Origin of the sequence: Xanthomonas campestris pv. campestris str. ATCC 33913 (assembly GCF_000007145.1) — a bacterium.
GTDB classification, from domain to species: Bacteria; Pseudomonadota; Gammaproteobacteria; order Xanthomonadales; family Xanthomonadaceae; genus Xanthomonas; species Xanthomonas campestris.
This window is the reverse complement of the sequence record NC_003902.1, coordinates 4,656,578-4,712,542: the sequence shown is the minus strand read 5'-3', so window position 1 is coordinate 4,712,542 and position 55,965 is coordinate 4,656,578. Positions and strand designations below refer to the sequence as shown.

Here is a 55,965-nt window from a genome sequence, read left to right as displayed (position 1 = left end):
CGGCATGCCGTAGAAACCGGCGTAGTTGACCAGGATGTCGAAGGGCTTTTCGAACAGGTTGAAGTTCACTTCCTGCGGGACCAGGCCGATCAGCCGCATCGCATCGCTGCGGTGGCGGACCAGATCGGTGCCGAAGACCTCGACCTGGCCCTGCGAGAGGTTCACCAGCGAGCTGATGATGCCGATCAGGGTGGACTTGCCCGCCCCGTTGGGGCCGAGCAGGGCGAAAAAGTCGCCAGGCGCCACGTCCAGCGACACGCCCTTGAGCGCCTCGGTGCCGTTGTCGTAGGTCTTGCGCAGGTCGCACACGCGCAGGGCGGGTGCCGCGGTCGGAGATGGGGAATTCAAGATGGTCCTTCGCGTCAGCGTGACGGCGCAGCGAGTTGCAGCCGCTATTATAGAAGCCCGTGGGGGTTCGCCCCGATCACAGACTGTCCTAAATCCGTTCGTGCCCGTTCAATTCCCCCTCAAGCTTGTCGACAGGCGCATGCTCGCGCCCACCGTGGCCCACTGCCAGTTCCTGCGTGATGACGGGCAGCCGCTGGATTTCCAGCCCGGGCAGTTCATTCAGATCCATTTCCAGTACGCCGATGGCACCGATGCCAAGCGCAGCTATTCGCTGGCGACCATCCACGACCACGCGCTGGGACCGGGCGAGGCGGTGGAGATCGCGGTGAGTTTCGTGCCCGGCGGCTCGGCCACCGCGCTGTTCGAAGGCCTGGAGATTGGCGACCAGCTGCAGGCCAGCGGCCCCTACGGCAAGTTCTGCCTGCTGCCGGGCGACCACAACCGGCGCTACCTGCTGATCGCCACCGGCACCGGGGTGACGCCGTATCGCTCGATGCTGCCGCTGCTGGCCGAGGCAATCGCCAGCCGGGGGCTGGAGGTGGTGCTGCTGCAAGGCGCACGCACGCCCGCCGAGCTGCTGTACGGCGATGACTTCCGCGCATTTGCCGATGCGCATCCGCAGTTCCGCTACGTGCCGTGCTTCTCACGCGCTCTGCCCGAACAGCCGCATGCCGACGTACGGCATGGCTACGTGCAGCAACATCTGGCCGAGTTCGCGCCGGCGGCCGATGGCGACATCGCCTACCTGTGCGGCAACCCGGACATGGTGGACACCTGCGCGGTGGCGCTGCGCGAGGCCGGCCTGCCGAATGCACAGATCCGCCGCGAGAAATACGTGAGCTCATCACCGCCCAAGCCTGCGGCTTGAGCGCGGTGCGTTGAGGCGGCCGCCTGCAACGTGTGTGCGCGCGCAGCGCCAGGGCAGGAAGGCGGCAACGCTCAGCGCGTTGCCGGTTCCAGCGTCAGCAGCACCACATCGTTGCTGCGCATCGGCACCGTAACCGCAACCGCACCGTCGGCGCCCACGCGCACGCGGCGGTCCTGCTCGGGCGCATCGCGCGTGGCCTGCTGCAGTTGGATCAGCTGGTCTGCAGCAAGTTGCTTGGGCATGCCCATGTCGATGTAGAGCGACAGCGGGTCATTGCGGCGGTAGCCGGTCTTGCGCACCTGCAGCCGATAGGTGCCCGCCGGCACATGCGCCAACCGGAACACGATTGCCTTGCTGTCGCTCGCCGGCACCTGGCGGGTATAAAACGGCGTATTGCTCACCGCCTGCACCGGCTGCTGCCAATCCCAGGCCACTGCGGCAATGCGCTTGCCGTCCACCGCGGCGAGCGTGTGCGCATCGTCCACCGCAAGGCTGCGCCCCTGCAGGGCATTCAAATACTTGTAGGCGAACCAGGCCGGCTTGCGGATGCCTTCGCGGTTCATCAGCCCGAAGCCGCCGTGGAAGGGCGTCGGCGGCGGGCCGGGCTCTTCGAACAGGTCGGTATAGGTCCAGTAGCTCATGCCCTGCACCACGCCCTGCACCTGCTTGAGTTTGGTCAGGATGTACGGCGCGCTGATGTAGCTGTCGTGGACGAAATCGCGCGGCGTGTAGCTGCTGCTCCACTCGGTGAAAAACAGCGGCAGATCCGGGTATGGCGAGGCCTGGATCTGCGCGCGCACGCGCCGCACATCGCCCACGATGGCCTCGGGCGAGGCGGAGAGCTTGGTGTCCTGCTTGCCGTCTTCATCAAGAAACCCGCCATCTACGCCATAGGTGTGGGTGGTGACGAAGTCGATGGGTAGCTTGTTTTTCTGCACGAAAGCAAGCAGCTCCGGCACCCATGCCGCGCCGGCGGTGGAAGGGCCGCCCACGCGCAGCTGCGGGTCGATGGCCTTGATGGTGCGCGCGGTGTTGGCATACAGATCGAAGTAGGCCTGCTGGTCGGCGTTCTCCCAGAAGTCCTTGAGATTGGGCACGTTCCATACTTCGAAATACCACTGGCGTACTTCATCCGCGCCGTAACGTGCGCGAATGTGGCGCACGTATGCATCGATCAGCTGCGTCCACTTGGCCGGGTCCGGATGCGAGGTGTTGCCCTTCCAGTAGAACAGGGTCTGCTCGGAGGTCTTCATCGCGGTCGGGGTGAAACCCAATTCGACGAATGGGCGGATCTTCTTGGCCAGCAGTGCGTCGTAGAGTTTGTCCAGCTGCGTCCAGTCGTACACGAGCGTGCCGTCGACCTCCTTGACCGTGCCGAGCACGTCATGGAACACGTCGTGGAAGCGGATATAGCGAAAGCCCAGTTCCTGCACGGCGGGCAGCAGATGCGCCTGGGTGTCGTCGCGGATCAAGGTGCCTGGAAAATCCGAGCCGACCGACAGCGCATAGAACCGATCCACCGATGCGCCGGCGCTGGCGATGTCCAACTGGATCTCGCGTTGCGCGGCAGGTTGCGCCGAGGCCGCGGTTGCCGTGCAACATGCCAGCGTGGTGGCCAGTAACAGGGTCAAGCGCATCGCGGCTCCCGAGCATGAGTGATGCGCAAGCGTAGCGCACTCGTGCACGTGTGACCGATGCGTGCGTACTGCTGCGCCCACTGAAAAGCGCGCTCAAGCGCACGTTGTACGGCGATGGGCGATGCACTGCTGCCATGCGCGATCGCACGGCGCATTACGCGTCTTACACCGCTGCAGAAGCGCCCTCGGGGCGCTGCACTTCCACCGTGATGTGCACCAGTTCTTCGTGGATCTGTAGCGCGGCGCGGATGGCCTCTGCGGCGACGGTGGCTTCGGTGACGAGGCTGATCAGACAGGCGTGGCGGTCTGTGCCGATGCGCCACACATGCAGGTCGGCAATGCGTGCGGCGTAGGGCAGTGCAGCGATCACCTCGCGGATTTCCTCCACCACCGGCGCATCCATCTCCGCATCCAGCAACACCCGGCCGGTGCTGCGCAACAGCCCCCAGGCCCATACGGTCACCAGCACCGCACCGACGATGCCCATGAGCGGATCCATCCAGGTCACGCCCCAGCGCATGCCGACCACCAGCGCCACGATCGCCAGCACCGAGGTGGCCGCATCCGCCACCACGTGCAGATACGCTGCGCGCAGGTTCAGATCGCCGTGGCCGTGCGTGTGCGCGTGGCCATGTGATCCATGTCCGTGCGTATGTCCATGCCCATGCCCATGCGCGTGATCGTGGTGATGCGCATGGCCATGCGAATCGCGCAGCCACCATGCACAGATCAGATTGACCAGCAGGCCGACGACCGCGATCGCGGTGGCTTCCGGGTAATGCACCGGCTTGGGCGAGACCAGCCGCTCCACCGACTGGAACGCCATCAACCCGGCCACACCCAACAGCAGGATTGCGCTGGTGTAGCCGCCCAGCACTTCGACTTTCCAGGTACCGAACGCGAAGCGCCCGTCGCGGGCGTGGCGGCGCGCGAACGCGTAGGCGAACAACGCCAAGCCCAGTGCCAGCGCGTGCGAACTCATATGCCAGCCGTCGGCAAGCAGGGCCATGGAGTTGAGCACCCAGCCGCCCACGATCTCCACCACCATCATCAGCGCGGTCAGCACGACCGCCTTGCGGGTGCTGCGCTCGACAAGCGGGTTGCCACAGCCAAAGGCCTGCGGTTGCGCGCAGTGAGGAAGGGGCGGGGTGTTCGACATGGGCGAGGCGGCCTGACTAAGATACCCCCCCGATGGTATCCGAAATACCCCTGGGGGGTATCTGCATGGCGCATCTAACTCAGGACAAATCCAAGCTGCTCGCGCGGGTCCGCAAGATTCGCGGGCAGGTCGAGGCACTGGAGAAAGCGCTGGCGCAGGATGTGGAATGCACCGCCTTGCTGACCCAGGTCGCTGCCTTCCGCGGGGCTGCGCAAGGCCTGATGGTGGAGCTGCTGACCGAGCACCTGCAGCACCATGTCGCTGCACCGGACGCGCGCGGCACGCGCGAGCAGGCCGTGGAGGAGGTGGCGGCGATTCTCAAGACGTATTTGAAGTAGCGCGCGGCGCGCGCTGCATGCGGCGATTGAAGCGTTGCATGCGATCGCGTGGCCGCCAATAACGACTCATCAATCGCACCGCTGCCGGCACGCGCTGCGGCGCTGGCGCAGAAAGTTTTGACTCGGCGGCTCCGGAGATATTCCCTCGTCTTCGGGACGTCACGATCGCCTCGTCGCGCTCCCACGTCGAATGCGTGCGTGCCCGGACCCTCGCAACGCTCAGCCTCTGGCGCGTGATCCACCAGCCCGCGATCCATGGCAGCGAGGACGCCCATGCGCCGCCTGCCGAGCCGCGCAACATGTAAAGGACGCTTGACAGTCCGCCCGGTGCCGCGCATTGTGCCTGTCAAGTGAACTTGACAGGCATGTCGCATGCATCAGCACCTCCCACCGCACTGGGCGTCAGTGCCTCCGGCAGCACCGCGTCGCCGCAACCACGCGCAGGCTGATGCACTGCAATTGCACGCAACATCCGGAAAGGCGCAACGCGCATGAGCGGCTGCAAACGCAGTGCACTGGTGGCGTTGGGCATCAGCTTGAGCTTGCTCGGCGGCGGTGCACTTGGGTATTGGCGGGTGCTGCCGCTGGGCCAGTATCTGATTGGCCTGTGCGTCGGTATGGGAGCGGCGGGCCTGTTGATGGCGCTGATGCTGTGGCTGTCACCCGGCGGCATGCGCGACAGTGCAGTGCCGGCGCTGGCGCGGCGTTACTACCGTGAATTCGGCATCCCGATGCTGTTGTATGTAGCGGTGATGCTGTGCTGGCCAACGCTGCTGGCGCGTGTGGGGCCGCACTGGGCGCGCACGCTGATCGCATTGTTGCCCGCGCTGTTGTTGATGCTGGTGATCCGTGCGGTGGCGCGTTTCGTGCGTGACTCCGACGAGATGCAGCGGCGGATCGAACTGGAATCGATCGCCATCGCTGCCGGGCTGGTGAGTGCTGCGTACATGACCGGCGGGTTCCTGCAGGCGGCGCAGTTGATCGACATCCCGGCCACGGTCGCGATGTTGTGGGTGTTCCCGATCCTGTGCGCCACCTACGGCATCACCAAGGGCGTCAACGCGCGCCGCTATCAATGAACAGCCGCGTGCGGGAACTGCGCGAGGCCAGTGGCTGGTCGCAAGGGGAGTTGGGCGAACGGCTGGGCGTGTCGCGGCAAACGATCAACGCGCTGGAGACCGGCAAGTACGATCCCAGCCTGCCGTTGGCGTTTCGCATCGCGCGTCTGTTTGGGGAATCGATCGAGCACGTCTTCCTGTTTGAAGACGGGCAGTAGCCGCAGCGGTCACGTCTGGCCGGATGCAGCGTCACAGGACCATGGATCACACGGAGATCAGCGGGAATGGCAAAGCACGTTAGGACAATAACGCTGGTGCTTGCGCTGGCAGTGGCGCTGGGCGGCTGCCAGCGCGCGGGCGAGGGCGTCGTGGTGGCCACGGGCAAGGCGCAGGCCGCGGCCAGCACGGTGGCCGGCAATGCCTACGGCCGCCTGCAGTTTTCGCCATGCACGCTCAGCTCCGGCAGCGCCGCCGGCAACATCGAGGCGCAGTGCGCACAGTTGCAGGTACCGGAAAATCCGGCCGCGCCGAACGGGCGCAAGCTCGCGCTCAAGATCGCCTGGCTGGAAAGTGACGCAGGTGCCAGCCACGCGCCGGACCCGGTGTTCTTCATCGCCGGTGGGCCTGGGCAATCGGCTACGCAGGTGGCGGCGATCGTCGACATGGGCCTGCGCGAAGTGCGCAAGCACCGCGACATCTTTCTGGTCGATCAGCGCGGCACCGGCGGCTCGCATCCGCTGGAATGCCGCGATGCGGGCGGCACGCCGCTGGTGCTGGAAAACGACAGCGCCGCCACCGCAGAGCAGCTGAGCGCCTATGCGGCACGCTGTGCTGCAGGGCTACGCAACGATGCCGACCCGCGCTATTTCACCACCAGCGAAGCCATCGGCGATCTGGATGCGGTACGTGAGGCGCTGGGCGCGCAACAGATCAACCTGATCGGCGGCTCCTACGGTACGCGTGTCGCGCAGCAGTACGCGGCGCGCTACCCGCAGCACACCCGCACCGTGGTGCTCGATGGCGTGGCCCCCAACGATCTGGTCATTGGCGGCGAATTTGCGCGCACCTTTGAAGACGCGATCGCGTTGCAGACCACCCAATGCAAGGCGCAGCCAGCCTGCGCCAAGCGTTTCCCGGTGGACACGCGCACCCAGCTGCGGCAGGTGGTGGAGCGCCTGCGCCAGGCGCCGGCACCGGTGGATTACCGCGACCCACGCACCGGTGAACTGCATCACCAGGAGGTCAACGCCGATACCGTAGCCGGCCTGGCGTTCGGGTTTTCGTATGCGCCGGAAACCGCCTCGCTGCTGCCGCTGGTGCTGGACGAAGCCGCTGCGGGGCGTTACGCGTCGTTGATGGCGCTGGCGCAGATGAGCGGCTCGGACATGGCCGACCAGATGAATCGGCCGATGCAGTGGTCGGTGCTGTGCAGCGAAGATGCGGGGCGCTATCGCGCGCCGGCTGCGCAGGACGACACCTTGCTGGGCGCGCAGGTGGCGGAGATGTTCTTCGCAGCGTGCAAGACATGGCCGTCCAAGCCCACTCCGGCGGCGGCATTTGCGCCGTTCCGCTCCACGCTGCCGGTGCTGTTGTTGTCCGGCCAGCTCGATCCGGTGACCCCGCCGCGCTACGCCGCACGTGTGCTGCAAGGTCTGCCCAACGGCCGGCATCTGATCGCGCCCGGGCAGAGCCACGGTGTGTTCCGGCTGGGCTGCATGCCCAAGGTGCTGGGGCAATTCCTGCAGACCGCCGATGCCAAGGGCCTGGACGCGCGCTGCGTGGACAGCCTGACCGATGTGCCCGCGTTTACCTCGTTCAACGGATGGGAACCATGAGCCACACCGACCACGCCACGGAGGCGCACGCATGATCGTCGTCGACAGCTTGCACAAATCCTTCAAGACCAAGACCGGCCTGGTGAAGGCGGTCAACGGAGTCAGCTTCAACGCTGCCGATGGCCAGATCACCGGCTTGCTCGGCCCCAATGGCGCCGGCAAGACCACCACCTTGCGCATGCTCTACACCTTGATGACGCCCGACCAGGGCAGCGTCCGCGTGGATGGCGTCGATGCCGCGCACGACCCGGTCGCGGTGCGCCGCGCGCTGGGCGTGTTGCCGGATGCGCGCGGCGTGTACAAGCGCTTGAGCGCACGCGAGAACATCGCCTACTTCGGCCAATTGCATGGCATGTCGCGCACGCAGATCGCCGAGCGCACGCGCCTGCTGTCACATGCACTGGACATGGACGACATCCTGGACCGGCAGACCGAAGGTTTCAGCCAGGGCCAGCGCACCAAGACCGCCATTGCACGCGCGCTGGTGCACGACCCGCGCAACGTCATCCTGGACGAACCCACCAACGGGCTGGACGTGATGACCACGCGCGCGATGCGCGGCTTCCTGCAGCAACTGCGCGCCGAAGGGCGCTGCGTGATCTTCTCCAGCCACATCATGCAAGAGGTGGCGGCGCTGTGCGATCGCATCGTCATCATTGCCAAGGGCACCGTGGTGGCTGCCGGCACCGCCGATGAACTGCGCGCGGCCACTGGCGAAGACAACCTGGAAGACGCCTTCGTCAAGGCGATCGGTTCGGACGAGGGACTGCACGCATGAGCAAGATGTCATTTTTCGCCACGTTGGGCACCGTGCTGCGCAAGGAACTGCGCGACATCGGCCGCGACCGCCGCACCCTGGCACTGGCGTTGTTGCTGTCGCCCTTGCTGTATCCGATCCTGATCCTGGGCATGGGCGCGCTCAGCGAAAGCCGCGTGCGCACGCAGATCGACAAGCCGCTGGACATCCCGGTGCTTGGCCGCGAGCACGCGCCCAATCTGGTGCGTTTTCTCGCCGCGCAAGGGCTCAACGCAGTGGACGCGCCGGCCGATCTGACCACCGCCATCCGCGACCAGGACGTGGACGTGGCGCTACGCATCAGTGCGCACTACGCCGACGACTGGCGTGCCGGGCGCCCGGCGCTGGTGGAGATCATCAAGGACAGCACGCGCCGCGAAGCCGACGTGCCGGCGATGCGCCTGCAGGCCGCACTCAGCGGCTACAGCCAGCAGGTGGGTGCGTTGCGTCTGCTCGCACGCGGGATCGATGCGCAGGTGGCGCGGCCGCTGGAGATCGCCGCGCAGGATCTGGCCACCGCCGAGGCCAAGCGCGGGCAGATGATGGCGATGCTGTTGCCGGTGCTGCTGGTGATCACCTCGTTCCTGGGCGGCGCGTCGTTGATCCTGGACGCCACCGCCGGCGAACGCGAACGGCAGTCGCTGGAACCGCTGCTGGCCACGCCCGCGCCTCGCAGTGCGATCGTCAGCGGCAAGATCGCCGCGGCCTGCGTGATCGGCATGGTGTCGCTGTTGCTGACGTTGCTGGCCTTCAAACTCAGCGCGCAGTTGTCCAGCTCCAACCTGGGGCGCCAGCTCAACGTGGGCTTCGTGCCGATCCTGCAGATGCTCTTCATCCTGGTGCCGATGCTGTTCATCGGTACCTCGCTGCTGACCTATCTGGCCGCGGCTGCGAAAAGCATGAAAGAGGCGCAGGCGCACATGACCTGGCTGCTGCTGCTACCAATGCTGCCCGGTTATGCGCTGATGGCGTACCCGCTGAAGACGCAGCTGTGGCATTTCGCAGTGCCGTTCCTGGCGCAGAACCAGATGTTGCTGAAGGTGATCCGCCACGAACAGATCACGCTGCAGACCTGGGCTGTGTACCTGCTGGCCGGGTTCGGTCTGGCGGGGGTGCTGTGGTACGCCGCGGTGCGTCGATATCACCAGGAGCGGCTGGCGATTTCGGGCTGATGTTCGTTCTCTGGTTGGGAGAAGGTGGCGCGCAGCGCCGGATGGGGGTATGGGTTGTTGGTGCGAATGCCTGTTACAGCTATTGATGTTGAATGATTGAACGTGGCTGTTGCCGATGCAGTTCGTGATGTCCAATCTGCCGCCGTACCCTCACCCCAACCCCTCTCCCGCAGGAGAGGGGCTTTAATCCTTCTCCCCTCGGGAGAAGGTGCCCGAAGGGCGGATGAGGGTACGGATGGCCAGCCAACAAAAAGCCCGCATCGCTGCGGGCTTTTTGTTTGGCGCTCGGCATGTGCCGGAGGTGCATTGCATCAATCATCAGCAGCATCAAGCAACGATCACCAACCAACGCAGTTACTCAGCCGCGCGTAGACCCTGCAAGCACCCAACCACTCACTCAGCCGCCCGGGTTGAACGACAGTGTGCGGCGGGTGGTCACCGGCGCGGCCACCGGCTCGAAGCGCCAGCGCTTCACGGCGTTGAGGGCTTCACGGTCGAACACGCGTGGCGGGTTGGCACGCAGCACGCGCGAGGCGGTGATCGAGCCATCGGTGCCCACGGTGATCTCCACCAGCACTTCGCCGGAGGTACCGGCGCGCAGGGCTTCGGGGGGATAACGCGGGGCCGGGGTGCTGATCGGGCGCAGCGACGCGGCCGCCGGGGCGGCGGCTGCAGCGGCCGGCGCCGGGCGTGGCGCGGCGGGCGTGGGCGCCGGCTCGGCCGGGCGCTTGGCGGCGGCCTGGCGTTCGGCTTCGGCCGCCTGCTGGCGCGCTGTTTCCTGCTGGGCGGCAATCTGCTGGGCCGCAGCGGCCTCGCGCGATTGCTGCTCGGCCAGGCGCTTCTGCTCGGCGGCCTGCTTGGCCTTGTCTTCGACCAGCTTCTTGGCCTGTTCGGCGTCCTGCTCGGTGCGATTGGCGGCGGTCTTCATGCCGGCTTCCAGGCCGCTCTTCAGACGCGGCAGCGCCGGTGCCCTGGGGTCGACCTTTTCGATCAGCGCGATCAGCCGTTGCGCTTCGGGGAACTCCTCACGGCTGATGCCTTGTTCGGCGGCGATCAGCGTGTACGGCATCAGGTCGGTCAGCGCGCTGTTGACGGTAGCGTCCTGCGGCTGCTTCTCGCGCAGCGCCAGGTAATACTCCACCGCGTTGTCGCCGGCCGGGGCGTACATGCGGTTGTCCTGCAGCGCCTTGGTGGCCGATTCGCGCAGCTGATCGGCTGCCATCGACTGCACCTGCGGGGAGACCGCAGTGGCTGCCGTAGGTGCCGGCGCGGTGGCCGGTGCCGCTGGCGTGGTGCCCGCGGTGGCGGCAGGTTTTTCTTCCTGCTTGGAGCAGGCGGCCAGGCCAACCAGCAAAATGACCGGCGCGATCCGGCGTGCCATACGGCCCTGTGTCAGATCCAACATGCGTCCCCCTTACCCCGAGTGCGAAAGATAACGTTGCTGCGGTGAGCGCCGGCCCTTGTTCCCGCAAGGGTCGGCAATGCCGCAATCTAGCATTGCTGGGGCGGTCTAAGCCAAGGGTTGCCGAGATGCCCGCGAAATTCAGGCAGCCGGTGCGGCCAGCGGCGTGCCCGGTGCCGGCTGTGGCATGGGCGCGGGCGGTGCCGGGGCCGGGCAATAGCGGCGCAGGAACTCGGCATGCGGCGGCAGGCGGGCCAGGGTGGCTTCCACGCGCTGGCGGATGCCCTCCAGGAACTGGCTCAGCTCGGCATCGCCCATCAGGTCGGCCACCGGGTGGTGGTGCCGCGGCACGATGCCCTGGCCCAGCATCACCTGGATCCATGAATTCTCCGCGAACAACTCATTGCCCTGGTGGAACACGCGCCCGCTCTGGCGGAACAGCTCCATGCGGTGGCGCAGGCTGTCGGGGATCTCCATGCTCGCGCAATCGCGCCAGAACGCCGTGTCGCGGCGGTCGGTGGCGTGGTAATGCAGGATCACGAAATCGCGGATATGCGCGATCTCCTCGGCTGCCTGTCGGTTGTATTCGGCGATGTCCACCGGGTCGATGACCTGCGGGAAGGTCTGCAGCAGGCGGACGATGCCGCGCTGGATCAGATGGATGTTGGTGGACTCGATCGGCTCCAGAAAGCCGCTGGCCAGGCCTAGCGCCACGCAGTTCTTTTCCCACACGCGATGGCGCTGGTTGGGGGTGAAGCGCAATGCCCGCGGGGTGGTGAGTGCGCGGCCCTGCAGGTTGTGTTCCAGCACCTGGGCGGCGCTGTCCTGGTCCGTGTAGCGGCTGGAATACACGATGCCGTTGCCCACCCGGTGCTGCAGCGGAATGCGCCACATCCAGCCGGCGCGATCGGCGCGCGCGCGGGTGAAGGTCACTGGCGCGCCCACCGATTCGGTCTGCACGGCCAGCGCGCTGTCGGCGAACAACCAGCGCGACCAGTCCTCGCTGCCCACGCCCAGCGTCTGGCCGATCAGCAGCGCGCGAAAGCCGGTGCAATCCAGGAACAGGTCGCCCTCGATGCGGGTGCCGTCGTCCAGCACCAGGGCGGCGATGTCGCCGCTGTGCGCGTCGGTCTGCACGCTGCCGATGCGGCCTTCGATGCGCTGCACGCCGAAGCCTTCGCTGAAGCGGCGCAGGAAGCGCGCGTACAGCCCGGCGTCCAGGTGATAGGCGTAGTTCATGCCGCCGTTGGGCAGATGCGCAAAGCGGCCTTCCTGCGCGGCCCGCAGCTCCAGGCAGTAGTCGCCGAAGTCGCGCGCCACGCCGCGTGCGCGCGCCTTCAGCCAGAAGTGCTGAAAGCCCGCGCTCCAGTGATCGGTGCCGGTGTGACCAAAGGAATGGATGTAGTGGCGGTCCACATCGCGCCAATGTTCGAAGGCGATGCCGACCTTGAAGGTGGCCTGGGTGGCGGCCATGAACTGCGCTTCGTCGATCTCCAGCAGCCGGTGGAAGGTCACCAGGCTGGGAATGGTGGCCTCGCCCACGCCCACGGTGCCGATCTCGTCCGATTCCACCAGGGTGATTTGCAACTGCCGGCCGAGCAGCTTGGACAGCGCGGCGGCGGCCATCCAGCCGGCAGTACCGCCACCGGCAATGACCACGCGGCGGACCAGGCGTTGCGACTCGGAGGGGGCAGGGGCGTGCATGGGAAATCCTCAGCGATTCAAGCGTTGCAGCAGGCGTGCGCGCAGGGCGCGGGCGCGGGCGTCGTCCATCGGGGCGAGCACACCGCGCGCGGCCTCGGGCAGATGTGCGGCGGTGTCGGCATCGGCGTCGAATACATAGTGGCGGAACACTTCCTGCCAGGTGGCGCGTTGTTCGGCCGGCAGGTCGCGGATGGTGAGCAGCGCCAGCATCAGCGCGTTCATTGGCGAATCCATGTAGGCCGGACTTTGCCGCCACCAGAAATTGACCAGCACGTTGAAGCCGTCCAGTGCCTGGATGTGGTGCCACCACATGCTGGGCATGAACACCGCATCGCCCGGTTCCAGGTCGGCCACCAATGCGTGCTCCAGCGCCTGCGCATAGCGCGGGAAGCGCTCCAGGTCCGGCGCGGTGATATCCACCAGGCTGACCGGCTGGCCGGCCGGGGTGAGATCCAGCGGGCCGATGTAGAGATTGGCCAGCTGCTCCGGCGGAAACAGCGTGAAGCGGCGGCGCCCGGCCACCACGCAGGCGAGGTTGTCGGGCAGGTCCTGGTGAGCGGCAATGCGGGTGCGATTGCCGATCCAGATGCTGGCCAGCGGCTCGGCCTGCGGCAGGGTGATGGGGTTGTCCGCGCGCAGGCCGGGCAGGTAGGTGTCCAGCGTGGTGGAGCCCACGTAGATCGCCGGCGGCTGCGCAACCTCCAGATCGCGCAGCAGGGTCTCCAGCACCACCGCCAGCGGCACCCGCTCGGGCCGGAAGTTGAAGCCGCTCATGTCGGCGTTGTAGAAGAACCGCCCCGCGATCTCCGGTGGCCCGACCTGCGCCACCACCGCCTCGCCGCGGTCGAACCTGCGCAGGTACTGGGCGGCGGCCTGCGCAGACTGCGCGCCGGCGCGGGCCAGCGGCCAGTCGCGCACCAGCCCGCGCAACACAAGCGGCGTGGTCGAGCGCAGCAGTGCCGGATCCAGTTGCAGTGGATCCAGCCCGTGCACTTCGGGGATGGGGCGCGGCTCAGCCGGCATGGCGGCGGTTCATGCGGTCCAGCAGGTGGCGGAACTGCGCGATCGAGGCCACCGCCATATACAGCGGTTCCAGATCGCCATGCTTGTGCAGGCTGAGCAGTGCTTCGTCACCCAGCGCGCGTAGGCGCTCTTCGTGCACCGCATACAGGCCGGCAAGCCGGCATTCCACGCCGTTGTCCAGCGTGGCCTCGAACACGAACGGTTCCAGCAGGTCGTGCGCCAGCACGCGGCTCATGAAGTCCCGCGTGGCATGCAGCCCGTCATGCAGCGTGCGCAGCACCTGGCTGATGCGCTCCAGAAACTCAGTGGTGCCACCGTGCTCGCGGAACAGCGGCTCGCCTTCGGCGGTGCTGATGCGCGGGCTGTCCAGATCCACATGCACCATCGGCCCGTCGGGCTGCTGGCCGATCAAAAACGGTTGGCGCTGGATCGCCAGTGGCACATACGGCGCATCCCAGCGCGCGCCGTCCAGGAACAGGTTTTCGCCCATGCGCAGGCCCAGCAGGGCCAGCGGCTGGAACTGCCCATCGGCATCGCGATGGAACACGATCGGGTATTGCGCCTGAAGTTGGCGAAATTCCAGCGGAAAAGTGGCGGCCGACATCACGTTGTCGCCATAGGCGGCGCCGTGTGTGGTGATCACGCGCAGGTCGCGGTGATCGAGATTGTTCAACAGCACGGGATCGGTCATGGGGAATGGCACAGCACGCGGGGCGCGTGGCCCATGCTTCAACGAATCGCCGTGCGACGGCAAGCCCCATGGCGCAACGCCGCAGGGCCGGCCGCAACGGCCATGTACGTCTCCCGACAGCCAGGCTGCCGGGAAACGCATTGGATCAACACAGCAATTGCATCAGAACCGCATCACCAGAACTTGTAGCGCACGCCCAGCATGTAGCGCGGGCCGGTCTGGGTGGCATAGACGATCTGGTTCGACTGCCTGCCGTGCTGGCGCTGCACCTCGTCGGTGAGGTTGATCGCCTCCAGGCTCAGCGACAGGTTCTCGGTCCACTGGTAGCCGATGCTCAGATCCAGCTGGCCATAGGCTTCGGTATAGACCGGATTGGGCTGGCCGCTGCCATCGAAGCGTGCGGCCAGGAACTCGTCGCGCCAGTTGTAGGCCGCACGCACCTGCCACTTGTCCCGGTCGTAGAAGCCCACCACGTTGGCCGAATCGCTCAGGCCTTCCAGCGCGAACTGCTCGCCGATCACATAGTTGTCGTAGGTCAGGCCCGAGTCGACCATGGTGTAGTTGGCCGAGACGCCGAACCCGCTGTCGCCGAACATGTGCTGCAGGTTGAATTCCCAACCGTCCAGCGACGCCGAGCGCTGGTTGGCCGGCGCGGTGATGGCGAAGTTGGCCACCGGGTCGCCGGGCTGGCCGCTGATCACGCCGGTGGCATCGGCCCCGCGTACCACGCCGGGCGCGCCGCCGCGGTTGCGGAAGATGTAGTTGCGGATGCAGGTCAGGTCGGCCGAGGCGCAGCCGTTGCCCAGTGCTTCGTTCCAGTACGCGCCGCCAATCGGGGTGTTCAATCCCAGCGAGGTGTCGTTGCGCGTGGTCACGCCGATGTAGTTGTCGATGTTCTTGCGGAAGAAGCCCACCGAGGCGTAGCTGGCATCGCTGTAGTACCACTCCAGCGAGAAATCGATGTTGTGCGAGAGCAGCGGCTTCAGGCCGGGATTGCCTTCCTGGCCGGTGCCGCCTTCTACGCGCGCGATCTCGCTAAGCGTCTGCCCGCCCTGGATATCGCCCCAGCCGGGCCGGCCGATGGTTTCGCCGTAGCTGGCGCGCAGCACCAGGTCGTCGGTGAGCTTGAAGCTCAGGTCCAGGCTGGGCAGCCAGTATTCGTACTTGCCGCTGCCGCTGGCAAACGCCGAGTTGGACACACGGATCGGCAACTCGTTGTTGGCGACCCAGTCGATGCCCACTGCCACCGGCACCAGTGCCTGCGCGTCCACCTTGGTTTCTTCGTAACGCACACCGGCGGCCAGGCTGATCGGCACGCGCAGATCGTCCCAGCTGTTGTTCCACTGCAGGTAGGCGTTCTTGGATTTTTCGGTCACGCGGCGGTCGGTGGTGAACACCGGCGAGATGCGGTACAGCGCATCGTCGCCGGCCACTTGCGCGGCGGCCTGACGTGCGCGTTCGAAGTCGAACAGGAACAGCTGGTTGAACTGCGGCGGGTTGCCGCTGCCGTCGATCGCATCGAAATACTGCGCAAACGAACTGGGAATCCACAGATCGTCCGGATAATCGGCTGCGGTGCCGTTGCCGCCCCAGGTATCGCGCTGCACGTTGGAGAACGCCGAGCGGTTCTTGACCTCGGTGCTGCCGATACCGAACTTCAACTGCGAATAGTTTTCGAAGGTGAAGTCGCCGTTGACCTGCGCCTGGTCGATCTCCGACTTCATGTAGCTGTTGCGGAACGCCGAGCCGGTGACCAGCGTGCGCGAGGGGTCCAGCCCGTTCAGGCCAAAGCCCAACTGCTGCTGCAACACCGGGAAATCCTTGCTGAAATCCACCACCGAGGTACCACGGTAGAAGCCGGACACGCCCAACGAATTGCTAGAACCGTACGGGCTATCTGCACCGGCTTCGGCCGTGGAGCGGTGGATATCGAAGTTGAGCTTGAACTGATCGTTCACCGCCCAATCCACGTTGAAGCCCAGCGACTTGTTCTGGTTGCGCGTGGCCGCATTGGAGCCGGCGGTGGCCAGATCGCTGGTGGCCGGATTGACGATTTCCGAATAGGTCACCGGGCCGGCGACCGGACCATTGGTCCAGGCGCTGGCCGAAGGCCCATAGTTGAACCACACCGACATTTCATTACGCTGCTGCTGGATCTTGTTTTCCGAGTACGTGTAATCCAGCGTGGTGGTGATGTTGTCCAGTGGCTTGTACTGCAGCACCAGCTGCCCGTTGGTACGTTGGCGTTCGACGCCGACCACGCGGTAGTTGAGGTTCTGCGGCACCGAGTAGATGTCGTTCGGGCCCGGGCGGTTGGTGATGTTTTCCGAGCCCGGCGCACCCGGCTGCGGGATGGTGCCGTAGGCCGTGGAATCGCCGCGGAACGAACGCCAGCCATTGGGCACGCCGACCTGGCTGTAGCCGAAGTCGCGTTCCTGGTAGCTGCCGCTCAGCGACACGCCAAAGCGTCCATCGGCCGAGGTGGTGCTGAAGATGCCGGAGATTTCCGGCGTCAGCGCATCGCCCTGCAGGCGGCCAGGCAGGTTCTCGTTGGACGCATCGTGCACGCCCTTCAGCCCCACATTGGCATGCATGCCCGGGTTGTCCAGCGGCCGGGCGGTCTTGATGTTGATGGTGGCGCCGATGCCGCCGGTGGGCGTGCTGGCGCGGCTGGTCTTGAACACCTCGATGCCGGAAATCGACTCGGACGCCAGATTGGCGAAGTCGAACGCACGCGAGTTGGAGGCATTGGATTCTTCGATGCTGGCGCCGGGCATCTGCCGGCCGTTCAACAGCACCAGGTTGAAGTCCGGGCCGACGCCACGCACGGTGACGCGCGAGCCTTCGCCCAGCGAGCGGTCGATCGACACACCGCTGATGCGCTGCAGCGACTCGGCCAGGTTGGTGTCGGGGAACTTGCCGATGTCTTCGGCCACGATGCCGTCGACGATGCCCTGCGCATCGCGCTTGACGTTCATCGACGAGGTGAGGCTGCCGCGGATGCCGCTGACCTGCACCGTATCGAGCGTGGCGGGGTCGGCCTGGCTGGAGCCGGGGACGGTCGAGGCCGACTGCGGCGCCGGCGCGGTTTGCGCGGCCAGCGGTGCGGACAGTGCAAACAGCAAGGCAGACGTCAGGCGTCGCGTACGCGGCAAGGTGCGTGGCTCTCTCACGGTGTTTCTTCCCCAAATGAACAAAACGCCGGTCCGAGCTGGACAGGCAAGGTTAATTAAGCAGTCGTGCATTTGTTAGCGCGGCTCTTAACAAGTCAACTTGCACTGCAGCATCGGCCGCGAGCCAATCGCGTCACACATCGTTCCAGCCTGCGCGGCATTGATCACCGTTGCCTGGCTACGCTTGGCCGTACCATCGGACGTTGCCGGCGCGCCGCTGCGTGCATCTTCCTTCCGAACTGGAGCATCTGATGATCGACCTGTACTACTGGCCCACCCCCAATGGCCACAAGGTCACCTTGTTTCTGGAAGAGGCCGGGCTGGCGTACACGCTCAAGCCGGTCAATATCGGCAAGGGCGCCCAGTTCGAGCCGGCCTTCCTGCAGATTTCGCCCAACAACAAGATGCCGGCCATCGTGGACCACGCACCGGCCGGCGGTGGCGCGCCGCTGAGCGTGTTCGAGTCCGGCGCGATCCTGCTGTACCTGGCCGAGAAGACCGGGCGCTTTCTGCCGCGCGACGCACGCGGCCGCATCGCGGCGCTGGAATGGCTGTTCTGGCAGATGGGCGGGCTGGGCCCGATGAGCGGCCAGATGGGCCACTTCACTGTCTATGCGCCGGAAAAGATTCCCTACGCGATCGAACGCTACAACGCCGAGGTGCGCCGGCTGCATGGCGTGCTCGACAAGCGCCTGGCCGAGCACGCGTTCCTGGCCGGCCCGGAATACGGCATCGCCGACATGGCCAGCTACCCGTGGATCGAAGTGTATGGCGACCTCAAGCCGGACTATGCCGCGTTCCCTCATGTGAAGCGCTGGCACGACGCCATCGCCGCACGCCCGGCCGCCCAGCGCGCGTACGCGTTGAAGGACAAGGTCAACCCGGATGCCGGCAAGCCGCTGAGCGAGGAAGAGCGCAAGCACCTGTTCGGCAAGCGCTGAGGCAAAGCGGTAGGAGCGGTCGCGCAACAGGACATGCGGCGAGAGCGGCGACTGTTGCAACTGCGCAGCAAGAATCAGCGCAAAACCGCATCAGCAAGTAACAAAGACAAGCAGCAACAGCAAGTAGCAACAGCAAGCAACAACAGCAAGCAACAACAGCAAGCAACATCAGGGGTTGGCAGCGGCACGCGCATACATCAACCGCGCACGACACAACCCGGCAGCTCGAGCCTCTCCCCCCCCGGGAGAGGGGTTGGGGTGAGGGTACGCAAGTGGCGCCAGACCCACCGCTCCCGCAACGTGCGCCGCATGAAAAAAGCGCGCCCCTCATCGGCAGCGCGCCAATTGCAGCCACCAGCCCACAGGCACCCCTGCTCGCCGGAAAGCAGCGCAACCACAACACCCCAGCACCACGCTGCAGCACTCGCGCACCGCCGCATACACAGCCCCTCATCGCACACACGCACCACCACCGTGCTTCTCAAATACTCCACGCGCCCGCATCCTTTGCGCTATCCCAAGACAGGATCTTCGATGCGCGCCCTGTTCGCCGCCCTTGCCCTCATGCTCAGCACCGTCCCCATGGCCCACGCCGAAAAACTCACTCTGGAGGCCATCACCGGCCCGTTGCCGTTGTCTGGCCCGACGCTGATGAAGCCCAAGGTCGCGCCTGATGGTTCGCGGGTGACCTTCCTGCGCGGAAAGGACAGCGACCGTAACCAGTTGGACCTGTGGGAATACGACATCGCCAGTGGCCAGACCCGGCTGCTGGTGGATTCCAAGGTGGTGCTGCCCGGCACCGAGACCCTGAGCGATGCCGAAAAGGCCCGCCGCGAGCGCCAACGCATCGCGGCCTTCGCCGGCATTGTCGATTACCAATGGGCGCCGGATGCGCACGCGCTGCTGTTCCCGCTGGGCGGCGAGCTGTATCTGTACGACCTGCGCAAGACCGGCAGCGCTGCGGTGCGCCAACTCACGCATGGCGAAGGCTTCGCCACCGATGCCAAGCTCTCGCCCAAGGGCGGCTTTGTCAGTTTCGTGCGGGCGCGCAATCTGTGGGTGATCGATCTTGCCAGCGGCAAACAACTGCAACTGACCCGCGATGGCAGCGACACCATCGGCAATGGCGTGGCCGAATTCGTCGCCGACGAAGAAATGGATCGCCACACCGGGTATTGGTGGGCACCGGACGATTCGGCGATCGCCTTCGCGCGTATCGATGAATCCGCCGTGCCCATCCAGAAGCGCCCGGAGGTCTACGCCGACCACACCGAGGTGATCGACCAGCGCTATCCGCAAGCCGGCCAACCGAATGTCACCGTGCAGCTCGGCGTGATCGTGCCGCGCGCGTCAGCAACGCCGCAGTGGATCGACCTCGGCAAGCAAGCGGACATCTACCTGGCGCGGGTGGACTGGCGCGATGCGCAGCGGCTGACCTTCCAGCGCCAGTCACGCGACCAGAAAACCCTGCAGCTGATCGAAGCCACGCTGGCCAGCGGCAAGCAGCGTGTGCTGATCACCGAGACCTCGCCAACCTGGGTGCCGCTCACCAACGATCTGCGCTTTCTCAAGGACGGCCGCTTTCTCTGGAACTCCGAGCGCAGCGGCTACGAGCACCTGTACGTTGCCTCTGAGGACGGCACCACGCTCACGCCGCTGACCTCCGGCGCCTGGGTGGTGGATGCATTGCTGGCGGTCGATGAGCAGGCTGGCCTGGTGTACTTCGCCGGCAGCAAGGACTCGCCGACGCAAACCCACATCTACGCGGTGGCACTGGGCGGCGGCGCCATCGAAAAACGCTCGGCATCCAACGGCACGCATGCGGCCAGCTTCGCCAACAACGCCAGCGTGTATGTGGATACGTGGTCCAACACCACCACGCAGCCGCAGATCGAACTGTTTCGCGCCAATGGCGAAAAGATCGCCACCTTGTTGCAGAACGATGTGGCCGACCCGCAGCATCCCTATGCCAAATACCGCCAGGCGCAGCGCCCGGTGGAATTCGGCACGCTCACTGCCGCCGATGGCAGCACGCCGTTGCACTACCGGCTGATCAAGCCGGCCGGTTTCGACCCGTCAAAACGCTATCCGGTCGTAGTGTATGTCTACGGCGGCCCGGCCGCGCAGACCGTGGTCGATGCCTGGCCCGGTCGTGGCGATGCGCTGTTCGATCAATACCTGGCGCAGCGTGGCTACGTGGTGTTTTCGCTGGACAACCGCGGCACCCCGCGGCGTGGCCGCGCGTTCGGTGGCGCGCTGTACGGCAAGCAGGGCACGGTGGAAGTGGACGACCAGTTGCAGGGCGTGGCGTGGTTGAAAGCGCAACGCTGGGTGGACGCGGCACGCATCGGCGTGCAGGGCTGGTCCAACGGCGGTTACATGACCTTGATGCTGCTGGCCAAGCACAGCGAGGCGTATGCCTGCGGGGTGGCGGGCGCACCGGTCACCGATTGGGGCCTGTACGACACCCATTACACCGAGCGCTACATGGACCTGCCTGCCGGCAACGCGGCCGGTTATCGCGAGGCACGCATCGCCACCCACCTGGATGGCCTGCGCGCCAAGCTGCTGCTGATCCACGGCATGGCCGACGACAATGTGCTGTTCACCAACTCCACCGCGCTGATGAGCGGCCTGCAACAACGCGGCACGCCATTCGAACTGATGACCTATCCCGGCGCCAAGCATGGGTTGTCGGGCAAGACCGCATTGCATCGCTACAAGACGGCAGAAGCGTTCCTGGCGCGTTGCCTGCAGCCCTGAGCACGCCGCCCCACGTTCGCCGTCGATAAGGAGCTCTGCGCATGTCCATGCCCCCATCGCTGCCGCATTCCGCAACACCGTCGCCACCGGCGAGGCGCGGCTGGTGGTCACGGCATTGGAAATGGGCGGTGCCGCTGCTGGCGCTGCTGTTGATCGTGGTCCTGGCCGTCTCCATCGGCGCGCTCGTGGCAGGCATCGCGCGCGTCATGAAATCGACCGAACCCTACCGTGTCGGCGTGTTGACGGCGCAACACGATCCGCGCGTTGCCACCGTACTCGGTGCGCCGATCGAAGACGGCTTCCTCCCCAGCGGCAACATCGCGACCAGCGGTGGTGGCGGACACGCCACCCTCAGCGTGTCGCTGCACGGAGCACGTGGCAACGGCACCCTGTATATCGAAGCCGAGCGCCATGCCGGGCAATGGCACTACACCAGCGTGCAGGTGGTTCCGGACGTCGGCGACACGATCGCATTGCTGGACGCCGTCACGGCTGCCGCCGGCCGGCCACGCGCGACCGATGCCGGGACTGATCCGGATATTGAAACGACCGACACTGTCGCGCCAGGAAAAGAACAACATCGGTAACGCGCGCTAGGCGCTCAGCGACGCACCTAGCCGTAGCGGTTCACATTTTGGTAGCGACGCTGCACGTTGTGACGGCGCACTGCATCTCACCCCACGGCCGCGGCCGCCGCCTGATCCGAGTTCGCCGGCCGTGACCTCCGGCAGGTTGCCGGCGCCGCGTGTGCCGCGTACGGTCGCGCATCTCCTGTTGGAAATCCGCCCGATGAAGCCTCTCGTGATTGCTGTCGCCCTGGCGCTCGGCGCCTCCCTGCCACTGCACGCGCAAAACAGTCCTGCCACCACCGGCACCACCAGCGCACCCGCCACTCCGGCATGGGTCAAGACCAGCAACGGCTACGCGCAACTCCTGCTGAGCGCCCAGGCACCGTTCCAGCCGGAATACGCCAGTTTCTTCGGCGTGCCCGGCTACGACGATCAGGTGGTCGATCTGGGTCCGAACAACGCAAAGCGCTACCGCGAGGCGATGGCCACCGCGCGCACCGCGCTGCAGGCCAAGCTGGCCAGCGAGCGCGATCCCAACGTGCGCCAGGACCTGCAGATCATGATCGGTGCGGCCACCGACAACATCGAAGGCAGCGAGCTCAACGAGCGCTACCTGCTGCCATGGAACGATGCGCCGCAGCTGGTCTTCAGTGGCCTCAACGGGTTGTTGTCCGACCAGACCGCGCCGGATCGCCGCGCCAAGGCGCTGGACCGTCTCAAGCGCTACGTGGGCTTGGTCCCGGGCACCACTCCGACCACCACCCTGGCGCGCCAGCGCTACGAGGAGCAGCTGGGCAACAAGACCTTGCTGCAGCCGACCGAGCGCGAGGTCGAGCAGGCCTTGGCGAACGTGGACACCTATGTGGCCGGCATCGGCGAGTTGTTTGCCAAGTACAAGATCGCCGGCGCCGACGAGGCGCTCAAGGCCATGTCCACCCAGCTCAAGGACTACGCCAGCTGGACCCGCAGCACCGTGCTGCCGAAGGCGCGCAAGGACACCCGCCTGCCCGAGCCGCTGTATGCCTACCAGCTCAAGCAGGTGGGTATCGACATCGCGCCGCAGCAGCTGATCCAGCGCGCGCAGCTGGAGTTCATGGAAACCCGCTCGGCGATGCGCCAGCTCGCGCCGCTGGTGGCCAAGGCCAAAGGTGTGCAGGGTGAGGACTACGTTCAGGTGATCCGCGCGCTCAAGCGCAACACCATTGCCGATGACCAGCTGGAAACCCACTACCGCGGCGTGATCGACCAGATCGACCCGATCATCCGCCAGCAGCGCATCGTCGATGTGCCCAAGCGGCCGATGCAGATGCGCCTGGGCAGTGCTGCCGAAAGCGCCGCGCAGCCGGCGCCGCACTTCCTGCCCGCACCGCTGATCGGCAACACCGGCCAGCAGGGCCAGTTCGTGCTGCCGCTGGGCAACCCCAGCGCGGAGGGTGGCAAGAAGGAACAGTACGACGACTTCAACTTCGGCTCGGCCGCCTGGACGCTCAGCGCCCACGAAGGCCGCCCGGGGCACGAACTGCAGTTCACTGCGATGGTGGAGCGCGGCGTGTCGCTGGCGCGCAGCATGTTCGCCTTTAACTCCGTCAATGTCGAAGGCTGGGCGCTATATGCCGAAGCCGAGATGGTGCCGTACGAACCGCTCGACGGGCAGCTAATCGCTTTGCAGTTCCGCCTGCTGCGCGCCGCCCGCGCCATGCTCGACCCAATGCTCAACCTGGGCCTGATCGACCGCGAACGCGCCCGCCAGGTGCTCGAAGACGACGTCGGCCTGTCGACCGCCATGACCCGCCAGGAACTGGACCGCTACACCGTTCGCGCCCCCGGCCAGGCTGGCAGTTATTTCTACGGTTACACCCGCATCCTGGAACTGCGCATGCGCACCGAACTGGCCCTGGGCAAGAAGTTCGACCGCCTGGCCTTCAACAACTTCCTGCTCGACCAGGGCCTGCTGCCGCCAGACCAGCTGGCCCAGGCGGTGGAAAAGCAGTTCATTCCAGCGCACGCCAATAGAGGCAGGGCCGCTACAGAATTCAGCAAGCCCTGATTTTCTGTTGCTCGATATCCTGGTGCGCTCTTCAAGCTAGCCAGGAATATCAACTGCTTCGGTGCCTGAGCACTGCAAAAAACCGACAGCCGTTGAAAGAGATGCGCATGTGCAGATGCCCGTTAGCGCATCTTAGTAAGAGGCCGTCCCTGGACTAGCGAGGCGAAGTTTCCGCTCCATACCGCCTGGGCTGGATTCAATGCTTGAACGGCACCATGTCCGCAGGCTTTTTGCCCTTCCACTCGCCCGTCTTGTTTGCCTTCGGGCAGACATTGACGTACTGGAAATAAGCCGTAAACGCACGTTGTGACCAACCCTTGCAGTAATTCGTATCCGCAGTTGTCGGAAACGGGCAATAGGGCACAACAGGTTTTATCGTGGCCTGGATGGGATCCAGCGGTGCCCAATGGTGGTCCGGGTCCGCACAGCCGTCTGAGCAGAAAAGGAAAGGATCATCCATGCGGCATACCAGCGTGACACCCTTGGTCTGCGCTGCTGCCTGTCCAGCGAAGCATCCCGCCAACATCAACATCCCTATCAAGCTTTTCATGGCTATTCCTTAGGTGATTGAGATCAAGGGTTGCGCTCTGCCAAAAGCTAGTGATGTCTTGCAAGTCGCTAGCAAAACCATCGCCTGGCCGGCTCAACCTGTCCGTCGGCGGAGGATACTGCATCCGGTTTGGGGTTTCACCAGGGGCTGGCGCACCGTCTGCGGTCGGCCACAAACCGATTAAAAATGACCAGCGTCTAGCTAACTCTGGCCATTTCCTTGATTTAAAAGCACCGCGAGCAGCCAGAGATTCAGTGCTCTGGCCGCCGCTCCGGTCGCGCCTCATCGCCTGTCCCCGCAGGCACCCAGATCGCCATACCAGCCGCGCGTTTCTGCGTAGTCGGGATCCCGATCCCCAGGCCACCACCGACGCGTCCGCCGTAGCTGCCGCCGCCCACCGACAAGCCGCCGCCGGAGCGTTCGGAGCCTACGCCGACGATGATCACGCCGTTGGCGCCGAGCTTGGCGGCTTCGCGCTTGAGCCGCATGACGGCGGCATCGGTCTGGCCCTGGGTGCCGAAGCCGGCTGCGCTGGTGGATTCGAGCTGGGCGATCTCCACCGAGCCGACCGGGGCGTTGGAATACACCTGGACCTGCGCCGGGTCTATCGGTGCACGCGCCTGACCCAGCATGACCTTGGAGCTGCTGGCGCAGCCGGCCAGGAGCATGGCGAGCCCAGCGGCGATGACGACATGCTTGTTCATGGTGAAGCCCCCTGTTGAACGACAGTGACTGCGATGATCCGGCGCCCGCACTGAATCGCGCCGGACTTTGCCGCACCCTAGCCATGCCCATGTGAGGCTGCTGCCAAGCCGCCATTGGTCAGGGTGACCACCTGCCCACTGCGTCTTGGCGAACGCGGCGCTAAGCTCAGGCCTTCTATGAATGGCGAGGTGACACGTGGGATTGATCAGCCTGCTGTGGGGCATTGTGGCGCTGCTGTGGATGGTTCTGGCCTTTATCCCCTTGTTGGGTTGGGGCAACTGGTTCCTGATTCCGTTTGCGGCCTTTGGTGCGCTGATCGCGGCGATCGCGCTGCTGTTTACCTCGGTCGGCAACCGCGGGCGTGCCAAGACCGGCTTGCTGCTCAATGCCGTGGTGATCGTGGTCGGGGTGATCCGCCTGGGCTTGGGCGGTGGGGTGATCTGACCCGTTGCAGTGCTGCGACACAGCGTCGCAGCACGTCCAGCGACAGATGGCGGGCGTAAACTTACCGACTGCTGACAGGAGCCCACGATGGCCCACCCCCACTACCGTCCCCGCCGCATGCGCCACGATGCGTTTTCGCGCCGGTTGATGCGCGAGAACACGTTGACCACCGACGATCTGATCTGGCCGGTGTTCGTGCATGAGTTGCCAGGGCGCGCGCCGATTGCCTCGATGCCCGGCGTCGAACGTCTGTCGCTTGACGAGTTGCTGCGCGAGGCGGAAAACGCGCTGGAACTGGGCATCCCGGTGATCGATCTGTTCCCGGTGATCGACCCCGCCGGCAAGAGCCTGGACGCGGCCGAAGCCTGGAATCCGGACGGCCTGGCGCAGCGCGCGGTGCGTGCGCTCAAGGCGCGCTTTCCCGAGCTGGGCATCATGACCGACGTGGCGCTGGATCCGTACACCACCCACGGCCAGGACGGTTTGATCGACGCCAAGGGTTATGTACTCAACGAGATCACCGTCGAGGCGTTGGTGAAGCAATCGCTGTCGCATGCGCAGGCGGGCGTGGACATCATTTCGCCCTCGGACATGATGGACGGGCGTATCGGTGCGATCCGCCGCGCGCTGGATGCCGACGACCATCTCAACGTGCGCATCATGGCGTATTCGGCCAAGTACGCCTCCGCGTTCTACGGCCCGTTCCGCGATGCGGTGGGCAGCGCCGGCAATCTCGGCAAGGCCGACAAGACCACCTATCAGATGGACCCGGCCAACAGCGACGAGGCCATGCGCGAGATCGCGCTGGACCTGGAAGAGGGCGCGGACATGGTGATGGTGAAGCCAGGCATGCCGTATCTGGATGTGGTGCGGCGGGTCAAGGAAGAGTTCCGCGTGCCGACCTTCGCCTACCAGGTCAGCGGCGAGTACGCGATGTTGAAGGCCGCCAGCGCCAATGGCTGGCTGGACGAACGCAAGTGCGTGCTGGAAGCGCTGATGGCGTTCAAGCGCGCCGGTGCCGATGGCGTGCTGACCTACTTCGCGCCGCAGGTGGCGCGCTGGCTGCGCGAGGACTAAGCGCAGCCCTAAGTGCACGAACAGGCGCCTGCGGGCGCCTTTTTTTATGTGGTGAGCGGTTGAATGCGGTGCGCGGCGCTCCCGCGCCTGCGCAACTGCGATAACGATTCTCATCTACAATGGCAAGCCATCTGCTTCAGGCTGCTCGCGCGTGTTCAAGACGGTTGTGTTCCAACTGCACTGGTTGCTGGGCATCACTGCCGGGCTGGTGCTTTCCGTCATGGGACTGACCGGCGCGCTGATGTCCTTCGAGAACGGGATCGTGCGCCTGGCCAACCCGGCCATCGCGCAGCTGGCCGAGCGGCATGCCGCCGGGCAGGCGCCACTGCCCGTGGATGCGCTGGTGCGCCGGCTCGACCTGGCGCCGGGGCAGGGCATCACCCGCATGCTGATCGACCCGACCGGTGGGCGCCCGTCCACGGTGCGTCTGGCCGGCAAGCCCGGCGGCCGTGTGTATTTCGATCCCTACACCGGCGCGCGCGTGGGCGCGCCACGGCTGAGCGGGGCATTCGCCTTTATCGAAGACCTGCACCGGCATCTCACCGCCGGCGAGCGCGGCCAGGCCATTACCGGCGCCAGTACGCTGGTCCTGCTGTTCTTCTGCGCCTCGGGCCTGTATCTGCGCTGGCCGCGTCGCTGGTGGAGCCTGCGGACCTGGTGGGCGGTGGAATGGCGGCGGCAGGGGCGCAGTTTTCTGTGGAGCCTGCATGCGGTGTTCGGCACCTGGTGCCTGCTGGTGTATCTGCTGATTGCCTTGACCGGGCTGACCTGGTCTTACACCTGGTACCGCGACGGCATGGTGGCGCTGCTGGGTACTGAGCCGGCGATGCGCGGCGATGGACGCGGGCACCGGCCGCCCCCGGTGGATTTCGCTCGTGTGCAGCGCACCCTCGACGGGATCGCGGGAACCCGCAGCGCGGCGATGGATCTGCGCATTCCCACCCGCGCCGGTCAGCCGCTGAGCGTGCGTTTCCTGCCGGATGCGCCTGCGCATGATCGCGCCTACGACAACCTGGAGCTGGATGCGCACAGCGGCGTGCTGTTGCGGCGCCAGGACTACGCCCGCCTGCCGCTTGGCCAGCAACTGTTGGTGAGCATGTTCCCGCTGCATTCGGGCAGTTTCTTCGGCCTGCCTGGGCGCATCGTGGTGCTGCTGGCCAGTGCGGGCATGTCGGTGTTCTTCGTGACCGGCTGGATGCTGTATCTGGATCGCCGGCGCAAGAAGCGCGAGCTGCGCGCAGCGCGCGAGGTGCTGCAGAGCGCGCCGCCCGCCTCGCAGGCCGCGCCGTGGCTGATCGGGTTTGCCAGTCAAAGCGGATTTGCCGAGCGGCTGGCCTGGCAGGCGGCCGGCCATCTGCAATCGGCCGGGGTACCGGTGCAGGTGCGCTCGCTGGCACAACTGGATGCGGCGCAACTGCAGCAGTCGCGGCATGCGCTGTTTGTCATCAGCACCTTCGGTGACGGCGAGCCGCCGGATGCGGCGCGCGGATTCGAGCGCGAGATGCTGCGGCAGACACTGGCATTGCCACAGCTGGCCTACGCAGTGCTGGCATTGGGCGACCGGCAGTACGCGCGGTTTTGCGGGTTTTCGCGGCGTATCGAACAGTGGCTGGAGGCGCAGGGCGCACGTGCGCTGTTCCCGGCGGTGGAAATGGACCAGACCGATCCGCAGGCCCTGGCGCAATGGCACGCGCAGCTGGCGCAGGTCAGCGGCGCGCCGCTGGCGGCCGTGCCGCTGGCACGCCCGGCGCTGATGGACTGGCCGGTGCGGTCGCGGACCCAGCTCAATCCAGGCAGCGTGGGCGCACCGATCTGGCAGGTGGACCTGCAACCGCCGGCAGGGGCGCAGTGGTTGGCCGGCGACATCCTGGAAGTGCAACCTGCGCATGCCGACGCCGCCGTGCGCGCCTGCCTGCAAGCTTGGGGCTTGGCGGCCGATGCGCTGGTGCATGTGGACGCGCAATTGCTGCCGCTGCACCAGGCCGCCGCCGAACGCGTGCTGCCCGAGCCGCCTGCGCAGCCGCCGGTGCCCGGCACGGTGGCGCAGGCCTGGCTCGATGGCTGCGCGTGGCTGCCGACGCGTGACTATTCCATCGCCAGCGTGCCCGCCGATGGCAGCGCGCAGGTGGTGGTGCGGCTGACCACGCGCGCCGATGGCAGCCCGGGCCTGGGCTCTGGCTGGCTGGTCTGCCATGCGCCGCTGGGCGCACCGGTGCGCGCACGCCTGCGCACCAATCCCGGCTTCCACCGTGTGGACGGTGCGCCGCTGGTGCTGATCGGCAATGGCACCGGCATTGCCGGATTACGCGCGTTGTTGCGCGACGCCGAGCTGGCGGGCGTGCACGGCCACTGGCTGCTGTTCGGCGAACGCCATCGCGCGCACGACCGCTTGTTCGGCGATGAATTGCAGGCCTGGCAGGCCGCCGGACACCTGCAGGAACTGGATTGGGTGTTCTCGCGCGACCAGGCCGACAAGCGCTATGTGCAGCACCGTCTGCGCGAGCGCGGCGAGGCGCTGCGGCACTGGATCGACCGCGGCGCCGTCATTTATGTGTGCGGCAGCCTGGACAGCATGGCGCGTGAGGTGGATGCGGCCCTGCGCGAGATCCTGGGCGAGACGCGGCTGGAGTTACTCACTGCCGCCGGCCGGTATCGACGCGACGTGTATTGAGTGCAGTCTGCAGGCGTATCTTGCGCGGCGACACGGGAGGCCAAGCGCATTGGTATCTGAAGTGACGAGCAGCGTCGATGGATCGAACGTGCTTCAGGCAAACCTCATCTGCGCTGGCAGCATGGCGATGACATCGACATCGACATCGACATCGACATCGACATCGCCATCGCCATCGATATCGGAAAAGCCAACACCGCCATTCCCACGTGCATTGAGAGGATGGCGTCCCACGCAGCGTGCGCACCAAGCCAACGCCTGGAAACAGGCGACCTGATGTTCTCGACCAGCATAGGGTTGGGTGGTGTCAACCTGCCTGCCCTCGTGGCGAGACGCCGCGGCCGCGCAACCAAACTTGCCGTTGGCTAAAACCGTGCCAGTTCGACGGCCCGACTACCCGATCAAGCTCGCCGCAAGACGGTCAACGCAGCATCACCTGACGCAGCGCACCACCGCACCGGTTCAACTCACCGACACCCCGTCTCGCCATCTACCACCGGTGCCTTCATCCGGTAGATATCCAGCTGGCCGGCGCGCGGCGCGCGGGCGCTGCCGGTCACCAGCAGTTCGCCGGGCTTTGCTGCGTCCACCACTGCGCCAAAGGTGCGTTCCTGCGGGCCGTTGAACGACAGCGGCAGCGGCTGGCCCTGGCCGTAGTGGCCGCCCTTGCAGGCAGCCAGCAACAGCTGACTCGGGCCTGCGGACGTGCCGCGCGCCCATACCAGTGCGCGGCCATCGCCCAGCCAGGCCGCGTCGCGTTCGTCCGCGGCGCTGTTGACCTCGCCCAGGGCTGCCGGGGCGATGAAGGCGGAGCCGTTCCAGTGCGCGACGAACAGATCCAGGCCGCCGGCACCGCCATGGCCGTCGCTGGCGAACAGCAGTGCGGTGCCGTCCAGCGACAGTGTCGGTGCGGTCTCGTTGCTGCGGTTGTTGATCGCCGGGCCCAGCGATTGCACCGCACCCAGTTGCCCTTGCGCGTCCACCGGCACGCGATACAGATCGCTCCCACCGACGCCACCGGCGCGCGTGGAGGCGAACAGCAACCAGCGCCCGTTGGCACTGAACACCGGCGTGGTCTCGTCCTGCGCCGTGTTCAACGGCAGCGACGTGGCCTGCTGCCAGCGTCCGCCGACCAGCTGCGCCTGCCACAGGTCCCAGCCACCCGCGCCGCCTGCCCGATCGCTGGCCCAGACGATGCGCTGGCCGTCGGGGCTGAGCGTGGCGCGTGCCTCGTTGGCGGGCGTGGAGACCACGCCCATGCCCTCGATGCCGAATTCGGCAAGTCCCGAAGCAGACGGGACGAAGAGTAAACTTGCCGCCAGCGCGAGCAGCGTCACTCGAAGTTGCATGGGGTGTTCCTGCCTGAGTCGCGCCCAGTCTAGTCAACCCAGAGAGCGTTTCATGCCCGTATCCCGTTATGCCGTGTTCGGACACCCCGTCGCCCATTCGCTGTCGCCGGCCATCCATGCCGACTTCGGGAAGCAGACCGGCATCGCGCTGGACTACACCGCCATCGACGCCGCGCCGGAGGAATTCACCGCCGCGCTGGAGCGCTTCGCGGCCGACGGTGGCAAGGGCGCCAACGTGACCCTGCCGCTGAAGGAAGCCGCGTTCGCCCTGTCGGCGAGCCTGAGCGACCGCGCGCGCGTGGCTGGTGCGGTGAACACGCTGGTGCGCAACGACGGCCAGTGGCAGGGCGACAACACCGATGGCGCCGGCCTGGTGCGTGACCTCACCGAGCGGCACGGCCTAGATCTGCGCGGCCGCCGCGTGCTGCTGCTGGGCGCCGGCGGTGCCGCACGCGGCGTTGCGCCGGCGCTGCTGGAGGCCGGCATCACCGAGATGGTGGTGGTGAACCGCTCGCCCGAGCGCGCCGATGCGCTGTGCGATGCGCTGGGCGAACCCGGGCGCGTGGTGTCGCGCTATCTGGAAGACCTGCGCGAGCTGGGCGACTTCGAGCTGATCGTCAATGCCACCGCTGCCGGCCGCGATCGCGACGCCGGTGCGTTCGCGCTGCCGCTGGGCCTGGTCAACAGCCTCACTGCGGCGGTGGACCTCAATTACGGCGCCACCGCCATCGCCTTCCTTGCCTGGGCACGTTCGGCGCAGTGCCGCTACGCCATCGACGGCCTGGGCATGCTGGTCGAGCAGGCCGCGGAAAGCTTTGCGCTGTGGCACGGCGTGCGCCCGCAGACCGACCCGGTGTACGACGCGCTGCGTGCGCGCGACGCCGTGTTGGTCAGCGCCGACTGAGCGCGTTGCGATGACCACCACCGATCTGCTGTTGTCCATCGTCACCAGCCTGCTGTCGCGGGTGCCGGTGCTGATTGCCCTGGTGCTGGGCCTGGTGCTGGTCTGGCGCACGCCGCCGGTGGCGGCACGCCGGGCCGCGCTGGCGGCGCTGTGGTTGCTGCTGGCCTGCTCGGTGGCCGAAGTCACGATCCAGGCGGTGGCGTTGTGGTTGATGCAGCAGGGCAGCGTGGCGCGCATCTCGATGGTGATGAGCGTGTCGCGGCTGGTGCTGGTCAGCGTGCAGGGTGTCGCGCTGGGCGTGCTGGTCTGGACCCTGGCCAGTAGCCTGCAGCGGGCGCGGCCTACGCCGGAAGCGTTGCAGTGATTCCGCTCAAGGCGATCGCGTTGATCCTGGTGGGGCTGGTCTGTGCCGGGCAGGGCGGTTGGACGCTGCTGCACCCGGAGCGGCTGGCCACGGTCAACCGCGGCGGCCTGCTGTACGAACGCTTCGGGCCAAACGGCGTGGGCGTGGGCATGCTGGTGATGGGCCTGGCGATGCTGGTGATCGGCCTGGTCTGGGCCCGCTACGCCTGGCCGCGCCGCGTCTGAAACGGGCGAGTGGCAGTCAGGCGAGCGGCAGTCACAGGAGGTGATCGCGCCCGAACCGGCGGCACGCCGGCCCGGTGGCACGTGGTGCTTGGGCCCGCGGCAGCGCGTGCCTGATCGCGCCACCCCTGCACTTTGCCCAGCGGTTCAGCCGGCGCGCGGCGCGGTCGCAGGCGCTGCGTCGGTCCGTGCGAAAATAGCGCGATGAGTGACATTGCCACACCGGCCGCCCCGTCGGCGCCCGTTCCTACCCAGCGCACCCTGACCGAGCCGGTCAAGGCCGGCATCCGCGAGGCCTACGCCAAGCTGCAGGCCAATACACCCGGCTTCGCCACCCGCCGCGCGCAGAGCCAGATGATCGGCCTGGTGTCACGCGCGCTGGCCACCTCCGGCGGCATCGGCGTGGCCGAGGCGCCGACCGGCGTGGGCAAGAGCCTGGGCTATCTGACCGCCGGCGTGCCGATCGCGCTGGCCACCAAGAAGAAGCTGGTGATCAGCACCGGCACGGTCGCACTGCAATCGCAGTTGGTGGAACGCGACATCCCCGCCTTCCTCAAGGCCACCGGCCTGGAGGCGACCGTCGCGCTGGCCAAGGGCCGCACCCGGTACCTGTGCACGCGCAACGCCGCCGAGCTGGAGGGCGAAACCAGCCAGAACGGCATGTTCGAAGACGAGCAGGTGCTGTACGACCGCCCGCTCAGCCCGGCCGACGTCGACCTGGCCAAGCGGTTGGCCAAGGCCTACGCCGCACGCACCTGGAACGGTGACCTGGACGACGCCCCCGAGCCGGTGTCGGTGCCGCTGCGCATGCGCGTCACCACGCCGGCCTCCGGCTGCGCCGGACGTCGCTGCAGCTATGCGGCGCAGTGCCCGGTGCTCAAGGCGCGCACCGATGTGCGCGAGGCGCAGATCGTGGTCACCAATCACGCCTTGCTGCTGTCGTCGCTGTCGCTGGGCGATGCCGAGAACGGCCAGCCGCTGATTGCGCCGCCGTCGGACATGTTGCTGGTGCTCGACGAAGGCCATCACATTGCCGGCGTGGCGATCGACCAGGGCGCGGCCAACCTGCCGCTGGACGACATGGCCAAGCGCACTGGCCGCATGCAGATCCTGATCGCCGCCGCGTATCGCGCGGTGGACAAGGACAAGATCGGCAACCTGCTGCCCAGCGAAGCCATCGAAGTGGCCGCGCGCGTGTCCAAGTTGCTCAAGGCGTTTCATACCGAAGTCGAACGCGTCTGGAAGCCCGAACCCGGCGAGCGCGATCCGTTGTGGCGTGCGCCCAACGGCAAGCTGCCGCCGCAATGGGGCCCGGCGATCGAAGAACTGGGCGAGGAAACCCGCGCGCTGTTCAACTGGGTACACGCCGCACACGGCACCGTGGCCAAGGGCAAGCAGGACGATGCCGCGCGCGAGCGTCTGCAGCGCAGCCTGGGCATGGCGCTGGAAATGGCCGAGCAGCAGCACAATCTGTGGAGCGGTTGGCGCCGCGAAGACAAGGACGGCCAGCCGCCGATGGCGCGCTGGATCACGCTCTCGCGCGATGGCGATCTGATCTGCCATTGCTCGCCGGTCTCCGCCGCCCAGGTGCTGCGCACCCTGCTGTGGAACGAAGTCGATTCGGTGGTGATGACCTCGGCCACGCTGACCGGCGGCGGCGATTTCCAATCCTTCGCCATCGACAACGGCTTGCCCGACCATGCCGAAATGGCCTCGCTGGCCTCGCCGTTCGATCTGCCCAATCAGGCCGAATTGATCGTGCCCAATTTCCCGGTGACCCCCGACGATCGCGAAGGCCATCCGAAGGAAGTCGCCAAGTATCTGGTGCGCGAACTGGACTGGGCCGCCAAGGGCAGCATCGTGCTGTTCACCTCGCGCTGGAAGATGGAAAAGGTTGCCGACCTGCTGCCGCTGGCCCAGCGCAACCGCGTGCTGGTGCAGGGCGAAGGCAACAAGTCGCAACTGATCACCGAACATCTGCGCCGGATCGCGGCAGGCGAGGGCTCGGTGCTGTTCGGCTTGAACTCCTTCGGCGAAGGTCTGGATCTGCCCGGCGAAGCCTGCACCACGGTGGTGATCACCCAGGTGCCGTTCGCCGTGCCCACCGACCCGCAAACCTCCACCTTGAGCGAGTGGCTGGAAAGCCGCGGCCACAACGCGTTCAACCTGATCGCCATCCCGCACGCACTGCGCACGCTCACCCAGTTTGCCGGCCGTTTGATCCGCAGTTCCAACGACCACGGTCGCGTCATCATCCTCGATTCGCGCCTGCTCACACGCCGCTATGGCAAACGCATTCTCGATGCGCTGCCGCCGTTCAAGCGGGTGATCGGGCGCTGAGCTGGGTGTAAGTGCATCGGTCTGCGCGCTTGATGGATGCGCGCAGCGCGCAGTGCACCTGATGGATGCGCGATGCCAAGCACATGCACATCCACGCACCCACACTGCTGCTTGGCGAGGTGGACGTGAGCTAGTCTCGCGTGCAGCCATGGTGATCATTGTGGCATCAGTGGCAGCTGGCAGGCGTGTCTTGAGGTGATGCAGGAGAGACCGCCTGCTGCCATGCAGGAGGCGAGCAGCCTGCTGGAGCGTGCGTCTCGCAAGCGCACCGCATGTCGCTGTCGCGCGTTTGAGAAATGCGGTGCCTGCTTCGTTATTCGAACGCACGCCCGCGTATCGCTGCCTTGATCAGGCCTGCCAAGTAAGCCACCGTCTTGACCAAGCCGCGCGCGTGCAGCGCAGCATTCATAGCGCGCAGCGCACGCAACGCACGGCAGCCGCCGACCATCGCCGCGAGATGCTCAACGCAAAGACGAAGCATGCAGCGACGATCTGCAACACGCTGCCGATGCATTTGGCGATGCATATCACGCTACGCAGTCATCATCATGTTCCCCTATCGCAGCGATCAGAACTAACGACTTCTCACGCATCAGCTGGCTAGCCATGATTCAGCACCTTCAACTCGAGCTGACGCCATGCGCCCTGGATCCCTCATGGTGCTAGCCCTGCTAGCCCCCACGCTGATCGCCCCGCCGGTCTTCGCCCAATCCGTCCTGACCCGCGACAACGGCGCCAAGGTCGGCGACAACCAGAATTCGCAGACCGCCGGTGCCACCGGCCCGACGTTGCTGCAGGACGTGCAACTGATCCAGAAGCTTCAGCGCTTCGATCGCGAGCGCATTCCCGAGCGCGTGGTGCATGCGCGCGGCACCGGCGTCAAAGGCGAGTTCACCGCCACTGCCGATCTGTCCAACCTGACCAAGGCCAAGGTGTTCAGCGCCGGCGAAAAGACCCCGGTGTTCGTGCGGTTCTCCTCGGTGGTGCATGGCAACCATTCGCCGGAAACGCTGCGCGACCCGCACGGCTTCGCCACCAAGTTCTACACCAGCGAAGGCAACTGGGATCTGGTCGGCAACAACTTCCCCACCTTCTTCATTCGCGATGCGATCAAGTTCCCCGACATGGTCCACGCGTTCAAGCCGGATCCGCGCACCAACCTGGACGATGATTCGCGTCGTTTCGATTTCTTCTCGCACGTGCCCGAATCCACCCGCACGCTGACCCTGCTGTATTCCAATGAAGGCACCCCGGCCGGCTATCGCTTCATGGATGGCAACGGCGTGCACGCCTACAAGCTGGTCAACGCGCAAGGCGAGGTGCATTACGTCAAGTTCCACTGGAAGACGCTGCAGGGCATCAAGAATCTCGACCCCAAGCAGGTCGCCGCGGTGCAGGCCAAGGACTACAGCCATCTGACCAACGATCTAGTCGGTGCGATCAAGAAGGGCGACTACCCGAAGTGGGACCTGTACGTGCAGGTGCTCAAGCCGGACGACCTGGCCAAGTTTGACTTCGACCCGCTCGATGCCACCAAGATCTGGCCGGATGTGCCGGAGCAGAAGGTTGGCCAGATGGTGTTGAACAAGAACGTCGACAACTTCTTCCAGGAGACCGAACAGGTCGCGATGGCGCCGGCCAATCTGGTGCCGGGTATCGAACCGTCGGAAGACCGCCTGCTGCAGGGCCGTATCTTTTCGTACGCCGACACGCAGCTGTACCGCATCGGTACCAATGGCCTGAGCCTGCCGGTCAACCGTCCGCGTGTGGCCGTCAACAATGGCAACCAGGACGGCGAAGCCAACACCGGGCACACCACCAGCGGCGTGAACTACGAGCCGAGCCGTCTTGAACCGCGTCCGCAGGACACCGCCGCCCGTTACAGCGAGCTGCCGTTGTCGGGCACCACCCAGCAGGCCAAGATCACCCTCGAGCAGAACTTCAAGCAGGCCGGTGAGTTGTATCGGTCCTACAGCAAGAAGGATCGCGCCGATCTGGTGCAGAGTTTTGGCGAGTCGCTGGCCACCACCGACACCGAGAGCAAGCACCTGGTGCTGTCGTTCCTGTACAAGGCCGACCCCGAGTACGGCGCAGGCGTCACCCGCGTGGCCAAGGGCGATCTGGCACGCGTGAAGCAGCTCGCGTCGACCCTGCAGGACTGATCCACCCGACGGCATCGCGGCGCCATGCCGCGGTGCCGTCCTTCGTTTCGGGAGAGCGAGATGCGCACTCTGTTGTTTCTAGCGTGGTCGGCGTTGGCCGTAACCGCCAACGCTGCCTCGCCGGCACCGGTCGCGGCCAAGGCGCCGACCGCGGCGGCAACGCCTGCACAGATCAAGACACAGCTGCAGACCTACTTCTTCGACGCCGCGCGTGAGGGGCGTCAGGACATGCTGGGCGAATTCATCCGCTCGCATTACGACCTCAATACGCGCGACGAAAAGGGTTACACCGCGTTGATCCTGGCCGCGTATCACGGCCAGGCCCCGGCAGTGGAGCAGTTGCTGCAGGCCGGTGCGGACCCGTGCGCGCAGGACAAGCGTGGCAATACCGCGCTGATGGGCGCGATCTTCAAGGGCGAGCTGGCCATCGCCAAACGGCTGATGCAGGCCGACTGCGCACCGGACCAGCGCAACAATGCCGGCCAGACCGCGGCGATGTACGCCGCGCTGTTCCAGCGCACCGACGTGCTCAAGGATCTCGCCGCCAAGGGAGCGGACCTGAGCATCAAGGATGCGCAGGGCAATGAAGTGACCAAGCTGCAACGCGGCGAATTCGCCACCGCGCCGGCACGCTGAAGGCGCAGCAGCGCTTCAGCGTGCGAGAGGGCGCTCGTTCGTGTGCTTGCCGAACGATCCCGCAGGCGGACTTCGGGGTTGGTGATGTCGTCCCGCCCCCGCAACACGCCAGGCGACAGCCAGGGATGAGGGTCCCTGCTGCTGGCTCCTCTTTGCACCGTTGCAATGATCTGGCGCTCCGGCATAGACATCCACGGTGGCGCGCAGCCCGTCGACCACCCCGATTTCCGCCGACCAAATCTCACCAGCAACACCGTCGGTTTTCCGCCGCACGTGCGTTGGAATGCCGACACGCGTGGTCGTTTTTCTGCGCTGCTGTCAGGGAATTTCTGACGCGCAAACCCTTGCACGCCAAGGGTTTGACATTTATCTGAGCGCTCGCTGACTTGCGAAAAAAGCGGCGATAAAAACCTCAAAAAATCCTTCAAGAAAGGTCGGCGAACGCCGATGCTGGAGCTATCGCACCCTGGAACACCCGGACCATGAAGCTCGATCCCTCCATCCCGTTTCTGATGTCCCTGCTGGCCATGGTGCTGTGCACCGCGACAGCTGTCGTGGCCCTGGTGTTCGGTCAGGTGCATCTGCTGGCCAAGTCGTGGAGCTTCTACACCGTGATGGGCACCGCCCTGATCACGCTGGTCGCCTCGTACCACGCACTCGGCAAGCCGCTGAGCGTTGAAGAACGCGCCAGCATCCGCAGCTGAGGCGGATGGTGATGGGGGAGCGCCGCAGCGCTCACCCCGGTAGCGGACGAAAGAAGCTCCGCTCGTCACTGATGATGCACCGCGTGTGCTCGGCATACGCAAACGCCGCCAGGCACTCGGCGTCCTCTAGTGAAGCGCTCCGATAGCGCTCGTACGCGGCAAGCGACGCTGTTGTTCGCCCTTCGGACGGCAGCAAGTCGCCATGATGCTGGCCGCCACAGCGCGTCACCAGCGGGATCCACAAGCGCGCGTACTGTTCGAACTCGGCCAGCAGGTAGGGTCGATCACATAGCGCAGCGAACAGCTGATTCTCGAGCAGGGCCCGACAGCAAGGGGCGCCAGCATGCACGCCGCGCTGCCGCAGATTCAGCGCCTGCCGTGTAAGCTGTTGATCCTGCTCCGCATTCCAGGCCGCCGGTTGCGCGGCCCATCGTCGATGACTCTGCCCCCTCCCGCTGCGTACGCCGATTCCCTGCGTCTGTCCGTCGCCCCGATGATGGACTGGACCGACCGTCATTGCCGGGTCTTCCACCGGCTGCTGGCGCCGTCGGCGCGGCTGTACACGGAAATGGTGCACGCCAATGCGGTGATCCATGGCGATCGCCAGCGCCTGATCGGCTTCGATGCGGTCGAGCATCCACTGGCCCTGCAACTGGGCGGCAGCGATCCCGCGTTGCTCGCCCAGGCGGCGCAGATCGCCCAGGCGTGGGGTTATGACGAGATCAATCTCAATTGCGGCTGCCCGTCCGATCGGGTGCAGGCCGGGCGCTTTGGCGCCTGCCTGATGCGCGAGCCGGCGCTGGTGGCGGATTGCGTCGCGGCCATGTGCGCGGCCACCGCCCTGCCGGTTACGGTCAAGTGCCGCCTGGGTGTGGACGACGATGACGACTACGCCGTGTTTGCCGGCTTCATCGACCAGGTGGTCGGCGCCGGCGCCGCCATGGTGGTGGTGCACGCGCGCAACGCCTGGCTCAAGGGCCTGTCGCCGAAAGAGAACCGCGAAGTCCCGCCGTTACGGTACGACTGGGCCTACCGCCTCAAGCAGGAGCGTCCGGCCTTGCCGGTGGTGCTCAATGGCGGCATCGCCAGCGTCGAGGCCTCCCTGGCACATCTGCAGCACACCGACGGAGTGATGCTGGGCCGGGCCGCCTATCACGACCCGTACGTGCTGCATCAGCTGGAGGCGGCCTTGTCCGGGCGCCCCGAGCGCGCGCGCGCAGACCTGCTGCAGGCCTACCAGCCCTACGTGCAGGCGCAACTGGATCAGGGGCTGGCCCTGAAGCACATGACCCGGCACATCCTCGGCTTGTTCCACGGGCAGCCCGGCGGCCGGGTGTTCCGCCAGGTGCTGAGCGAGGGCGCCCATCGCCCCGGCGCGGGTTGGGAGCTGGTGGAACAGGCGTCACAGCGCACCGACGATCAGGCGCGGCGTATTGCTGCCTGAACAGTCAGTACCTCCAAGACGAAAGTTCGGCCCGGTTTTTGCAATCTTTCGGGCATGGGCAGCTGCTGTACGGTTGAGGCATGCCAGCGGCATGCGCCATCGCGATTGCGCCAGCTATCCACTCCAGTCCTTTCCCGGAATTGCCGTCTAGATGTTCATTTCACTGAATGGCGTTAACACCGAGCTAAAAAGTTCAGATCGGATTCACCCCGAAAAATCAAGAATTTGGCTCGATTTCTGCGGCTGGCATTGGTGTGACACGGTGCCGGTTTCACGAATTTTGAATGTTTCTGAACAACCCGCTAGGATTCATCCGTGACCCAGCCCTTCCACACGTCCCGTCGTCTCGCCCTGGTGGCCCTCTGGGTTGCTGTGGTCGCGCCGTCCGCGTGGGGCCAGGGATATCCGATGGCGCAGGCCGGTCGCGAAGGCGTTGGCCCGCGCGACAGCCGCTCTTTCTCGGACACCATTCGCCGCGTGCAGCGGTCTACCGGTGGACAGATTCTTGGTGCGGAGAGTGTTCCGTTTGGCGATAGCCGGCTGACGCGCGTCAAGTACATGGACGAACGCGGCCGCGTGCATATCGTCTACCACCCCGAAGGCGGGCAAGGCGGACCACCGCCTGCCAATGCACGCAGCCCGGCACCATCTCCGTCCGACGCGCCGCCACCACCACGCGCCGATCACCAGTAAGCGCAGATACTTCTGCGTTCAGTGACATAAATCCCCTGGCCTGTGGCCACACAACGTAAGTAGGGAGAGTGCATGCGTATCCTTTTGGTCGAAGACGAAGCTCCGCTGCGCGAGACCCTTGCCGCGCGCCTGAAGCGCGAAGGCTTTGCTGTTGACGCTGCACAGGACGGCGAAGAAGGTCTCTACATGGGCCGTGAAGTGCCGTTCGATGTCGGCATCATCGACCTGGGCCTGCCCAAGATGTCGGGCATGGAACTGATCAAGGCGCTGCGCGACGAGGGCAAGAAATTCCCCGTGCTGATCCTGACTGCGCGTTCGAGCTGGCAGGACAAGGTCGAAGGCCTCAAGCAGGGTGCCGACGATTACCTGGTCAAGCCGTTCCACGTCGAAGAGTTGCTGGCGCGCGTCAATGCGCTGCTGCGTCGTGCGGCTGGCTGGAGCAAGCCGACCCTGGAATGCGGCCCGGTGGCCCTGGATCTTGCTGCGCAGACGGTGAGCGTCAACGGCGCCAATGTGGATCTGACCAGCTACGAGTACAAGGTGCTGGAATACCTGATGATGCATGCCGGCGAACTGGTCTCCAAGGCCGACCTCACCGAGCATATCTATCAGCAGGATTTCGACCGCGATTCCAACGTGCTGGAAGTGTTCATCGGCCGGCTGCGCAAGAAGCTTGACCCGGATGGTGAGTTGAAGCCGATCGAGACCGTGCGTGGTCGCGGTTACCGCTTCGCCATCCCGCGTACGGAAGGCTGAGTCAGCACAGCGGCGATCGGCCAGTGTCGGGACGTTCCAAGTGGTATCGGCGCTGGCGGCCGCGCTCGTTGCAGGCCCGCCAGCTGCTGGCCGCCAGCCTCAGTCTGGTGGCCTTTCTGGCCTTGGCTGGCTACGCCCTCGACGTGGCGTTCGCCGACACCGCAGAGAAGAATCTGCGTGAGCGGCTGAAGAACTACGCCAACGCCTACACCTACAACATCGACTTCGTCCGCGATGGCTCGCTGTATCTCGGCGGCCAGCCGCCGGACCCGCGCTTCGACGTGCCGGGCGGCGGCCTGTATGTGGAAGTGGTGCGACCTGACGAAAGCTATACGTCCGTATCGGCCGAAGGGCCGAGCATTCCGCATGGCCGCATGCTGGAGCCGCGGCAGGAAGAATTCATCGGCCCGCTGGAAATGACCCAGATCGACGGCAGCCCTGGGCAGGTCTATCGCTACGGTCTGGGCGTGAGCTATGTCGAGCGCGAGAACGGCGGCGAGATCCCGTACACCATTTATGTGATGGAAGATGCGCGCTCGATGGGCGCGCAGTTGCGCGTGTTCCGCGGCGCGGTGTGGTTCTACCTGGGCAGTGCCGGTGTGGTGCTGTTGGTGCTGCAGGCCTTCATCCTGCAGTGGAGCCTGCGCCCGCTGCGGCGAGTGATCAACGAGCTGACCAAGGTGCAGCGCGGCGAGATCCAACGCATGAGCGAACAGCATCCGCGCGAGCTCGAACCGCTGACCGAAAGCATCAACGCCTTCATCGAAAGTGAGCGCGACAACCTGGATCGCCAGCGCAACACGCTGGCCGATCTGGCGCATAGTTTGAAAACGCCGCTGGCGGTGCTGCGCACCCAATTGGACAGCGGCGCCTCCGAGCGCGATCTGCACGAAGAAATGGACGTGCAACTGCGCCGCATGAATGATCTGGTGTCCTACCAGTTGGCGCGCGCTGCTTCCAGCGGCCACAAGCTGTTTGCCGCGCCATTGCCGATCGAGCCGACCGCCGAGGAAATCGTGCGTGGCCTGGAAAAGGTCTACGCGGCCAAGGGCGTGTTGTGCGAATTCGATATTTCGCCCGATGCGCGTTTCCACGGCGAGCCTGGTGACTTGCAGGAGCTGTTGGGCAACCTGCTGGAGAACGGCTTCAAGTGGGCGCGCAGCCGCGTGCTGCTGACCGCGCAGCCGGGCCCGACCACGGGCAGCCGCCGCGCCGGCATGATTCTGTCGGTGGAAGACGATGGCCCCGGCATTGCGCCGGAAGATGTGGCCAAGATCCTGCAGCGCGGTGTGCGTGGCGATGAGCGTGTGCAGGGCCATGGCATCGGCATGTCGATCGTGCAGGACCTGATCAAGGCCTACCGCGGCGAGCTGCAGGTGCTGCGCTCGCAGGAGTTGGGCGGCGCACGCTTCGAAGTCACCCTGCCGCCAGGCTTGTAACTGACACCCACGGTCGCATGAACCCGTTGCGACTGCCGCGCGGCGCACCGACAACCGTTTAACGCCTCACGCGTTGCCTTGACCATACTGGGCCGGTATTCGGCCGCCACGATGGAGAGCGACGCCATGCAGAGTGAAGCTGCCACGTCCGCGCGGGTGATACGCGGCCGCGATTGGGTTGGCGTTTTTGCCGCGGGCTGGCTGCTTGTCTGCAGCGCGGTGGCCACCGCCGCGCCGGCGCCGACACCGCAGCAACTGCAATGGCTGCAGCGCGCTACCTACGGTGCCAGTGCGGAGAACGTGGCGCAGTTGCTGCGGCTGGGCCAGGCGCGTTACAGCGCGGCCCTGCTGCAAGCCAGCGACGATGCAGCGTTGCCTGCACCGGTGCGCGCGCAGCTGCAGCAGTTCGATGCATTGCATACCCCGCTCGACACCTTGCTGGTGCAATACGAGGCCGACAAGGCGCGTTTGCAGGCGATGCCCGATGGCGATGACAAGGTGGCCGCGAGCAAACAGTGGCGCGCGCGCGGTGGGCAGATGCTCACCCAGGCGCGCCAGGCGCAATTATTGCGCGCGGTGTATGCGCCGGATCAGATGCGCGAGCAACTGGTGTGGTTCTGGCTCAATCATTTCAGCGTGTATGCCGACAAGGGCCGCGTGAAGTGGATGGCCGCCGATTACATGGAAACCGCCATCCGCCCCAATGCCACCGGTAAGTTCGCCGATCTGGTGATGGCCACGCTGCAGAGCCCGGCGATGCTGGAGTATCTGGATAACGCCAAGAATGCCAAGGGCAAGGTCAACGAGAACTACGCGCGTGAGCTGATGGAGCTGCATACGCTCGGCGTGGATGGCGGCTACACGCAGCAGGATGTGCAGCAGCTGGCCTTGATACTCACTGGCGCCGGCCTGGTGCAGGTCAAACGCGAGGGCCTGGTGCCGCCGCCCGCAAAGGATCAAGCACAGGTCGTGCGCAAGGGGCTGTTCGAATTCAACCCGGCCCGTCATCAGCCCGGCGACAAGACCTTGCTGGGTCAGCGCATTGCCGGTGGCGGCCTGGATGAGATCGAGCGGGCTGTGCAACTGCTGGTGCGGCAGCCGGCGTGTGCGCAGTTCATCTCGCACAAGCTCGCCGAATACTTCGTCAGCGACAAGCCGCCTGCGGCGTTGGTGAAGCGCATGGCCGCCACGTTCCAGCGCAGCGACGGCGACATCGCCCAAGTGATGCAGACCATGCTCGCCGCACCGGAATTTGCCACTGCGCAACCGCGCAAATTCAAGGACCCGAATCGTCTGGTGGTGTCGGCGATGCGGCTTGCCTACGACGGGGAAGTCATCACCAATGCCGCGCCGATGGTGAGCTGGGTGCAGCAACTCGGTGAGCCGTTGTTCGGACGGATCACGCCGGATGGATGGTCGCTGCAATCGCAGGCCTGGACCAGTTCCGGGCAGCTGGCGCGTCGCTTCGAAGTGGCACGCACGCTGGGCAGCGCGCCGGTGCAATTGTTTCAACGTGACGATGTGCCGCAAGAGCTGAGCAACGCGCGCAAACCACCAATAACGCGCATCGATGCGCGCCCCGCATACCGCTGGCTGCAACCGTCGCTGTCGGTGCAGACGCGCCAGGCGCTGGAGCAGGCGTGCACGCCGCAGGAGTGGAATGGGTTCTTGCTGTCTTCGCCGGATTTCAACTATCGCTGAGCGGGGGTGCACCGATGCAACGACGTCAATTTTTGCTGGCCTCCGCTGCCGCTGCGAGTCTGCCGTGGAGCGGCCGCCTGTTTGCTGCCCCACGCGACAGCGCCCGCATGCTGGTGGTGTTCCTGCGCGGCGGCTACGACAGCAACAATCTGTTGGTGCCGCATGGCAGCGATTTCTACTACCAGGCGCGTCCGACGCTGGCGATCGCCCGGCCAGACACCAACAATCCGCGCAGCGCGTTGGCACTGGATGCGCAGTGGGGTCTCAACCCGGTGGTGGGCGAGTCATTGCTGCCGCTGTGGCAACGCAAGCAACTGGCGTTCGTGCCGTTCGCCGGTACCGATGATCTGTCGCGCAGCCATTTCGAAACCCAGGACGATATCGAATCCGGCCAGGTGGCCACGCAGCGCCGCGATTACCGCTCCGGCTTCATGGCGCGGTTGTCGGGTGTGCTCAGCGGCGTGCCGGCGATCGCTTTTACCGACTCCTTGCCGCTGACGTTCCAGGGCGCTGGCGATCTGCCGAACGTCTCGCTCAAGGGCATTGGCAAGCGCGGCCTTGATGACCGCCAGGCGCAGATCCTGGCGCAGATGTATGGCGCCACGCCGTTGGCCGCGGCCGCGCGTGATGGCCTGGCGTTGCGGCAGCAGGTGACCACCCAACTGCGAGAGGAAATGGAGCAGGCCGGCCGCGGCGCGGCCAGCGCACGCACCTTTGCCGACGAGACCCGGCGCATGGCGACCTTGATGCGCGACCGCTACCGGCTGGGATTTGTGGATGTCGGCGGATGGGATACGCATGCCAACCAGGGCAGCGTCGAAGGTGGGCTGGCCAATAACCTGCGTAACCTCGGGCAGGGCCTGGCCGCCTATGCGGACGCCCTGGGACCGGCATGGCAGGACACCGTGGTGGTGGTGATTTCCGAGTTCGGGCGCACCTTCCGCGAAAACGGCAGCAAGGGCACCGATCATGGTCACGGCACTGCGTACTGGGTGCTGGGCGGCGCTGTGCAGGGTGGGCGCATCGCTGGCGAGCAGGTCGCGGTGGCGCAGGCGCAACTGCTGCAGAACCGCGACTACCCGGTACTCAACAACTACCGCGACCTGTTTGGTGGCCTGTTGGGCCGGCTGTGGGGCTTGTCGCCATCGCAGCTGGAGCGGGTATTCCCTGGTGCCAGGCCGCGCAATCTTGCACTGGTCTAAGGCAGCAAACCAATGCAGTCACGATGATGCAGAACCTGCGGCACGGCGTATCAGGTGCGCGTGCGTTGCCGGCACGGCGGCAGTGATCGCAAGCGATGCGGTGGCCGTCGTGTTACTTCAGTTTGGCGGCGCGTGCGCGAACGGCGAGGCGCCATAGAAACGGGTCAGATGTGCGGCCACGCGCGGCATCTCGCGTGCGATCACCTGCGGTGCGGAGAAGTGATACTCACTGAGCACGGCGAAGAATTCTTCGGGCGCTTCGGCGGCGTACGGGTCGATGTCGGTCTGCGTGCCTGCGTCCACCTGGCGGCAGAACGCGGTATAGGCCTGCTGGAAATCGCGTGCCCAGTCGCGGTACTGCGCTGCCGGCAGCGGCGGCGTGCCGTCGAGCGCGCCATCCAGCGCATCGAGCTTGTGCGCCATCTCGTGCACCACCACGTTGAAGCCGGCGGTGGGATCGGCCAGATCGGCCTGCACATCGGCCCAACTGACGATCAGCGGGCCATGCTCCCAGGCCTCGCCGATCAGGGTGTCGTCCCAGGCGTGCATGACGCCGGCCGCATCCATGTGGGTGCGCTGCACGCGGAAGGCATCCGGATACACGATCAACTGCGACCAGCCGCGCCAGCCGGCGGCGCCGATGTTCAACAGCGGCAGGCAACAGGTGGCCGCCAGCAGCACGGCATCGTGCGGGGTCAGGGTCAGCCCATGCACCGGCGAAATGGTCTTTTGCTGCAGGAATTGCGTGGTCAGTGCACGCAGGCGGTGTTGCCGCGGCGGATCGAGCGCGGTAACCCAGGCGCACTCGGTGCAGACCGCCTGCCAAAGTGCATCGTCAAGGGCAGCAGGTGGCCGGCGTAGCCAGCGCAACACCCACTGGATCAGCGGAACATGCCCGGCAGGAAGCTGTGCCAACGCGGCATCATGCGCATGCGTGGGAACAACGCATCGCCTTCGCCACCGCCGCCATTGGAGGCGGGTGCAGGCTTGTGGGCCGGTGCGCGCGACGCGGCGGGTGGCTCGCCATTTGGCGTTCTGCCGCGTGCTGCCGAGTTGCTGCTGACGCAGCTCTCATGATCGCCGTCGGCCAGCTGGTCCGTTGCCAGAGCGGCGAGCGGAGCCAACAACAAGAGCAGGCAGAGCGTGAGTCGGCGCATCGTCCACATCCAGGGCAAGCGGCGTAAGTCCCCGATCATAACGTGGTTTTCACCCCATCACGCAAGCCGCGCTGGGCGCCTGGGGGAGCTTGGCGCATAATTTCACGGATCGATTTGGGGACCTTGCCGTGGACGACCGCGCGTTGCTGGCCAAACTTGCGACTGGCCGGCTCTCCGGCGACACGCTGGCGCGCGAGGCCGGGCTCACCCGTGCCGCGGTGTGGAAGCGCATTCAGAACCTGCGCGCGGCCGGGGTTGCGATTGACGGCCAGGCCGGCGAGGGCTACCAGCTTGCCGCGCCGCTGGACCTGCTCGACGCCCAGCGCATCCGCGCCGCCCTGCAAGCCGATGCCGCCGCCGGGCTGGCGGCGCTGGAGCTGGCCTGGACCGTGGACTCCACCAACACCAGCCTGCTGGCGCGGCCAGCGCCCGAGCAGGGCGTGGCGGTGCTGTTGGCCGAGCGGCAGACCGGCGGGCGCGGTCGCCGGGGCCGGCAATGGGCTTCGCCGTTGGGCGCGCACCTGTACCTGTCGGCATCGCGTCGCTTCAGTGGTGGGCTCGGGCAGCTGGCCGGGTTGAGCCTGGCGGTCGGGGTGGCGGTGGCCGAGGCCTTGCGCGGCTGCGGGTTCAACGAAGTTGGGCTGAAGTGGCCCAACGACCTGCTGGCCCGCGGGCGCAAGCTCGGCGGCCTGTTGATCGAAGGCGGCGGTGAGATGGCCGGCAATGCGCGCGCGGTGATCGGGCTGGGGTTGAATGTGCACATGCCGCCGGCTGCGGCTGCCAGCATCGACCAGCCCTGGGTAGACCTGGATACCCTGGCCGGCCGGCCGGTGTCGCGCGACCAGATGGTGGCGGCCGTGCTGTCCGGGCTGATCCCGGCGCTGGCGTTGTTCGAGGCGCAGGGGCTGGCCCCGTTCCTGAGCCGCTATGCCGCGCTGGACCTGCTGAGCGGGCGCGCGGTGCAGGTGGAGGAAGCCGGCAGCCTGCACCGCGGCACCGCGCTTGGCCTGGCGGCCGATGGCGCGCTGCGTGTGCAGATCGGCAGCGATGTGCGCCTGTTCCACTCCGGAGAAGTGAGCGTGAGACCTGCATGAGTGAGTGGCTGTTCGACCTGGGTAATTCGCGTTTCAAATACGCGCCGCTGGACGGCACTCGCGCCGGCGATGTGCAGGCCTGGGCGCACGGGGCCGAGGCAATGGATACCGCCGCGTTGTCGGCGCTGCCGTCGGGCAAGGTTGCGCACGTGGCCAGCGTGGCCGCCGCGGGCCTGACCGAGCGCGTGCTGGCCAGCCTGCGCACGCGCTTTGAGCAGGTGCGGGTGGTGCGCACCGCCGCTGCCTGTGCCGGCGTGCGGATTGCCTATGCCGACCCGAGCCGGTTCGGGGTGGACCGCTTCCTGGCCCTGCTCGGCGCGCGCGGTGATGCGCCGGTGCTGGTGGCCGGGGTCGGCACCGCGCTGACCATCGACGTGCTGGGCGCAGACGGCCAGCATCACGGCGGGCGGATCGCTGCCTCGCCGACCACAATGCGCGAGGCGCTGCATGCGCGCGCCGTGCAGCTACCGCCCACCGGCGGCGCCTATGCCGAACTGGCCAACGACACCGACGATGCGCTGACCTCCGGCTGCGATGGCGCGGCGGTGGCCTTGATCGAACGCAGCCTGCAACACGCCGCGCGCACCCTTGGCATGCCGGTGTGCTTGCTGGTGCACGGCGGTGGCGCGCCGCCGTTGCTGCCGTTGCTGCCCACGGCCGAGTTCCGCGCCGCGCTGGTGCTGGACGGCCTGGCGACCTGGGCGACGCATTCGGCCGCGCCGTAGAATCGGCCGCATGTACGTACGCGCACTCATCGTTGTCCTGATCATCCTCAACGCCGGCGTGGCGTTGTGGTGGGCACTGCAACCGGCGGCTGTCCCGCCGGCGGCGCCGTCGCAACCGGCAGGTGTGGCGCGGCTGGAGCTGCTGCCCACGCCGCCCACCGCTGCCGCGCCCGCCGTTGCCACGGTGGCGCCAGCAGCAGCGCCCGTGCCGCCCCCGGCGGCCCCTGCAGCGCAGCCGGCTGTCGCAGCGGTGGACAACACTCCACCGCCCACGCCGGCGGCAACCGCCGCTGTCACCCCAGCGGCGGTTGCCGCAAGCCCGCCGCCCGCCGTTGCCGCACCCGCCGAGCGCTGTACCAGCCTGGGGCCGTATGCGGCGCGTGCCGAAGCCGATGCGGCCTTGCCCGCACTGCGCGGGCAGGCCAGCCGGACCAGCGTGCGCGAGGACAAGGATGCGGGAGTGAGTACCTTTCGGGTAATGCTGCCGAATGTCGGCGACCGCGCCGCGGCGCAGGCGCTGGTCAAGCGCATTGCTGCGGCCGGAATCGGCGATTACTACGTCATTGCCCAGGGGGAGGACAACAGCATCGCGCTGGGGCAGTACCAGAGCCGTGAGCGTGCAGAGCGGCGCCAGGCCAGCCTGGTCAGCGCCGGCTTTCCCGCGCAACTGGTGCCCAGTGGCACCGGCCAGTCACGCTGGTGGATCGACGTGCGCAGCAGTGCGTCGGTGTCCAGCCTGCAGCGCAGTGCGGGCGCGAGCCGGCAACGATCGCTAGACTGCACCGCGCTGCGCTAGAATGCCCACCGGCGCGCAACGCGCTTGGCCTTTGCCGGCATAGCTCAGTTGGTAGAGCAACCGCCTTGTAAGCGGTAGGTCCCCAGTTCGAATCCGGGTGCCGGCACCATAAGGTCTTTCGCTGCATCCCGGAAACGTCCATGTCTCCAGGCATTGGCCGCGCTGTGGTTCAGCGTCCCCAGAAGGCATCTTCCTGGGTTTGATCGGCCGAGAACAGCCGGACTTCGACGATCTTGCCGTCTTCGATGCGCAGCAGGTCCACGCCCGCTTGCTTGAGCGTGACGCCGTTGGCCTGGCCGGAAAATTCCAGGGTGATGGCCACCCAGTCGCCACTGGCCATGTAGTCGTCTGCACGGCTGATGGCGAAGGTGCCGTTGGAGACCTCCATCATCTTGCCCAACATCGGCCCGACGACAGCCATGCCGCGGTGGGTGCCGGAGAACTGATGGTTACCCGGCTGGTGCCAGATCACGTCGGGCGAAATGATGCTGCCCAGCGTTGCGTGGTCACCGGTCTGGATTGCGGTGATGTAGGACTTGGCGATGTCGATGGTGTTCATGGTGCTTTCCTTGGTTGGTTGAAATGTCGGAGCGTAAGGTTTGACGGCGCTTCTGCCCGGCTGGCCGATCTGTCGTGGGAGAGAGCGGTGCGATCTGCCGCGATCCGTCAGGACATCAGGCTTTGCAGGGCGCCCGGATGCAAGGTGATCGACCAATTGACGTGAACCACGCGCCAACGTCCTTCGATGTGGCGAAAGACCTGCGTCGAATTCCACGGAGTGCCCGGCTTTTCACCGCCCTGGCCGTCGCTCACGATGTTGCGCAGCACGGCCATGTCGCCGCCATCGCTGACCATCACGACCGGGTGGAGGTAGTCGTTGCGCAGGATCTTGAGCTTGCCCTCAAACACTTTGCGGAAATACGCCTCCACCGCGGCGTGGCCGTCCAGACGCAACTCGGTGAGGGGGTCGAAATACGACACGTCGTCGCTGTAGACCTCCAGTGCGCCATCGACGTCGCCGCGGTTCCAGCGTTCGTTGATGCCGTCGTCCACGGCCAGAATGGCCTGGGTGATCTCTGCAATATCGACTCTCATGGTCGGTCTTCTCAATCAGGCGGGACGTGGTGTAGGAGTGATTATTGGACTTGATTGGCCAGCCCGAGCGGTCCAGAGTGGACACATGCTGATCATTTGCGGACATGTTTTGAAGAGCCTACGCTAATGACGACGACCAGACGCGCACGCGCTGCGGCGGCGCAGGCGACCTCCCAGATCCTGCATCTGGCCTACCAGCCCGCAGATCCCTATCGTCTCGACCTGGAAGTCTTCACGGTTGCCGATTTGCGAACCCGTGCGACCAGGGAGGAAGTGCAGGCAACGCACCGCTACGGATTCCATACCCTGTTGTGTGTGACCCATGGCGAGTGCACCCAGCTGGTCGACTTCAAGGCCATCGCCTGCGCGCCTGGCTCGCTCCTGATCGTGCGGCCCGGCCAGGCGCACAGCTATGGCGTCAAGGACGACTGGGATGGCTGGAATGTGATCTTTCGCCAGGAGTTCGTGCTGCCGGCAGCGACAACGCCGGGCGATTTGAAGCTCGCCTTCGATCTGGGCACGTTGCCGGATCATGTGCTGCTCGGTGGCGATGATCTGAAGCGGCTGACCGATGTGATCGCGCAAATGCGCGAGGACACGCTGATGCTGGCCCCGCAAGAGGACGTCCATGCGCTGTTGCGCCATCAGCTGCATGCGCTGCTGACGCGGCTGAGCATTTTGCACGGTCGTACCCAAGTGCGGGATGTTGCAGTGTCTGCGGCGCTGCGACGTTTTCACCGGTTTCAGCAGCTGGTCGAAGACCGCCACGCACAGTGGCATCAGGTCGCGGACTATGCCGATCGCCTTGGGTGCACGGAAAAGAGCCTGGCGCGCGCAGTGCGATCGGCAATGGGCACCACCGCAAAGACCTTCATTGCCGCACGCATCAATTTGGAAGCCAAGCGCCTGCTGGTGCACACGTCGATGCCGGTTGCTGCCATCGCAGAGAAGCTGGGCTTCGATGAAGCGACCAACTTCAACAAGTTTTTCAGGCGCGAAGTGGGGTGCACGCCTTCGGACTTTCGGCGGCGTTATCGGCTTGCGGATTGATTGCATGCCACGGCAGCGCGCTGTCGCCTGCGCTGTGTTCTTCAAGCCCGCCTGGCTGATGCGTCACACATGGCCAGCATCGTGTGCGGTTGAGCCCTGAAAGCTATGCAATAGCCTCTGCATTGATTGTCGGAGTTTCCGCGGCGCACGGTGAGATTGCGCGTTTTCTGGAAATCTTGCTGGCCGCACCAATTCCTCTCCCGCAAGGAGAGGCCTTTACATACGTTGCGCCGTACGCGCAAAGCGCATTGTGCAGTTTGTTGTTGTCTGCGCGCAGTACGCGCAGCAACTCAGGCCGGGCGACCGGCCGATAGCAGTTCCAGCGCGGCCTTTTCGGCGTCGGTGTGGGTGGCACCGACGCGCAGGCGGTCGGCCAGTGCTGCAACGACGACGGCGTGGGCTTGGCGGAGCACGCTGTCCGCATCGGCGCTGGCGTCGATGACGTGCTTGCCCGGCAGCTGCAGCGCCGCAAAGATCGCGCGGCAGCGTTCCAGGTTGTCCTGGGTTTCGAAATGATTGGGGGCATCGCCGCGTGCGCGGATGCGCGCCAGGCCGGTGGGCGGCGGCAGGTCGAGCAGCAACAGCAGGTCCGGGCGCGGCGCGAAATCGTTGGCGGCCAGCAGCGCATCCAGCGGCAGGCCGGCGGCGCCCTGGTAGGCAACCATGGACGGGAAATAACGGTCCAGGATCACGATCTCTCCGCGCGCCAGCGCCGGGGCGATCAAGGCTTCCACATGCTCGCGGCGGTCGCGGAGCAGCAGGTCGACCTCGTCCTGGGCGCTCAGCCGCCCGGTGGCGGCCGACTGCCGCAGCTGTGTGCCCCAGGGGCCGTTGGTCGGCTCCTTGCTCAGCACGACGCGCGCGCCGGCCTGCTCCAACAGTGTGGCCAGGCTCCTGGCGAGGGTGGTCTTGCCGGCTCCGTCGATCCCTTCGATCGCGATCAACAAGCCGCCTGGCGTGAGTTCGATAGTCATCACGCTACTTTAGCCGATCCCCCTGAATCCGCCGATTGCTGCGTGCAGTCGCGTGCTGGTCAGTGCACCGACAAGCGCATGCAGCATTCGCCGCCGTATGTGTCAGGAATGTCCCGATGCCGCCGCTCGTGTCCGGTTGTCATACTGAACAAGTCAGGCACGGTGCTCAATCGTGTAGCGTTTGAGCGACGCTTTACTGACTTCAAGGATGAAGGACGCGTCGCCGCCACCCTAGAGGCGGCATCCCCCGCGTGACGCCCTCTGCAGGCACCGTCGTGACCGGATTCCTTGACTCACTTTGTGTGCGCGTTGATTGCGCACGGCCACCTTCCGCTCAGACCGGCGCGGAGGTGTAGCGATAGGACAGCAGCGTTTTCACCAGGAAGGTGATCTGGGTGGCCGAGCGCGCATCCACGCGCATGACCGGGATGCGGAAGCCTTCGGCCACCAGTGCTTCGCGGAACGGCGGCAGCAGAAATTCCTGCACCTCGTCGGTCATGGTGACGCCAACGGCGAGGCTGGCCTCTGGCGTAATCCGCGAAAATTCGCGCAGCAGCTCCAGCGTGGTGTCGCGCATCTGCGTATCGCGCGCGCTGGTCAGCACGATCACGCCCAGGGCGCCGTCGCACACCAGGGGCCACATGAAATCCAGGTATTTCTGGCCGGGTACGCCGTAGACGTGCAGCAGCTCGCCGTCTTCGAGCTCGATCGAGCTGTAGTCCAGCGCCACGGTGGTGTAGGTCTTGTCGCCGTAGGCATCCTGGCTCAGCGGCATTTCGGTACTGACCGGTTCCACGTCGGAGATCGCACGCACCGCGGTGGTCTTGCCCGCGCCCATGCCGCCCACGAACACCAATTTGTTGGCCGGAAGACTCATGACTGCGCCTGGGAGAGAGTGAGACCGAACCGACGTGCAACCCAGGAAAAGAACCGGGAATTGCTGCTGTTCTGACGACGCGGCGTGGACGGCACGGCAATCTCCGCAGTCTGGGCAAGGCCGCTGGCCAGCGCGGCGGCGAACAGGCATTCCACCGTTTGCAGCGGCAGCTTGCAAGCATTGGCCAGCGCCTGCGGGCGCCACGGCCGGGCATGCAGGTGCGCGATGGCCAGCAACTGTGACGGCGTGCTGGTATCGGCGCTGAGTTCCGGCCATTGGCGCAGTTGCAGCGCGTGGCCCGGTTCCACCGCCGGCAGTGCCGGGCGCAGGTGTTCGGGCACTGCGAAATACAGCGCTTCCAGTGAGATGCGTTGGGTGGCGGCGGTGCCGATATCGCCCATTGCGCGTTGCCAATCGGGGCGATCCAGCGCAGCCACCAAGGCGGCCAGCGGCAGCGAGGCGGGCAACTCCAGCCAGCCATTGCCCGGGTCCACACGCACGCGCAGCTGCGCCTGTTGCAGCACCACCGCATCGGTACCGAATTCGCCGCGGCAATGGCGCAGCAACAGCGCCAGCTCGGCGGCCGGCGCGTGCTGCGGCGAGGACAGCAGCAGGCGTAATTGTTCGTTGAGTTCACGCACGGTGGCCCCGTGCTTGAGCCATGCGCCCGCCACCGGCGTGCGCGAGACCACCAGTACCCGCACCGGCTGGCCTTGCAAGGCCTGCCACGCGGCCAGGCCATCGGCACTTTCCAGACCCAGCACCACCACATCGGCGGCGTGCTTGGGCCACTCGCCCAGCTGCACGTCGATGCGTTCGGCGAGCAGCAGCGAGCAGGCCAGTTTCAGGCGCGTGGTGTGCAGCAGGTCCAGGCCGGCCGTGGCGACCCGCATGGTGTGGATGGGTGTGGTCATGATCTGGCGCCTGGCGGCGCATCGAGGCAGCAACGCCTGCCGGCGGGCGCCGGCAGGCCAATAGCAACGGCGCAGTGGCGCCGTTCTTTAACGATCAACCGATCAACCGAAGTCGAGGGTCTTCTCGAACGCCTTCAGTTCGTGACGTGCCATGGCCAGGTTGGCCTTGGCGCGGTCCAGCACCACGTACAGAAACAGCGCGCCGTTGCTTTCCAGCGGGCGCAACAGGTGGTACTGCTTGCTCAGGGTGATCAGGATGTCTTCGATGGTGTCGTTCAAGCCCAGCTGTTCGGCGATGCGGCGCTTGGCGCGCACTACTTCGGTGTTGCCGGCCGCAGCCAGTTCCAGGTTGAGCTCGGTGCCGCCGGTCATGCCCAGCGCCATGCCGCTGTCGCTATCGACCAGCGCGGCGCCAACGAAACCGGCCAGCGAATGCAGTTGTTCCAGATTGAGTTTTGACACGAGTCGTCCTTACCAGCGTTGAGAAATGAGTGGGCGGATGCCGTGCGCACACGCAAGCACGAACAGTGCCAAGCGAGCACTGCTACGCGGCGGCCGGCGGTGGGGTTGCCAGCACCGTGGCCAGCCGGCCCGCGCAATCGCGTGCGTTGAACAGCAGCGCGGCGGCATTGAGATCGCTGGCGCCCACGGCGGTCAGCGTCAACGGTTTGTCGGCACGGATGCGGATCAGCACCAACTGCCCGCCACGGGTGCTGATGGTGGCGTAATCGGCTTCGCTCAGGCCCGATTCGCGCGCCAGCGTCTCGCCCAGCGTCAAAAACGAATTGGCCATGGCGGCAAGCCGGCGGCCATCGGCGTCGAGGCTGGATTGCTCGGTGATCGCGCGCCCGTCGGCGGTGGACAACATCAGCAGCCGGATCCCCGGTTCGCGCTCGATGGTCTGCGCAAATTCGCGCCCGATGCGCTGCAGGTCGTACTGATGCGACGCCCGCGCGACTTCGCCCACGGCAGCCTTGACGACCTGGTTGACGGCGTTGTGCGGCATGAAAATTTTCCCCCTGTTGCGAACGGCCTGCGCGAATAAGTGACACCGGTCCTGCGCTGGCGGGCGAACGATACCATCGGCATATGAGGGCAAAGTCATACCGGCCTCAGCTTCTTAACTGTGCGGTCAGACAAGCACAGTCCGCAAAGCTGCGCGTGCCACAAACTGCCCCGCAACGTCACTTATGACGGTGCTCACGGCAGTCATGACGACTGCGCACCACGATGCAAGCGGTGTGCCGTGCTGCGCTGCCGCGCGTAGTTGCGCGATGCGACGACTAGACTGCGCGGCTTTCCCGATGCTGGAGCAATGCATGGCAACGCAGTACGTGCCGGTTTCCCTGATTGGCGTGCCCACCGACATCGGTGCCGGCCACCGTGGTGCCCGGATGGGGCCGGAGGCATTGCGCATCGCCGGGCTGCAGGAGGCCTTGGTCGGGCGCGGCGTCGAGGTGCGTGACCTGGGCAATCTGGATGGCCCGCGCAATCCGTGGCAGGCACCGCAGGCCGGGTACCGGCATCTGGACGAGGTGGTGGCCTGGAACCAGGCGTTGATGGACGCCAGCTACGCACAGCTGTGCGCAGGCCGCATGCCCGTCATGCTGGGCGGCGACCATTGCCTGGGCATCGGTTCGATCACCGCGGTGGCCAAGTACTGCCGCGAGCAGCATCGCCCGCTGCGGGTGCTGTGGCTGGATGCGCATTCGGACTTCAATACCAGCGAGGTAACCCCGTCCGGTAACGTGCACGGCATGCCGGTGGCCTGCCTGTGCGGCCTTGGCCCGCAGGCGCTGACCCACCTGGGCGGCAGCGCGCCCGCCGTGTTGCCCGAGCAGATCCGGCAGATCGGCATCCGCTCGGTGGACCCGGACGAGAAGCGCCTGATCAAGCAGCACCGCATCGACGTCTACGACATGCGCTACATCGACGAAGCCGGCATGAAGCGCACCATGGAAGCGGCCCTGCAAGGCATGAGCGCCGATACCCACCTGCATGTGAGCTTCGATGTGGACTTCCTGGACCCCAGCATTGCGCCGGGCGTAGGCACCACCGTGCCGGGTGGGCCGAACTACCGCGAGGCCCAGCTGGTGATGGAGATGATCGCCGACACCGGGCGAATGGGGTCGCTGGATATCGTGGAGCTCAATCCGGTGCTAGACAACCGCAACGCCACCGCCGAGCTGGCGGTGGATCTGGTGGAAAGCCTGTTCGGCAAGTCGACGCTGATGCGAGATTGATCGGTGCCTGAACGTCTGGCCCGGCGTTCACATCAAATCCACGGTCGCGCAGTCAGATTTGGCGCCAAGCGGGGTGCATCGGCACCGGACGCGGAACCGAGGAAGACCAAATGAAGCGACTGCTGACACTGATGGTGCTGGGCCTGTTCTCGGC

General features: G+C 66.0%; 55 protein-coding genes and 1 tRNA gene (2 of these 56 only partly in view). 35 read left to right on the top strand and 21 right to left on the bottom strand.

Translation table 11 applies throughout. The features are described 5' to 3' along the window. A protein-coding gene (locus XCC_RS20625; protein ID WP_011039048.1) for an ABC transporter ATP-binding protein crosses the window boundary here: on the bottom strand, positions 1-348 show its 5' portion. The gene continues 651 nt to the left of window position 1, outside the view; the window shows 348 of its 999 coding nt (coding positions 1-348); the start codon lies at positions 346-348; the stop codon falls past the left edge of the window. A 1-nt stretch (position 349) separates the two neighbouring features. Between XCC_RS20625 and XCC_RS20620 the strand changes: the two genes are divergently transcribed. Beyond that, positions 350-1,216: a ferredoxin--NADP reductase gene (locus tag XCC_RS20620; RefSeq protein WP_162274439.1), complete on the top strand. Its 867-nt coding sequence runs from the start codon at positions 350-352 to the stop codon at positions 1,214-1,216. Positions 1,217-1,287: 71 nt separating this feature from the next. On the opposite strand, the gene XCC_RS20615 is transcribed toward XCC_RS20620, so the two are convergent. Both XCC_RS20615 and dmeF read right to left on the bottom strand, forming a co-directional pair. Further along, positions 1,288-2,853, bottom strand: coding sequence for a GH39 family glycosyl hydrolase (locus XCC_RS20615; RefSeq protein ID WP_011039046.1), 1,566 nt, complete (start codon positions 2,851-2,853; stop codon positions 1,288-1,290). A 163-nt stretch (positions 2,854-3,016) separates the two neighbouring features. Beyond that, entirely contained in the window at positions 3,017-4,012 is a 996-nt protein-coding gene (gene dmeF / locus XCC_RS20610; RefSeq protein WP_011039045.1) for a CDF family Co(II)/Ni(II) efflux transporter DmeF, read from the bottom strand. Positions 4,013-4,077: 65 nt separating this feature from the next. On the opposite strand from dmeF, the gene XCC_RS20605 reads away from it, so the two are divergent. From XCC_RS20605 to XCC_RS20580, 6 genes are all read left to right on the top strand, one after another. Continuing rightward, positions 4,078-4,350, top strand: a complete 273-nt coding sequence (locus XCC_RS20605; protein WP_011039044.1) for a metal/formaldehyde-sensitive transcriptional repressor — start codon at positions 4,078-4,080, stop codon at positions 4,348-4,350. A 491-nt stretch (positions 4,351-4,841) separates the two neighbouring features. Further along, complete coding sequence (locus XCC_RS20600; RefSeq protein ID WP_019238089.1) at positions 4,842-5,429, top strand: hypothetical protein; 588 nt, start codon at positions 4,842-4,844, stop codon at positions 5,427-5,429. After that, positions 5,426-5,626 (top strand): helix-turn-helix transcriptional regulator, encoded by a 201-nt coding sequence (locus XCC_RS20595; protein ID WP_006449488.1) that lies wholly within the window; start codon positions 5,426-5,428, stop codon positions 5,624-5,626. Before XCC_RS20600 ends, XCC_RS20595 begins: the two co-directional genes overlap by 4 nt. Before the next feature lie 66 nt (positions 5,627-5,692). Beyond that, on the top strand, positions 5,693-7,243 hold the full coding sequence (locus XCC_RS20590) for an alpha/beta hydrolase (protein ID WP_011039042.1): 1,551 nt from the start codon (positions 5,693-5,695) through the stop codon (positions 7,241-7,243). Positions 7,244-7,274: 31 nt separating this feature from the next. Next, positions 7,275-8,021 carry an ABC transporter ATP-binding protein gene (locus XCC_RS20585; protein WP_011039041.1) on the top strand — a complete coding sequence of 249 codons (747 nt, stop codon included), beginning with the start codon at positions 7,275-7,277 and terminating at the stop codon, positions 8,019-8,021. Then, complete coding sequence (locus XCC_RS20580; RefSeq protein ID WP_011039040.1) at positions 8,018-9,211, top strand: ABC transporter permease; 1,194 nt, start codon at positions 8,018-8,020, stop codon at positions 9,209-9,211. The genes XCC_RS20585 and XCC_RS20580 overlap by 4 nt, the downstream gene beginning before the upstream one ends. A gap of 397 nt (positions 9,212-9,608) precedes the next feature. Here the strand turns inward: XCC_RS20580 and XCC_RS20575 are convergent, their stop codons facing one another. The 5 genes from XCC_RS20575 to XCC_RS20555 all read right to left on the bottom strand — a co-directional run bounded on the left by XCC_RS20575 (position 9,609) and on the right by XCC_RS20555 (position 17,204). Next, entirely contained in the window at positions 9,609-10,616 is a 1,008-nt protein-coding gene (locus XCC_RS20575) for an energy transducer TonB (protein WP_011039039.1), read from the bottom strand. 138 nt (positions 10,617-10,754) lie between these two features. Beyond that, positions 10,755-12,317 carry a tryptophan halogenase family protein gene (locus XCC_RS20570; protein WP_011039038.1) on the bottom strand — a complete coding sequence of 521 codons (1,563 nt, stop codon included), beginning with the start codon at positions 12,315-12,317 and terminating at the stop codon, positions 10,755-10,757. Positions 12,318-12,326: 9 nt separating this feature from the next. Next, the gene (locus XCC_RS20565; protein WP_011039037.1) at positions 12,327-13,340 is read right to left on the bottom strand and encodes a cupin-like domain-containing protein; all 1,014 of its coding nucleotides are present in this window, start codon (positions 13,338-13,340) and stop codon (positions 12,327-12,329) included. Then, the gene (locus XCC_RS20560; protein ID WP_043877843.1) at positions 13,330-14,031 is read right to left on the bottom strand and encodes a SapC family protein; all 702 of its coding nucleotides are present in this window, start codon (positions 14,029-14,031) and stop codon (positions 13,330-13,332) included. The genes XCC_RS20565 and XCC_RS20560 overlap by 11 nt, the downstream gene beginning before the upstream one ends. A 173-nt stretch (positions 14,032-14,204) precedes the next feature. Beyond that, on the bottom strand, positions 14,205-17,204 hold the full coding sequence (locus XCC_RS20555) for a TonB-dependent receptor (protein ID WP_011039035.1): 3,000 nt from the start codon (positions 17,202-17,204) through the stop codon (positions 14,205-14,207). A gap of 251 nt (positions 17,205-17,455) precedes the next feature. On the opposite strand from XCC_RS20555, the gene XCC_RS20550 reads away from it, so the two are divergent. The 4 genes from XCC_RS20550 (at position 17,456) to XCC_RS20535 (ending at position 23,524) form a co-directional block, all read left to right on the top strand. Next, positions 17,456-18,145: a glutathione binding-like protein gene (locus XCC_RS20550; protein WP_011039034.1), complete on the top strand. Its 690-nt coding sequence runs from the start codon at positions 17,456-17,458 to the stop codon at positions 18,143-18,145. Positions 18,146-18,679: 534 nt separating this feature from the next. Beyond that, the gene (locus tag XCC_RS20545; protein ID WP_019238082.1) at positions 18,680-20,908 is read left to right on the top strand and encodes a S9 family peptidase; all 2,229 of its coding nucleotides are present in this window, start codon (positions 18,680-18,682) and stop codon (positions 20,906-20,908) included. Positions 20,909-20,949: 41 nt separating this feature from the next. Beyond that, positions 20,950-21,495, top strand: coding sequence for a cytochrome c oxidase assembly factor 1 family protein (locus XCC_RS20540; protein WP_011039032.1), 546 nt, complete (start codon positions 20,950-20,952; stop codon positions 21,493-21,495). 202 nt (positions 21,496-21,697) lie between these two features. Beyond that, positions 21,698-23,524, top strand: a complete 1,827-nt coding sequence (locus XCC_RS20535) for a DUF885 domain-containing protein (RefSeq protein ID WP_029217010.1) — start codon at positions 21,698-21,700, stop codon at positions 23,522-23,524. Positions 23,525-23,720: 196 nt separating this feature from the next. Here the strand turns inward: XCC_RS20535 and XCC_RS20530 are convergent, their stop codons facing one another. Both XCC_RS20530 and XCC_RS20525 read right to left on the bottom strand, forming a co-directional pair. Continuing rightward, a complete protein-coding gene (locus tag XCC_RS20530) occupies positions 23,721-24,074 on the bottom strand; it encodes a hypothetical protein (protein ID WP_011270063.1) in 354 nt (117 codons plus the stop codon). A gap of 251 nt (positions 24,075-24,325) precedes the next feature. Further along, a complete protein-coding gene (locus XCC_RS20525; protein ID WP_011039030.1) occupies positions 24,326-24,778 on the bottom strand; it encodes a hypothetical protein in 453 nt (150 codons plus the stop codon). A gap of 202 nt (positions 24,779-24,980) precedes the next feature. On the opposite strand from XCC_RS20525, the gene XCC_RS20520 reads away from it, so the two are divergent. The 3 genes from XCC_RS20520 (at position 24,981) to XCC_RS20510 (ending at position 28,971) form a co-directional block, all read left to right on the top strand. Continuing rightward, positions 24,981-25,223 (top strand): hypothetical protein, encoded by a 243-nt coding sequence (locus XCC_RS20520; protein WP_012439524.1) that lies wholly within the window; start codon positions 24,981-24,983, stop codon positions 25,221-25,223. 87 nt (positions 25,224-25,310) lie between these two features. After that, positions 25,311-26,300, top strand: a complete 990-nt coding sequence (hemB, locus tag XCC_RS20515) for a porphobilinogen synthase (protein WP_011039028.1) — start codon at positions 25,311-25,313, stop codon at positions 26,298-26,300. Positions 26,301-26,451: 151 nt separating this feature from the next. Beyond that, positions 26,452-28,971 (top strand): PepSY domain-containing protein, encoded by a 2,520-nt coding sequence (locus XCC_RS20510; RefSeq protein WP_011039027.1) that lies wholly within the window; start codon positions 26,452-26,454, stop codon positions 28,969-28,971. A 93-nt stretch (positions 28,972-29,064) separates the two neighbouring features. Here the strand turns inward: XCC_RS20510 and XCC_RS20505 are convergent, their stop codons facing one another. Next, on the bottom strand, positions 29,065-29,205 hold the full coding sequence (locus tag XCC_RS20505) for a hypothetical protein (protein ID WP_162490365.1): 141 nt from the start codon (positions 29,203-29,205) through the stop codon (positions 29,065-29,067). 233 nt (positions 29,206-29,438) lie between these two features. Continuing rightward, positions 29,439-30,320: a TolB family protein gene (locus tag XCC_RS20500; protein WP_011039026.1), complete on the bottom strand. Its 882-nt coding sequence runs from the start codon at positions 30,318-30,320 to the stop codon at positions 29,439-29,441. A gap of 52 nt (positions 30,321-30,372) precedes the next feature. On the opposite strand from XCC_RS20500, the gene aroE reads away from it, so the two are divergent. The 14 genes from aroE (at position 30,373) to XCC_RS20425 (ending at position 44,886) form a co-directional block, all read left to right on the top strand. Then, positions 30,373-31,224: a shikimate dehydrogenase gene (aroE, locus tag XCC_RS20495; protein ID WP_011039025.1), complete on the top strand. Its 852-nt coding sequence runs from the start codon at positions 30,373-30,375 to the stop codon at positions 31,222-31,224. A 10-nt stretch (positions 31,225-31,234) separates the two neighbouring features. After that, complete coding sequence (locus XCC_RS20490) at positions 31,235-31,588, top strand: hypothetical protein (protein ID WP_012439519.1); 354 nt, start codon at positions 31,235-31,237, stop codon at positions 31,586-31,588. After that, entirely contained in the window at positions 31,585-31,812 is a 228-nt protein-coding gene (locus tag XCC_RS20485) for a hypothetical protein (RefSeq protein ID WP_019238084.1), read from the top strand. The genes XCC_RS20490 and XCC_RS20485 overlap by 4 nt, the downstream gene beginning before the upstream one ends. A 201-nt stretch (positions 31,813-32,013) precedes the next feature. Further along, positions 32,014-34,149 (top strand): ATP-dependent DNA helicase DinG, encoded by a 2,136-nt coding sequence (dinG, locus tag XCC_RS20480; protein ID WP_011039022.1) that lies wholly within the window; start codon positions 32,014-32,016, stop codon positions 34,147-34,149. Between the two features lie 656 nt (positions 34,150-34,805). Beyond that, complete coding sequence (katB, locus tag XCC_RS20475) at positions 34,806-36,311, top strand: catalase KatB (protein ID WP_019238085.1); 1,506 nt, start codon at positions 34,806-34,808, stop codon at positions 36,309-36,311. Positions 36,312-36,371: 60 nt separating this feature from the next. Continuing rightward, positions 36,372-36,947, top strand: a complete 576-nt coding sequence (locus XCC_RS20470; RefSeq protein ID WP_011039020.1) for an ankyrin repeat domain-containing protein — start codon at positions 36,372-36,374, stop codon at positions 36,945-36,947. A 165-nt stretch (positions 36,948-37,112) separates the two neighbouring features. After that, positions 37,113-37,280, top strand: coding sequence for a hypothetical protein (locus tag XCC_RS20465; protein ID WP_154727161.1), 168 nt, complete (start codon positions 37,113-37,115; stop codon positions 37,278-37,280). Between the two features lie 149 nt (positions 37,281-37,429). Beyond that, positions 37,430-37,651, top strand: a complete 222-nt coding sequence (locus XCC_RS20460; protein ID WP_014506215.1) for a hypothetical protein — start codon at positions 37,430-37,432, stop codon at positions 37,649-37,651. A gap of 436 nt (positions 37,652-38,087) precedes the next feature. Next, positions 38,088-39,095 (top strand): tRNA dihydrouridine(20/20a) synthase DusA, encoded by a 1,008-nt coding sequence (dusA, locus tag XCC_RS20450; protein WP_011039017.1) that lies wholly within the window; start codon positions 38,088-38,090, stop codon positions 39,093-39,095. A 372-nt stretch (positions 39,096-39,467) separates the two neighbouring features. Continuing rightward, positions 39,468-39,788, top strand: coding sequence for a hypothetical protein (locus XCC_RS20445; RefSeq protein WP_223648076.1), 321 nt, complete (start codon positions 39,468-39,470; stop codon positions 39,786-39,788). Between the two features lie 72 nt (positions 39,789-39,860). Further along, complete coding sequence (locus XCC_RS20440; protein ID WP_002808458.1) at positions 39,861-40,544, top strand: response regulator transcription factor; 684 nt, start codon at positions 39,861-39,863, stop codon at positions 40,542-40,544. A gap of 68 nt (positions 40,545-40,612) precedes the next feature. Beyond that, entirely contained in the window at positions 40,613-41,983 is a 1,371-nt protein-coding gene (locus XCC_RS20435) for an ATP-binding protein (protein ID WP_029217011.1), read from the top strand. Between the two features lie 111 nt (positions 41,984-42,094). Next, on the top strand, positions 42,095-43,684 hold the full coding sequence (locus tag XCC_RS20430; protein ID WP_011039014.1) for a DUF1800 domain-containing protein: 1,590 nt from the start codon (positions 42,095-42,097) through the stop codon (positions 43,682-43,684). 14 nt (positions 43,685-43,698) lie between these two features. Beyond that, complete coding sequence (locus XCC_RS20425) at positions 43,699-44,886, top strand: DUF1501 domain-containing protein (RefSeq protein WP_011039013.1); 1,188 nt, start codon at positions 43,699-43,701, stop codon at positions 44,884-44,886. Between the two features lie 117 nt (positions 44,887-45,003). Here XCC_RS20425 and XCC_RS20420 read toward each other — a convergent pair whose 3' ends face one another. Both XCC_RS20420 and XCC_RS20415 read right to left on the bottom strand, forming a co-directional pair. Next, a complete protein-coding gene (locus tag XCC_RS20420; protein WP_011039012.1) occupies positions 45,004-45,759 on the bottom strand; it encodes a zinc-dependent peptidase in 756 nt (251 codons plus the stop codon). 8 nt (positions 45,760-45,767) lie between these two features. Next, positions 45,768-46,082 (bottom strand): hypothetical protein, encoded by a 315-nt coding sequence (locus tag XCC_RS20415; protein WP_012439513.1) that lies wholly within the window; start codon positions 46,080-46,082, stop codon positions 45,768-45,770. A 50-nt stretch (positions 46,083-46,132) separates the two neighbouring features. Between XCC_RS20415 and birA the strand changes: the two genes are divergently transcribed. The 4 genes from birA (at position 46,133) to XCC_RS20395 (ending at position 48,767) form a co-directional block, all read left to right on the top strand. Next, positions 46,133-47,137, top strand: a complete 1,005-nt coding sequence (gene birA, locus XCC_RS20410) for a bifunctional biotin--[acetyl-CoA-carboxylase] ligase/biotin operon repressor BirA (protein WP_194734206.1) — start codon at positions 46,133-46,135, stop codon at positions 47,135-47,137. After that, positions 47,134-47,862, top strand: coding sequence for a type III pantothenate kinase (locus XCC_RS20405; RefSeq protein ID WP_011039010.1), 729 nt, complete (start codon positions 47,134-47,136; stop codon positions 47,860-47,862). The genes birA and XCC_RS20405 overlap by 4 nt, the downstream gene beginning before the upstream one ends. A 10-nt stretch (positions 47,863-47,872) precedes the next feature. Then, entirely contained in the window at positions 47,873-48,658 is a 786-nt protein-coding gene (locus XCC_RS20400) for an SPOR domain-containing protein (protein WP_011039009.1), read from the top strand. A gap of 33 nt (positions 48,659-48,691) precedes the next feature. Further along, positions 48,692-48,767 (top strand) — tRNA-Thr (locus tag XCC_RS20395). 60 nt (positions 48,768-48,827) lie between these two features. Here XCC_RS20395 and XCC_RS20390 read toward each other — a convergent pair. After that, positions 48,828-49,217, bottom strand: a complete 390-nt coding sequence (locus XCC_RS20390; RefSeq protein WP_011039008.1) for a nuclear transport factor 2 family protein — start codon at positions 49,215-49,217, stop codon at positions 48,828-48,830. Positions 49,218-49,324: 107 nt separating this feature from the next. Continuing rightward, complete coding sequence (locus XCC_RS20385) at positions 49,325-49,753, bottom strand: YybH family protein (protein WP_011039007.1); 429 nt, start codon at positions 49,751-49,753, stop codon at positions 49,325-49,327. Between the two features lie 54 nt (positions 49,754-49,807). On the opposite strand from XCC_RS20385, the gene XCC_RS20380 reads away from it, so the two are divergent. Continuing rightward, positions 49,808-50,803, top strand: coding sequence for a helix-turn-helix domain-containing protein (locus tag XCC_RS20380; RefSeq protein WP_228442236.1), 996 nt, complete (start codon positions 49,808-49,810; stop codon positions 50,801-50,803). Between the two features lie 290 nt (positions 50,804-51,093). On the opposite strand, the gene tmk is transcribed toward XCC_RS20380, so the two are convergent. The 5 genes from tmk to XCC_RS20355 all read right to left on the bottom strand — a co-directional run bounded on the left by tmk (position 51,094) and on the right by XCC_RS20355 (position 54,574). Beyond that, positions 51,094-51,777, bottom strand: a complete 684-nt coding sequence (gene tmk / locus XCC_RS20375) for a dTMP kinase (protein ID WP_011039005.1) — start codon at positions 51,775-51,777, stop codon at positions 51,094-51,096. 334 nt (positions 51,778-52,111) lie between these two features. Continuing rightward, positions 52,112-52,654: a GTP-binding protein gene (locus XCC_RS20370; protein WP_011039004.1), complete on the bottom strand. Its 543-nt coding sequence runs from the start codon at positions 52,652-52,654 to the stop codon at positions 52,112-52,114. Further along, positions 52,651-53,568, bottom strand: coding sequence for a hypothetical protein (locus XCC_RS20365; protein ID WP_011039003.1), 918 nt, complete (start codon positions 53,566-53,568; stop codon positions 52,651-52,653). Before XCC_RS20365 ends, XCC_RS20370 begins: the two co-directional genes overlap by 4 nt. Positions 53,569-53,670: 102 nt before the next feature. Then, on the bottom strand, positions 53,671-54,030 hold the full coding sequence (locus XCC_RS20360; RefSeq protein WP_011039002.1) for a hypothetical protein: 360 nt from the start codon (positions 54,028-54,030) through the stop codon (positions 53,671-53,673). Positions 54,031-54,112: 82 nt separating this feature from the next. Then, complete coding sequence (locus XCC_RS20355) at positions 54,113-54,574, bottom strand: roadblock/LC7 domain-containing protein (RefSeq protein WP_011039001.1); 462 nt, start codon at positions 54,572-54,574, stop codon at positions 54,113-54,115. A 313-nt stretch (positions 54,575-54,887) separates the two neighbouring features. Here XCC_RS20355 and rocF point away from each other — a divergent pair, with 313 nt between their 5' ends. Then, a complete protein-coding gene (gene rocF / locus XCC_RS20350) occupies positions 54,888-55,811 on the top strand; it encodes an arginase (RefSeq protein WP_011039000.1) in 924 nt (307 codons plus the stop codon). A 110-nt stretch (positions 55,812-55,921) separates the two neighbouring features. Further along, positions 55,922-55,965 carry the 5' end (the start) of an entericidin A/B family lipoprotein gene (locus XCC_RS20345; protein WP_011038999.1) on the top strand. It continues 109 nt past the right edge of the window, so only the first 44 of its 153 coding nucleotides appear in the window; the start codon lies at positions 55,922-55,924; its stop codon lies beyond the right edge, outside the window.

Bases quoted from the DNA above. Each gene is read 5' to 3' on its own strand.
- XCC_RS20620 (WP_162274439.1), top strand. From the start codon at position 350: ATGGTCCTTCGCGTCAGCGTGACGGCGCAGCGAGTTGCAGCCGCTATT.
- XCC_RS20615 (WP_011039046.1), bottom strand. From the start codon at position 2,853: ATGCGCTTGACCCTGTTACTGGCCACCACGCTGGCATGTTGCACGGCA.
- dmeF (WP_011039045.1), bottom strand. From the start codon at position 4,012: ATGTCGAACACCCCGCCCCTTCCTCACTGCGCGCAACCGCAGGCCTTT.
- XCC_RS20605 (WP_011039044.1), top strand. From the start codon at position 4,078: ATGGCGCATCTAACTCAGGACAAATCCAAGCTGCTCGCGCGGGTCCGC.
- XCC_RS20600 (WP_019238089.1), top strand. From the start codon at position 4,842: ATGAGCGGCTGCAAACGCAGTGCACTGGTGGCGTTGGGCATCAGCTTG.
- XCC_RS20595 (WP_006449488.1), top strand. From the start codon at position 5,426: ATGAACAGCCGCGTGCGGGAACTGCGCGAGGCCAGTGGCTGGTCGCAA.
- XCC_RS20590 (WP_011039042.1), top strand. From the start codon at position 5,693: ATGGCAAAGCACGTTAGGACAATAACGCTGGTGCTTGCGCTGGCAGTG.
- XCC_RS20585 (WP_011039041.1), top strand. From the start codon at position 7,275: ATGATCGTCGTCGACAGCTTGCACAAATCCTTCAAGACCAAGACCGGC.
- XCC_RS20580 (WP_011039040.1), top strand. From the start codon at position 8,018: ATGAGCAAGATGTCATTTTTCGCCACGTTGGGCACCGTGCTGCGCAAG.
- XCC_RS20575 (WP_011039039.1), bottom strand. From the start codon at position 10,616: ATGTTGGATCTGACACAGGGCCGTATGGCACGCCGGATCGCGCCGGTC.
- XCC_RS20570 (WP_011039038.1), bottom strand. From the start codon at position 12,317: ATGCACGCCCCTGCCCCCTCCGAGTCGCAACGCCTGGTCCGCCGCGTG.
- XCC_RS20565 (WP_011039037.1), bottom strand. From the start codon at position 13,340: ATGCCGGCTGAGCCGCGCCCCATCCCCGAAGTGCACGGGCTGGATCCA.
- XCC_RS20560 (WP_043877843.1), bottom strand. From the start codon at position 14,031: ATGACCGATCCCGTGCTGTTGAACAATCTCGATCACCGCGACCTGCGC.
- XCC_RS20550 (WP_011039034.1), top strand. From the start codon at position 17,456: ATGATCGACCTGTACTACTGGCCCACCCCCAATGGCCACAAGGTCACC.
- XCC_RS20545 (WP_019238082.1), top strand. From the start codon at position 18,680: ATGCGCGCCCTGTTCGCCGCCCTTGCCCTCATGCTCAGCACCGTCCCC.
- XCC_RS20540 (WP_011039032.1), top strand. From the start codon at position 20,950: ATGTCCATGCCCCCATCGCTGCCGCATTCCGCAACACCGTCGCCACCG.
- XCC_RS20535 (WP_029217010.1), top strand. From the start codon at position 21,698: ATGAAGCCTCTCGTGATTGCTGTCGCCCTGGCGCTCGGCGCCTCCCTG.
- XCC_RS20530 (WP_011270063.1), bottom strand. From the start codon at position 24,074: ATGAAAAGCTTGATAGGGATGTTGATGTTGGCGGGATGCTTCGCTGGA.
- XCC_RS20525 (WP_011039030.1), bottom strand. From the start codon at position 24,778: ATGAACAAGCATGTCGTCATCGCCGCTGGGCTCGCCATGCTCCTGGCC.
- hemB (WP_011039028.1), top strand. From the start codon at position 25,311: ATGGCCCACCCCCACTACCGTCCCCGCCGCATGCGCCACGATGCGTTT.
- XCC_RS20500 (WP_011039026.1), bottom strand. From the start codon at position 30,320: ATGCAACTTCGAGTGACGCTGCTCGCGCTGGCGGCAAGTTTACTCTTC.
- aroE (WP_011039025.1), top strand. From the start codon at position 30,373: ATGCCCGTATCCCGTTATGCCGTGTTCGGACACCCCGTCGCCCATTCG.
- XCC_RS20490 (WP_012439519.1), top strand. From the start codon at position 31,235: ATGACCACCACCGATCTGCTGTTGTCCATCGTCACCAGCCTGCTGTCG.
- dinG (WP_011039022.1), top strand. From the start codon at position 32,014: ATGAGTGACATTGCCACACCGGCCGCCCCGTCGGCGCCCGTTCCTACC.
- katB (WP_019238085.1), top strand. From the start codon at position 34,806: ATGGTGCTAGCCCTGCTAGCCCCCACGCTGATCGCCCCGCCGGTCTTC.
- XCC_RS20470 (WP_011039020.1), top strand. From the start codon at position 36,372: ATGCGCACTCTGTTGTTTCTAGCGTGGTCGGCGTTGGCCGTAACCGCC.
- XCC_RS20465 (WP_154727161.1), top strand. From the start codon at position 37,113: ATGATCTGGCGCTCCGGCATAGACATCCACGGTGGCGCGCAGCCCGTC.
- XCC_RS20460 (WP_014506215.1), top strand. From the start codon at position 37,430: ATGAAGCTCGATCCCTCCATCCCGTTTCTGATGTCCCTGCTGGCCATG.
- dusA (WP_011039017.1), top strand. From the start codon at position 38,088: ATGACTCTGCCCCCTCCCGCTGCGTACGCCGATTCCCTGCGTCTGTCC.
- XCC_RS20440 (WP_002808458.1), top strand. From the start codon at position 39,861: ATGCGTATCCTTTTGGTCGAAGACGAAGCTCCGCTGCGCGAGACCCTT.
- XCC_RS20430 (WP_011039014.1), top strand. From the start codon at position 42,095: ATGGAGAGCGACGCCATGCAGAGTGAAGCTGCCACGTCCGCGCGGGTG.
- XCC_RS20425 (WP_011039013.1), top strand. From the start codon at position 43,699: ATGCAACGACGTCAATTTTTGCTGGCCTCCGCTGCCGCTGCGAGTCTG.
- XCC_RS20415 (WP_012439513.1), bottom strand. From the start codon at position 46,082: ATGATCGGGGACTTACGCCGCTTGCCCTGGATGTGGACGATGCGCCGA.
- XCC_RS20405 (WP_011039010.1), top strand. From the start codon at position 47,134: ATGAGTGAGTGGCTGTTCGACCTGGGTAATTCGCGTTTCAAATACGCG.
- XCC_RS20400 (WP_011039009.1), top strand. From the start codon at position 47,873: ATGTACGTACGCGCACTCATCGTTGTCCTGATCATCCTCAACGCCGGC.
- XCC_RS20390 (WP_011039008.1), bottom strand. From the start codon at position 49,217: ATGAACACCATCGACATCGCCAAGTCCTACATCACCGCAATCCAGACC.
- XCC_RS20385 (WP_011039007.1), bottom strand. From the start codon at position 49,753: ATGAGAGTCGATATTGCAGAGATCACCCAGGCCATTCTGGCCGTGGAC.
- tmk (WP_011039005.1), bottom strand. From the start codon at position 51,777: ATGACTATCGAACTCACGCCAGGCGGCTTGTTGATCGCGATCGAAGGG.
- XCC_RS20370 (WP_011039004.1), bottom strand. From the start codon at position 52,654: ATGAGTCTTCCGGCCAACAAATTGGTGTTCGTGGGCGGCATGGGCGCG.
- XCC_RS20365 (WP_011039003.1), bottom strand. From the start codon at position 53,568: ATGACCACACCCATCCACACCATGCGGGTCGCCACGGCCGGCCTGGAC.
- XCC_RS20355 (WP_011039001.1), bottom strand. From the start codon at position 54,574: ATGCCGCACAACGCCGTCAACCAGGTCGTCAAGGCTGCCGTGGGCGAA.
- rocF (WP_011039000.1), top strand. From the start codon at position 54,888: ATGGCAACGCAGTACGTGCCGGTTTCCCTGATTGGCGTGCCCACCGAC.